Origin of the sequence: Pseudomonas putida (genome assembly GCF_028682635.1) — a bacterium.
GTDB classification, from domain to species: domain Bacteria; phylum Pseudomonadota; class Gammaproteobacteria; order Pseudomonadales; family Pseudomonadaceae; genus Aquipseudomonas; species Aquipseudomonas putida_AE.
Window position 1 is genome coordinate 54705 of sequence record NZ_JANHLK010000011.1, and the last position, 57671, is coordinate 112375.

Genomic DNA, 57671 nt, shown 5'->3' on the forward strand with positions numbered 1-57671 from the left:
AGCAACGGATCCGGCGCGTGCTCTTCCGGGAAGACGATGCCGTCCCTGACCAGGTCGTCGGCGGTGACGATGCGGTCAGGCTGCAGGTCGGCGCCGAGCCACGACAGGTCATAACCCGCGTAGATGCGGTCGGCCTTGATGGTTTTCAGCAGCATGGCGTGGCCTTGCTGTTGCGGCCAGCCCGGCATGTCCTTGGCACGGATGTCGCGGGCAAAGACCTTGCTGCCGCAGACCTTGGACAAGGCATCGTTACGGGCGCGCGCCTGGCCGTTGTTGCCGAGCCACTGCTCGGACGGCACGGTCACGCTGTTTTCCATCAAGGCTGCCAGCGCCTGACTGCCGAGCGGTGCAAGCGTCACGCTCACACCCGCCACCAGCCCGCCCTGGAGGAACGAGCGCCGGGATATTTCACGGTTGGACATGGATCATCCTATGGGCGGTCATGGGGGCCGCCCTTCTGGTTATGTTCTGGAAATCTCGAGTCTTGCAGAAGCCCTTCTTGACGATGCAAAGGGCTGTGATGACAGTGCAAAGCTGACCGAAAGGTTAACTTTAAAGGTTTATGCGCTCGCGGAAAACAAAAAACTGACCAAGGAATCAAAAAACCGCGGCTTTTCGACGCAGCAGATCGATGAACAGGCCCAGCTCCCGACTGATGTGTTCGCCCTTGCGCAACAACAACCCGAACGGCGCCAATTGCACATCCAGCTCAACCGGCAACGCCACCACCAAGCCCATTTTAAGGTAGTCGCGCAATGCGGTTTCCGACAGGACCATGATCGCATCGGTCAGTTGAATCAGCTGCTGCATGGAGTACACCGAACTGCACTCGATGATGTCCGCCGGCAGCGGCAAGGCCAGGCGCTGCAAGGCCTGGTCCAGGCCGATGCGCGCCGGGCTGGTTTCCGGTTGCAGGATCCACGGCCAGCCGTTGACCAGTTCGGCCATCTCCAGTGTCTCGCGCCTGGCCAGCGGGTGGCCGGCATGCACCACCACCAGCAGGCGTTCGTTGCCCAGTTGTTCGAATGCATAGTGCTCGCTATCGGTGGCGGCATTGCGCCGGGCGATGGCCAGGTCGATGCGGCCCTGTTCCAGCAACTGGATCACCTGGTCGCTGGTGTCGCCCATGATGCGAATCCGCAGCTGCGGGTTGAGCGCCTTGATCTCGGCAATCGAATCCATCACCAGGTCCGGCGCCGCGCCCATGATGGTGCCGATCGACAGATAGCCGTAACCGCCCTGTTGCCGCGCGATCAGGTCCTCGGCGCACCGGTCGAGGCCACTAATGGCCGACTCGGCAAAGCGAATCAATTCCTGACCCAGCGCCGTCGGTCGCATGCCCCGGGGTAAACGCTCGAACAGGTCGCAACCAAACATGTCTTCAATTTCATGGAGCATGCGGGTGGCGGCCGGTTGCGACATGTTCAGGCTTTGTGAAGCGCGGTGCAGGTTCTGGCTGGAATTGAGCGTCACCAGCATGTGCAGGTGCTTGTAGCGCAGGCGGTTGAGCAGGCTGCGGGAGATGATGGGCGTGGTCATGGCGGGCCTTTTTATCGATACCCTTAGGGTATCAGTTGTTAGCTAGATTCGATTTGTAACGCATCGATCAGCGGCCGTACAGTCTTCCCCATAAGAACAAATGCCCTACCAAAGGAAAACCGCGATGAAGACTCTACCCGCGCCTCTGCTCGCCAAGATTTCCTGGCGGCTGCTCCCGTTTCTCCTGCTGATGTACATCATGGCCTTCCTCGACCGCGCCAACGTCGGGTTCGCCAAGCAAGCTTTCCAGGCCGATACCAATATCAGTGACGCCGCCTTCGCCTTCGGCGCCGGGGTGTTCTTCGTCGGTTATGCCCTGCTCGAAGTGCCGAGCAACCTGATCCTGCACCGCGTCGGCGCCCGTTTGTGGATGTGCCGGATCATGGTCACCTGGGGCCTGGTCTCCGCAGCCATGGTCTTCGCCCACACCGAAACCAGCTTCTACATCCTGCGCTTCCTGCTGGGCGTGGCCGAAGCCGGATTTTTTCCCGGCGTGATCCTCTACCTCACCTACTGGTTCCCCAGCGCCGTACGCGGCAAGGCCATGGGTTTCTTCTACTTCGGCGCGCCGCTGGCGTTCATCTTCGGCAGCCCGTTGTCCGGCCTGCTGCTGGAGCTGGACGGCTTTGTCGGCTTCCACGGCTGGCAGTGGCTGTTCGCCGTTGAAGGCTTGATGGCCACGGCGGTAGGTATCTGGGCGTACTTTTACTTGGACAACCGCCCGGCGGATGCCAAATGGCTGACGGTCGAAGAACGCCAGCAGGTGCAGAACCTGCTCGATCAGGAAGACAGCCACAAACAGAATCACGGTCGCAGCCTGCTCAACGTGATCTGCCAGCCGTCGGTGCTGTACCTGTGCCTGATCTACCTATTGATCCAGGCCAGCGTCTACGGCGTGGTGTTCTACCTGCCGACCCAGGTCGGCGGATTGCTGGGCACCAAGGTCGGGCTGATGGTCGGGCTGGTCACGGCGATCCCATGGATTTGCGCGCTGGTGGCGGCTTACCTGATTCCCGGCTACAGCGACCGCACCGGCGAACGCCGCCGCACCGCCAGCCTGACCCTGCTGATGGCCGCCGCCGGTATCGCCTGCTCGGTGACCTTCAGCAGTCCGTTCCTGGGCATCGTCGCCCTGTGCTTCGCCGCATCCGGTTTCATCGCCGTGCAACCGGTGTTCTGGACCTTCCCTTCCAGCTACCTCGCCGGCAGCGCCGCGGCGGCCGGCATCGCCCTGATCAACTCGTTCGGTGCCCTCGGCGGCTTCATCGCCCCGGTGCTGAAGAACTGGGCCGAAGGCGCCTTCCATTCTCCGGCAGCCGGCCTGTACCTGCTGTCCGCCACAACCGTCATCGCCGCGTTGCTGGTCCTGGGCGTGCGTTCGCCCGGGCATGAAGCTTCGAACAAACCGGCCACCGTTTAAACCTGACCGCCGTTAAAAAAAGGAATCACACCATGGGCATTCCAACCATCAAGCACGTCCGCGCTTTCACTCTGCGAGGCGGCGGCGCGGATTACCACGATCAGGCCGATGGCCACTGGATCGACGATCACATTGCCACGCCGATGAGCAAATACCCGGAGTACCGCCAGAGCCGCCGCACCTTCGGCATCAACGTGCTCGGCACCCTGGTGGTGGAGATCGAAGCCAGCGACGGCACGGTTGGTTTTGCGGTGACCACGGGCGGCGAGCCGGCCGCCTACATCGTCGAGAAACACCTGGCGCGCTTCCTCGAAGGGGCGAAAGTCACCGACATCGAAAAGATCTGGGACCAGATGTACCAATCGACCCTGTATTACGGGCGCAAAGGCATCGTGATCAACACGATTTCCGGGGTCGACCTGGCGCTGTGGGACTTGCTCGGCAAGATCCGCCAGGAGCCGGTGCACCAGTTGCTCGGCGGCGCGGTGCGCGATGAATTGCAGTTCTACGCCACCGGCGCCCGCCCGGACCTGGCGCAGAAAATGGGTTTTATCGGCGGCAAGATGCCGCTGCACCATGGCCCGGCCGAAGGCGAGGAAGGCCTGCGCAAGAACCTCGAAGAACTGGCGACCATGCGCGAACGGGTCGGCCCGGACTTCTGGCTGATGCTCGATTGCTGGATGAGCCTGGACCTCAACTACGCCACCAGACTGGCGGTCGGCGCCCACGAACATGGCTTGAAGTGGATCGAAGAAGCCCTGCCGCCGGACGATTACTGGGGCTACGCGGCCCTGCGCAACAACGTGCCCAAAGGCATGCTGGTGACCACCGGCGAACATGAAGCCACCCGCTGGGGCTTCCGCATGCTGCTGGAGATGGGCTGCTGCGACATCATCCAGCCGGATGTCGGCTGGTGCGGCGGCCTCACCGAACTGGTGAAGATCTCGGCCCTGGCCGACGCCCACAACGCCCTGGTCATTCCCCACGGCTCGTCGGTGTACAGCTATCACTTCGTGGCTACCCGGCATAACAGCCCGTTCGCCGAATTCCTGATGATGGCGCCGAAAGCCGACGAAGTGGTGCCGATGTTCCATCCGCAATTGCTCGGCGAACCGGTACCGGTGAACGGTCGCATGCGCCTGTCGGCACTCGACCAGCCAGGATTCGGCGTGACCCTCAACCCGGAATGCCAACTGCATCGGCCGTATAGCCGCTGAGCCAGGAGTTCGTGATGAACATGCCGCACAACGCTTTCAAGGCCGCCCTGAACAAACCTGCGCCGCAATATGGCATCTGGGCCGGGTTCGCCACCGGCTACGCCGCCGAGATCGTCGCCACCACCGGTTATGACTGGATGCTGATCGACGGTGAACACGCACCCAATACCGTGCCCGGCGTACTCGCCCAATTGCAGGCCGTGGCGCCCTACCCCACGGCACCCATCGTGCGCGCCGTGAATGGCGACGCCAACCTGATCAAGCAGTTGCTGGATATCGGTGCGCAGACGCTGATGATCCCGATGGTCGAAACCGCCGAACAGGCCCAGGCCCTGGTCCGCGCCACCCGGTACCCACCCCACGGCATCCGTGGCGTCGGCGGCGGCCTGACCCGCGCCACGCGCTGGGACGGAGTACCCGACTATCTGAACACCGCCCATGAACAGCTGTGCCTGATCGTGCAGGTGGAATCGCGGCTCGGCGTGGAAAACGTCGCAGCCATTGCCGCCGTCGAAGGCGTCGACGCGGTGTTCATCGGCCCGGCGGATCTGTCCATTGGTCTGGGCCATGCCGGCAATCCCGGTCACCCGGAAGTTCAGGAACGCATTCAACACGCGGTCAACGCGACGCTGGCGGCCGGCAAGGCCTGCGGCATCCTCGCACCCAATGAAGAAGACGCGCGGCGCTATCAGGGCTGGGGCTGCCAGTTCATCGCCGTGGCCATCGACATCAGCCTGCTGCGCCAGAGCGCCATGGCCACCCTCGCCCGCTACCGCACACCGGCCACCGAACACGCGCCGTCGCGTACCTACTGATCAGCCAAGGAGTCGTTCCATGTCATCCGTGCCTGTTTACGAAAACTTCATCAACGGCCAGTTCGTGGCCAGCGCTGCCCACATTGACGTGATCAACCCGGCCACCGGTGCCTTGTTGTCGAAGGTGCCGGCGTCGAATGCCGAAGACGTCGATCGCGCCCTCGCTGCGGCGCGCTCCGCGCAAAAGGACTGGGCGCGCAAGCCGGCGAATGAGCGCGCCGGTTACCTACGGCGCATCGCCGCCAAACTGCGGGAAAACGTTGCGCACCTGGCGCGCACCATCACCCTGGAACAAGGCAAGATCAGCGGCCTGGCCGAAGTCGAAGTCAACTTCACCGCCGACTACCTCGACTACATGGCCGAGTGGGCGCGGCGCATCGAAGGTGAAATCATCACCAGCGACCGCCAGAACGAAAACATCTTCCTGTTCCGCAAACCCCTGGGGGTGGTGGCGGGGATCCTGCCGTGGAATTTCCCGTTCTTCCTGATCGCTCGCAAGATGGCCCCCGCGCTGCTGACCGGCAACACCATCGTCATCAAACCGAGTGAAGAAACGCCGAACAACTGTTTCGAGTTCGCCCGACTGGTGGCAGAAACCGACCTGCCGCCCGGTGTATTCAACGTGGTTTGCGGTGACGGCCAGGTTGGCGCGGCGCTCAGTGGGCACAAAGGCGTGGACATGATCAGTTTCACCGGCAGCGTCGCCACCGGTTCACGGATCATGGCCGCCGCCGCACCGAACATCACCAAGCTCAATCTGGAACTGGGTGGCAAGGCCCCGGCCATCGTGCTGGCGGATGCCGACCTGGACCTGGCGGTGAAGGCCATTCGCGATTCGCGGATCATCAACAGCGGCCAGGTGTGCAATTGCGCCGAGCGGGTGTATGTCGAACGCAAGGTGGCGGATCAATTCATAGAGCGTATCGCCGCCGCCATGAGCGCGACCCGCTATGGCGACCCGATTGCGCAACCCGATGTGGAGATGGGCCCGCTGATCAATCGCCAGGGCCTGGACAGCGTCAACCGTAAAGTCCGTACAGCACTGAGCCAGGGCGCCAGCCTGATCAGCGGCGGGCAGGTTGCCGACCTGCCGAACGGCTTTCACTTCCAGCCCACGGTCCTGGCGGGCTGCCGCGCCGACATGGAGATCATGCGCGAGGAAATCTTCGGTCCGGTGCTGCCGATCCAGATCGTCGATGACCTGGATGAAGCCATCGCCCTGGCCAACGACTGCGACTATGGCCTGACCTCGTCGATCTACACCCGCGACTTGAACAAGACCCTGTACGCCATGCGCGAGCTGGATTTTGGCGAAACCTACGTCAATCGCGAGAACTTCGAAGCGATGCAGGGGTTTCATGCCGGGGTGCGTAAATCGGGGATTGGCGGGGCGGATGGCAAGCATGGGTTGTATGAGTACACCCATACTCATGCGGTGTATCTGCAGGGCTGAATACCTGCGGTGTTGCTGATGCCGCCTTCGCGAGCAAGCCCGCTCCCACATTGGTTTCTGTGTCGAACACACAATCAAATGTGGGAGCGGGCTTGCTCGCGAAGACGTCAGATCAGTCAACACAAGACCATCAGAAGTCCACAGTCGCCGACAGCAAATAGGTCCGTGGCGTCGACAGCGTCAACCCCGGCTCGCTGTCATCCGAAGCCCCCGCCGAACTCCAGTAGCGCTTGTCCGCCACGTTCTCGATATTGCCCCGCACGGTAATGGTCTTTTCATCAACCCTGAACGCATAACGCGCGCCCACGTCGAAACGCTCCCAGGAATCGATTTCTTTGTTATTGGACTGGTCCAGGTACTGCGAGCTGGAGTAGATGCCGCGACTGGTCAGGGTCAGGCCCTGGACGTTCGGCACGTCCCACTCGGCGCCCAGGTTGACGTTGTACTTCGGCGTGGCCGGCGCGCGGTTGCCGTCGAAGGTGCCATTGGTGGTGTCGTTCAACTCGCTGTCGATGTACATCACCCCACCGAGCAGCCGGAATCCGTCGAGCGGTTCGCCGAACACGCTCAGCTCCACACCATCGTTCTGCCGCTTGCCGTTGGGGCCGAAGACCCGTGTCGTGGCGTTGGTCTCGTAGGCCGGTTGCTTGATCCGGAACACCGCAGCGGTGACCGCGAACGCACCGGCGTCGTACTTGGCGCCGACTTCTACCTGGCGGCTGATGAACGGCGGGAAGATCTCATCCTCGTTGACCGAGGTGGACGGGGCGATCTTGCCCTGGCTCAGGCCTTCCATGTAGTTGGCGTACACAGATAATTTGTCGGTGGCCTTGAACAGGATGCCACCCGATGGCGAGAATTTTTCCTCGTCATAGGCGGTGTCGCCCTTGACGTCATCCGACCAGTCGTCCACCTGCACCCGCTGCCAGCGGCCGCCGAGGGTCAGCAGCAGCCGGTCATCGAAGAAGCCCAGGGTGTCGGACAAGGCCACGCTGCTGAAGCGGTTCTCGGTATAGACCTCTGGGTCGAAGCGCGTGGGCCGTTCGGGTGTCGGGGTTTCCACGGGGTCGTAAAGGTTGCTGGGGGCCGCAGCGTAACGGGCGCCGCCATTCTCGAAGTCCATGTAGAAATAGCTGGCCGCCAGGTTGACCTGATGGCTGACCGGGCCGGTATGAAACCAGTTGCGCACGCCGGCCGTGGCCGTGCGCACGTTTTCGTCGCGGGTGAAGTCCCGCGGCAGCACACTGAAATCACCCGCATCGTTGGTGACCGCTACGGCATGCCTGAGAAAGTCATGGTTGCTTTTGCGCGCGCCCACACCGCCGTACAACAGCACTGAATCGCTGACATCGAATTCACCGTTCAGCGTGCCGAAAGTGTCCGTGGTGCGCGCCTGGCTCCAGGGCTGCGCATAGTTGTCGCGGACATCGTTGGCATTCGGCACCTTCGCGTTGACGCCAATCTGCACGCGCTCCTGGGGGGCATCGGTATTACGTTCGGTGTGGCCGATGTCGGTCGAGAGGCGCAGGCGGTCACCGCGAAAATCCAGGCCCAGCACCGCCATCTCGCGGTCGACGCTCTGGTGATCCCAGTCGGTGTCGCCAGACTGCTTCACGCCGTTGAAACGAATGCCGAACATGTCCTCCTCACCAAAGCGCCGGCCTACATCCACGGCACCGCCAAGCTGGTTGTTGGAGGCGTAACTGCCGGTGAACGAGGTGATCGGCTGGTCGGTCGCACGCTTTGGCACCACGTTGATCCCGCCGCCCACGCTGCCCCGTGGCGAGATGCCGTTGACCAGCTGGCTGGGGCCCTTGAGGATGTCGACGCGGTCGGCCATCTCCATGTCGATGGTATAGGTCGGCAGGACACCGTACAGACCGTTGTAGGAAACATCGCTGTTGAACAGGCTGAGTCCGCGAATGGTGAACTGCTCATAACGCCCTCCCGCCGGATTGGTCGCGCGTACCGAAGGATCGCTGGCCACCAGGTCGCCCAGGGTACGCGCCTGCAGGTTTTTCACCGCCTCGCTGGTGTAGGTGGTCATGCTGAACGGCGTTTCCATGAAGTCTTGCGAGCCCAGCAAGCCTTGCGAACCACGGCGTGCAACCTGGCCACCGGCGTACACCGGGTCGACGGCATCACCCGCTGTCGCGTAAATGGAAGTGGCGCCCAGTTGCAGGCTGCTGCCCGATGGTTCGGGAATCAGGATGTACGCCTGCTCGCCCACCGGTTGCAGTTGCAGGCCGGAATTCTGCAACAGGCGCACGAAGCCCTCCTCCACCCCATAGTTACCGGAAAGTCCCGCACTGCTGCGACCGCTGACCAGCGCCGGATCGACCGACAGGTTGACCCCGGCCAGGCCGGCGAACCGGGTGAGCGCATCGCTCAGGCTGCCGGCCGGCACCTGATAACTGCGACGAGTGGCGTCTTCGGCCCAGGCATGGGTGATGAAGATCGGGCTGGCACTCAGGCTCAACATCAGGCTCAGGCGCAACAACGGGCGCAGACCGGACGACGCCGGGCGTGGACGGCAAGACTTTACGGCGGGCATTGAAAAGGCTCTCTTGTGCGTTCAGTTGCCTTGAATGACAAGCGAGTCGAAAAAAGGGGACAGGCTTCACGCAACTTTTTTGCGCGGCGTCAGCGTTACCCAATAGCGAGTACGCATTTCCACCTCCAGCGGCAGGCTGGCCGCGAGCAGCGCGAGGATGCGATCGGTGTCGTCCAGGCGGAAACTGCCGGTCACCCGCAGCGCTTCGAGTTCCGGCGCCCAACGCAGGACACCCGGTCGATAGCTGTCGAGTTCGCGCAGGAATTCCCCCAGTGGCTGGTTGCTGGCCATCAATACGCCTTCGCGCCAGCCGGGTTGCAACACATCAAAAGCCTGTATCGCGGCGGCACCTGCCGCTTGCAGATCGACCTGCTGGCCCGCGCGCAACGTCAGCGCCGCGCCCTGCAAGGGTTGCAACTGCACGGCACCGCTGAACACCGATACCCGGCATCCGCGGCTGCCCTGGCGCATGCAGGCTTCGCCTTGACTGACGGTCACCTGACCGAACCGGGTCTGGATCATCAAGGACGATGCACCCGGCACCTTCAGCGACATTTCGCCCTCCACCAGTTTCACCCGACGATTCGGCAAATCCACATCGACGGCGCTGGCCGTATTGAGCTGCAGGACACTGCCATCGGCCAGGGGTACCTGCTTGCGCTCGCCCGTGGCGGTGTGCAGGTCGGCGCGCCAGACGTCCAGTGGCAATTGCCGGCTGATCAGCCAGGCTGCCGGCACCAGCGCCACCGCGCCCAATGCGCGCTTGAGCACTACGCGTCGCGCAGGATCGGGGCGATCGAGGCTGCTCATGGCCAGCGCGGGAGGCAGGTCGGCAAAGCGCTGGCGCAAGGCCTGGGCCTTTTGCCAGGCGTGTTCATGACTGCGGCAGCTGTCGCGCCAGCGTTGCAGGTTCGCCCGGTCCTGATCGGTGGCACCTCCGGACTCGAGCAACGCCAGCCACTGCGCGGCGGCGCGCACGGCCTGGCGAACGTCGGCCGCCGGGCTGGTCACAGGTCCACCAACAGGCAATGCTCATAGGCTTGGGCCATGTAGCGTTTGATCGTGCGTTCCGACACCGACAGGCGCTCGGCGATCTGCTGGTAGGTCAAGCCCTCGAGCTGACTCCAGAGAAACGCCCGGCGCACGGCCCTGGGCAAACCATCGAGCAGTTCGTCCAGCGCTTGCAGGGTTTCCAGCAGCAGCCAACGCTGTTCCGGGGACGGCGCACATTCTTCGGGCAGGGACGCCAACGCACTCAGGTAAGCCTGTTCCAGACTGCGCCGCTGGTAGAAATTGCTCAGCAGGCGCTTGCCCACCGTCAGCAGATAGGCACGGGGCTCTTGCAGGTCGGCAATGCGCTGGGAGCTGGCGAGCAAACGCAAGAAGGTATCCTGGCTCAGGTCCGCCGCATCACAAGCGTTGCCCATGCGTCGCCTCAGCCAGCTCTCAAGCCAGCTACGGTGATCGCGGTACAGGTCGTGAAGGGTTTGCTCCTTCGCCATCGCTGCATCACTCATCTGAAGAAACCCTGTGCCAGGCGTTATCGTAAATGAGAGTGATTCTAATTAATGTCGGGAGCCAGCACCAAGTGCTTTATGCAGCGGTTGCGCAGAAAGATTCGCAAGGAGGCGTCACAGAGGAGGAAAAGGCAAATCGCAGACACAAAAAACCCCGGTCTTTCGACCAGGGTCTTTGCTATCGACTCGAAGTAAGCCAGTGGCTTTCTTCGTAGCTCCAAGGCGTTCAGTGGGCCTCGGGGCAGATATGGCGCAGCGGACGGGACTCGAACCCGCGACCCCCGGCGTGACAGGCCGGTATTCTAACCGACTGAACTACCGCTGCGTATCGCTTTGAGCAGATGCTCAAGTAACTCGTCTGATTGAAAACTCAGTAGCTTTTCAATCTCGAGCCAGGCAGGCCTGACTCGGAAAATATGGCGCAGCGGACGGGACTCGAACCCGCGACCCCCGGCGTGACAGGCCGGTATTCTAACCGACTGAACTACCGCTGCGCGTCGGTGCAGGCATTTCAGCCTACGGCTTGCTTTCGCAAGTTTCTCGGGAGTGGTGGGTGATGACGGGATCGAACCGCCGACATTCTGCTTGTAAGGCAGACGCTCTCCCAGCTGAGCTAATCACCCGTTTGCATCTCCGAGGCCGCGAAATTTACGCAGGTAGCGAACCTAAGTCAATAGCAGGATTGAAGTTTTTTTCAAAAACAGCTTTTAGCGGCAAGCTTTGAGCTACAAGAGAGAAGCGGTTACCCACGAAGCAGGCGCACCGCTGTCAGGCTTTAACTTGCAGCTTGAAGCTTGAAGCTGCCCTTCACTGCTCATAGATCATCTTCTTGGTCATGCCGCCATCGACCACAAACTCCTGGCCCGTGACAAAACCAGCATTCTTCGACAGCAGCCAGGCCACCATCGCCGCCACATCCTCAACCGTCCCTACCCTGCCCGCCGGATGCTGGGCATGGTCGGCGTCCGTCAGCGGCTCGGCACGACGCAGCGAAGGGTCCCGCGCATCGATCCAGCCGGGGCTGACGGCATTGACGCGAATCTCCGGACCGAGGCTGATCGCCAGTGCGTGAGTCAGGGCCAACAAACCGCCCTTGCTCGCGGCATAGGCCTCGGTGTCCGGTTCCGACTGCCCGGCGCGGGTCGAGGCCAGGTTGACGATCGCCCCGCTATGGGCCCGCAGGTACGGCGCACAGTGCTTGGCCAACAGCATCGGCCCACTGAGGTTCACCGCCAGCACCCGGTTCCAGTACGCCAGGTCGAGGCTTTCCAGGGTGATGTTATGCGGATCGGCCACCGCTGCATTGCACACCAGCGCATCCAGGCGCCCGAACTGCCCCAGCACCTCGGCGACGCCCAGGGCCACCTGCCCTTCGTTGGAGACGTCCATGGCGATGAACCAGGCGTTGTCGCCCAGCACCTTCGCCACCTTCGAGCCACGATCGCGATCCAGGTCCGTGAGCACCACTTGCCAGCCTTCGCTGATCAACCAGGCCGCAATACCCAGGCCAATGCCCCGCGCCGCGCCGGTCACCAGCGCGACGCGACCATTGGAACCCGGTGGCGTGGACAACTCGATCACAAGGCAGCCAACCCGCGCGCCAGGTCGGCTTGCAGGTCTGCCACGTCTTCCAGGCCGACCGCAATGCGGATCAGGCTGTCACGGATGCCCGCAGCTTCACGCTCCTGGGGCGCCAGGCGGCCGTGGGAGGTGGTGCTCGGGTGGGTGATGGTGGTCTTGCTGTCGCCCAGGTTCGCCGTGATCGAAATCAGGCGGGTCGCATCGATGAAGCGCCAGGCGCCCTCTTTGCCGCCCTTGACCTCGAAACTCACTACCGCGCCGAAGCCCTTCTGCTGACGCAGGGCCAGCTCGTGCTGCGGATGGCTCTTGAGACCGGCGTAATGGACTTTCTCGATGCCGTCCTGCTGCTCCAGCCACTCGGCCAGCTCCTGGGCGTTGGCACAATGAGCCTTCATCCGCAGGTTGAGGGTTTCCAGGCCCTTGAGGAAGATCCAGGCGTTGAACGGGCTCAGGGTCGGCCCGGCGGTACGCAGGAAGCCAACCACTTCTTTCATCTGCTCGCTGCGCCCGGCCACGACCCCGCCCATGCAACGGCCCTGGCCGTCGATGAACTTGGTCGCCGAGTGCACGACGATGTCCGCACCCAGTTTCAGCGGCTGTTGCAGCGCCGGGGTGCAGAAGCAGTTGTCGACCACCAGCATCGCGCCCTTGGCGTGCGCGATGTTCGCCAGTTCGGCGATATCGACCAGTTCAGCCAGCGGATTGGACGGCGATTCGACGAACAGCAACTTGGTGTTGGTCTTGATCGCCGCGTCCCAGCCGGACAGGTCCGCCAGGGGCACGTAGTCGACTTCGACACCGAAGCGCTTGAAGTACTTCTCGAACAGGCTGATGGTCGAGCCGAATACGCTGCGCGACACCAGCACGTGGTCGCCGGCACTGCACAGGCTCATCACCACCGCCATGATCGCGGCCATGCCGGTGGCGGTGGCCACGGCTTGCTCGGCGCTTTCCAGGGCGGCAATGCGCTCTTCAAAGGCACGTACGGTCGGGTTGGTGTAGCGCGAGTAGACGTTACCCGGCACTTCGCCGGCAAAACGTGCGGCGGCGTCGCCAGCGGTGCGGAATACATAGCTGGAAGTGAAGAACATCGGATCACCGTGTTCGCCTTCCGGCGTACGGTGCTGACCGGCACGTACGGCCAGGGTATCGAACGCTACGCCTTCGAGGTCGCTGTCCAACCGACCGGCATCCCAATCCTGACTCATGCTGTCACTCCTTGCCTTATTCGGTAGTAGATACGAAACCGGCCCTGCAGGAGCGTGGCTTGCCCGCGAAGGATCCTTTGGATACGCCAAAAGCTTCGCGGCAAGCCTCGCTCCTACAAGGCCGGCTTTACTCAGTTGTTGTACAGATCGATGATCGCGCTGACCGCCTGGGTCTTGACCTTGGAGGCATCGTTACGTGCCTGTTCGATCTTGTTCAGGTAAGCCTCGTCGACGTCGCCGGTCACATACTTGCCGTCGAACACCGCGCAATCGAAGTTCTCGATCTTGATCTTGCCGCCACCGACCGCTTCGATCAAGTCAGGCAGGTCCTGATAGATCAGCCAGTCGGCGCCGATCAGGTCCGCAACGTCCTGGGTCGAACGGTTGTGGGCGATCAGCTCGTGGGCGCTCGGCATGTCGATGCCATAGACGTTCGGGAAACGCACGGCCGGGGCTGCGGAGCAGAAGTAGACGTTCTTGGCGCCCGCTTCGCGTGCCATCTGGATGATCTGCTTGCAGGTGGTGCCGCGCACGATCGAGTCGTCCACCAGCATCACGTTCTTGCCGCGGAATTCCAGTTCGATGGCGTTGAGCTTCTGGCGTACGGATTTTTTCCGCGCAGCCTGGCCCGGCATGATGAAGGTCCGGCCGATGTAGCGGTTCTTCACGAAACCTTCGCGGAATTTCACGCCCAGGTGGTTCGCCAGCTCCAGGGCCGCGGTGCGGCTGGTGTCCGGGATCGGGATGACCACGTCGATGTCGTGATCAGGACGTTCGCGCAGGATCTTCTCGGCGAGCTTCTCACCCATGCGCAGGCGGGCCTTGTACACCGACACGCCGTCGATGATCGAGTCCGGACGCGCCAGGTAGACGTGTTCGAAGATGCACGGGGTCAGGGACGGGTTGGTCGCGCACTGACGGGTGTGCAGCTTGCCGTCTTCGGTGATGTAGACCGCTTCGCCCGGTGCCAGGTCGCGGATCAGGGTGAAACCGAGCACGTCCAGGGACACGCTCTCGGAGGCGATCATGTACTCGACGCCTTCGTCGGTGTGACGCTGGCCGAACACGATCGGGCGGATGCCGTGCGGGTCGCGGAAACCGACGATGCCGTAGCCGGTCACCATGGCCACTACCGCGTAGCCACCGACGCAGCGGTTGTGCACGTCGGTAACGGCAGCGAACACGTCTTCTTCGGTCGGCTGCAGCTTGCCGCGCTGGGCCAGCTCGTGTGCGAACACGTTCAGCAGTACTTCCGAATCGGAGCTGGTGTTGACGTGGCGCAGGTCAGATTCGTAAATCTCCTTGGCCAGCTGTTCAACGTTGGTCAGGTTACCGTTGTGCGCCAGGGTGATGCCGTAAGGCGAGTTGACGTAAAACGGTTGAGCTTCGGCCGAAGTCGAGCTGCCCGCGGTCGGATAGCGCACATGGCCAATGCCCATGTGGCCGACCAGGCGCTGCATGTGACGCTGCTGGAACACGTCACGCACCAGGCCGTTGTCCTTGCGCAGGAATAACCGGCCATCATGGCTGGTCACGATACCGGCAGCGTCCTGGCCGCGGTGCTGGAGGACGGTTAGCGCGTCATACAGCGCCTGATTGACGTTCGACTTACCGACGATACCGACGATGCCACACATGCGACGCAACCCCTACTTAATGGATCTGAACTGAACAACACTCACTGAGGCGTTTTGGCCATCGGCAAGAGCTGCTCCTTGAACGGTATATCAGCGGGTACGCTGATACCGCTGGCAAGCCACTGACTGCTCCACCCGAGAATCAGGTTCTTGGACCAGTCGGCGACCAATAAAAATCTTGGCACGAGCTGGGACTCTTTCCACCACCCGTCCTGCTGTACCGGCCCCAGGCTCAACAGCCCGACCGCCACGACCACCAGCAACACGCCACGCGCCGCGCCGAAGGCCATGCCGAGGAATCGATCGGTCCCGGACAACCCGGTGACGCGAACCAACTCGCCGATAAGATAATTGATCATTGCGCCTACGATCAGCGTGGCGACAAACATGATGGCACAGCCCGTGATTATACGAGCCGATGGGGTCTGGATGTATCCGGCGAGGTACTCGGACAATGAGCCACCAAACATCCAGGCAACGGCTCCTGCGATGATCCAGGTCACGAGCGACAGTGCTTCCTTGACGAAGCCGCGGCTCAGACTGATCAATGCGGAGATGGCGACGATTGCAACGATCGCCCAGTCAACCCAGGTAAATGGCACAGTGCAGCCTACAGACGGATAAGGCGGCGCATTTTAGCAGAGCCCATGCTTATCGGTAAGCTGCGATTGTCAGTGCATTTCAAATCGTGTCGATAGATTTAGCCACGCTCTGGCTGAAAGCGCACGACAAAGCCCTTGAGGTTCTGCTGGCGGTTCAGCAAGTCGCGCAGGCGATCGGCTTCTGCACGCTCGATCAGCGGCCCGACGAACACCCGATTCTTGCCATCGGCAGTGCGGATGTAGGCATTGTAACCCTGGCTGCGCAGGGTTTTCTGCAGCTTTTCCGCGCTCTCACGGTTGGCCAGGCTGGCCAGTTGCACCGACCAGCTGACCGATAGGCCATTGGCGTCGACACGGCTTTGCGTGGTATCCGGCTTGCCCGGTGCGGCGCTGATCGGTTGCGACGGCGCCGTGGCAGGCTTGGCAGCCAGCGCCGGGACGGGTGCAGGTGCCGGGGGCGGCGTGACCGGCTTGACGGTGGGCGCCGGAGCGGCAGGCGCAACCGGGGCAACCGGCGCTTCCTGCTGGGCGATTTCCTCGTCGCTCGGCACGGGCTCCTGCGGCAGGGCCTGGGGTTCAGGCACCACCACCGGCTCCACCTGCACTTGCGGCATCACCGGCGCTTGCGGCGCCGCCGGGGCCTGGACCGTCACCTGGCGCTGCTCATCCTGGCGGGAAAACAGCATCGGCAGGAAGATCACCGCCAGCGCCACCAGAACCAGGGCGCCGACCATGCGCTGCTTGTAAGCCTTATCCAGCAATGCCATTTGCCGCTTCCTCCGTGGAGCGCCGGGCCAGCCACTCGAGGGCCTCGGCAACACAATAGAATGATCCGAACAACAGAATCTCGTCGTCGCTCGTCGCCTGCGCACACTGCCCTTCCAGGGCGGCGGCCACGCTGTCATAGGACGTCACCGCAGCACCGCGCTTGTCCAGCGCCTCGCGCAAGTCGGCCACCGGTCGCGCCCGCGGCGAATCCAGCGGCGCAACGGCCCAGTGCTCGACACTAGCACTCAATTCGCCCACAACACCATCCAGATCCTTGTCCGCCAGCAATCCGAACACCGCCAGGCGCTTGCCAGCCGGTGGTCGGCTGGCCAGGCGACGGGCCAGGTACTCAGCGGCATGGGGGTTATGCCCCACATCCAGCAACAAGTTAAGGCGCTTGCCCTGCCACTCGACCTGCCGGCGATCGAGACGACCGACCATCCGCGTCGCTTGCAGCGCCTGGACAATCTGCGCCTGCACCCAAGGTAAACCGAGCAGCAGATAGGCCTGCAACGCCAAGGCGGCGTTTTCCATCGGCAGGTCGAGCAACGGCAGGTCGCGCAGCTCGACTGCACGCCCTTGCGCGTCGACACCACGCCACTGCCAGCCGTGGTCAGTCACACCCAGGTCGAAATCGCGCCCACGCAGGAAAAACGGGCAGTTGAGCTCGCGCGCCTTGTCCAGCAGGGGTTGCGGGGGATTCAGGTCACCGCAGAGCGCGGGCGCGCCCTGACGGAAGATGCCGGCCTTCTCGAAAGCCACGGACTCACGGGTATCACCCAGGTAATCCGCATGGTCGACGCCAATGCTGGTGACCAGCGCCATGTCGGCGTCCACCACGTTGACCGTGTCCAGACGCCCGCCCAAGCCGACTTCCAGCACCACGGCGTCGAGCCTGGACTGTTGAAACAGCCAGAACGCTGCCAGGGTACCCATCTCGAAATAGGTCAGGGATGTGTCGCCGCGGCCGGCCTCGACCGCCGTGAAAGCCCGGCACAGCTCGGCGTCAGTAGCTTCGACGCCATTGACCTGCACCCGCTCGTTGTAACGCAGCAGGTGCGGAGAACTGTAGACACCGACGTTCAGGCCCTGCGCCCGCAGCAATGACGCCACGAACGCACAGGTCGAGCCCTTGCCATTGGTGCCGGTGACCGTGATCACCCGAGGCGCCGGCTTGCCCAGTCCCATACGGGACGCTACCTGCTGCGAGCGCTCAAGGCCCATGTCGATGGCCGAAGGGTGCAACTGCTCAAGGTAGGCGAGCCACTCGCCAAGGGTACGTTCGGTCATAGGTTGGCAGGTACCGGTGGAACGACGATTGGCTCGATGGGTGCAGCGACGAATTTCGGCGTCGGCAGGCCCATCATTTGCGCCAGCAGGTTACCCAGGCGCGGCCGCAGTTCCTGACGGTGAATGATCATGTCGATCGCGCCGTGCTCCAGCAGGAACTCGCTGCGCTGGAAGCCTTCCGGCAGTTTTTCGCGCACGGTCTGCTCGATCACGCGCGGGCCGGCAAAGCCGATCAGGGCTTTCGGCTCGCCGACGATCACGTCGCCCAGCATCGCCAGGCTGGCGGAAACACCACCGTAGACCGGGTCGGTCAGCACGGAGATGAACGGAATGCCTTCTTCACGCAGACGCGCCAGGACCGCCGAGGTCTTGGCCATTTGCATCAGGGAGATCAGGGCTTCCTGCATCCGCGCGCCACCGGAGGCGGAGAAGCAGATCATCGGGCAGCGATTTTCCAGGGCGTAGTTGGCGGCGCGCACGAAGCGCTCACCGACGATGGCGCCCATCGAACCACCCATGAAGGAGAATTCGAACGCCGACACCACCACCGGCATGCCCAGCAGGGTACCGCTCATCGAGATCAGCGCGTCTTTTTCGCCGGTCTGCTTCTGCGCCGCGGTCAGGCGATCCTTGTACTTCTTGCCGTCGCGGAATTTCAGGCGGTCAACCGGCTCCAGGTCGGCGCCCAGTTCGGTACGACCTTCGGCATCGAGGAAGATGTCGATGCGCGCGCGTGCACCGATACGCATGTGGTGATTGCACTTGGGGCAAACGTCCAGGGTCTTTTCCAGCTCCGGACGATACAGCACAGCCTCGCAAGACGGGCATTTGTGCCAAAGACCTTCAGGCACCGAGCTCTTCTTGACCTCGGAACGCATGATCGAAGGGATCAGTTTGTCTACTAACCAGTTGCTCATGCTTTCTTTCTCCAGTACCGGCGGCCCGAACGCTCTGGTTCGCAGCCCCGCGTATGCCCTTGAGCTAAATTCATGTGTGCGGCGATGTTCGATGGGTGCCGGGTCAGTGAAGCGTGACCTGCGTACAGCCCATCAATCCTCAGCCGTTTTGTACAGTGCAGTGGACGGCGGCAGTCTGCCAGCCGTCACATCAAGGTGCCACGGACTGCCTTGATGAATGCCTGAATCTTTGCGTGATCCTTGATGCCCTTGCTCGCCTCTACCCCGCCACTGACATCCACCGCATACGGTCGAACCCGCGCCACCGCCTCGGCGACGTTTTCCGGGGTCAGGCCGCCCGCCAGGATGATCGGCTTGCTCAAGCCTTGCGGTATCAATGACCAGTCGAACGCCTGACCGGTTCCACCGGGAACACCTTCGACATAGGCGTCGAGCAAAATACCGCTGGCACCCGGATAAGCGTCGCAAGCTGCCGCGATGTCGTCCCCGGCCTTGACCCGCAGGGCCTTGATGTACGGACGATGCCAGCCTTCGCAGTCCTCAGAACTTTCATCGCCATGGAACTGCAACAGGTCCAGCGGCACCGCGTCGAGGATTTCTCCCAGCTCGCAACGGCTGGCGTTGACGAACAGGCCCACGGTGGTGACGAACGGCGGCAACGCCTTGATGATCGCGCGCGCCTGCTGGAACGTCACGTTCCGCGGGCTCTTGGCGTAGAACACGAAGCCGATGGCATCGGCCCCGGCCTCGACCGCCGCCAACGCATCCTCTATGCGGGTAATCCCGCAAATCTTGCTGCGAACGGCTGACATGTCGATTATTCCCCACGGCAAATCCGAGAAAGTCCCGGATGGTAACAAAAGCGTTCGAAGGCGTCAGCCGTCAAGTTCGCTGAAACCGGTGAGGAAATGTGGGCCAATGAAACGCTCCGGCAGCTGGAACTCGTCACGATACTCGACCTGCACCAGATACAGGCCGAACGGATGCGCTGTCACCCCGCCGGAACGGCGAATACGGCTCTCCAGCACTTCCTTCATCCACTCCACCGGACGCTCGCCGGAACCGATGGTCATCAGTACGCCGGCAATGTTGCGCACCATGTGGTGCAGGAAGGCGCTGGCACGGATATCCAGCACGATCATCTTGCCGTGACGCGTGACGCGCAGGTGATGAAGCTCCTTGATCGGCGACTTGGCCTGGCACTGGCCGGCACGGAAGGCGCTGAAATCGTGGGTGCCCACCAGGTAGCGGGCCGCTTCGGCCATGCGCTCGACATCCAGCGGGCGGTGGTTCCAGGTGATTTCTTCGTTCAGGTGCGCCGGACGGATCTGGTCGTTGTAGATCACATAGCGATAGCGCCGGGCAATGGCCTTGAACCTGGCATGGAAATGCGCCGGCATGACCTTGGCCCAACTGACGCTGACATCGTGGGGCAGATTGATATTGGCACCCATGACCCAGGCCTTCATCGAACGCTCGACCTGCGTGTCGAAGTGCACGACCTGTCCACAGGCGTGCACGCCGGCATCGGTGCGCCCGGCGCAGAGCAGCGAAACGGGGGAGTCGGCCACCTTGGACAAGGCGTTTTCGAGGGTTTCCTGCACCGTGAGCACGCCCGAGGCCTGGCGCTGCCAGCCACGATAACGCGAGCCCTTGTATTCAACGCCCAACGCGATCCGGAAAAAGCCGTCGGCCGCCATTTCGACGGCCGGGTTATCTATGTTTGCCAAGGAGGGACAGCCTGCTGATGTGCGCAAAGGGGGGCATTATAAGGCGGCCAGACGAGGACGCCAGTACAACAGGCGGTACTGCGGCGAATGGGAGGGCCCCTTCGCGAGCAAGCCCGCTCCCACACTGGACCGCGTTTCTTCAGGCAAAACGCGGTCAAATGTGGGAGCGGGCTTGCTCGCGAAGGCGTCCTGATAGCCACCATCACATCACCCGCAAACAAAAACGGCAGCCTCGATGGGCTGCCGTTCTGCTTGCAACAAATGACTCAAGCCAGACGCGCCAGCATCTCCCTGGCTTCGCTCTTCTGGCCGTCGTCGCCTTCGGTCACCACCTCGTTGAGGATGTCGCGGGCACCATCGTTGTCGCCCATGTCGATATAGGCCTGGGCCAGGTCGAGCTTGGTGGCGACTTCGTCTGTGCCGGACAGGAAATCGAACTCCGGCTCGTCATCCACGGTGGCCAGGGCGTCATCTACCGTGAAGCTCGGCTCGCTGATGCTCCGGGACAGGTCGTCCAGTTCGGCGCTGACGTCATCCAGCTCAGTGCTGAACGCCTGCGCAGGCGGCGTTTCGTCCATTTCATCGGCCAGCGACAAGTCGAAATCGGCCGGTAGGTCCAGATCGTCGAGGGTCACTTGTGGCACGTCTGGTACTGGCGCGGCCGGCAGGTCCTTGATGTCTTCGTCCAGGCTCAGCAGGAAATCGTCCTCGGCCAGGATCGCCGGCGAAGGCTCGCCACCGAGGTCCATGTCCAGGTCGAACTCCGACAGGTCATCGAGGTTTTCCTTGATTTCAGTCTGTTGCTGCAAGACCGACTCGAAACTCAGGTCATCGTCCTGGGGGAAGTCTTCCAGGTCGGCCAGGGTTGCTTCCGGTGCTGGCTCTGGCAATGGCTCCGGCGCTGGCTCTGGCGCAACCGTGACCGGCGTGACATTTTCCAGGTCATCCAGGCTCAGGTCGAAAGCGCTGTCGAAATCGTCATCGGCCGCAGCCGGCGATTGCGGCTCGTCGAGCAACAGATCCTTGACGTACTGCGCGTCCAGTTCCGCAGCAGCGGCGGCAGCGGCAATACCGCCGGCAGCGACCAGTGCCATGGCCGGGAAACGGCTCTTGAGTTTTTCGACCTGGGCATAGTTGTCGCCGTTGGCCACCAACTGCCGCTCCTGGACCACAAACGCGTCGCGGTCACCCTGCAAGCCGTAGACTTCCATCAGCTTAAGGCGCAACTCGCTGCGTTGCGGCTCCTGCTTGACGCCCTCTTCCAGCAGCGCGGCGGCCTGGTTCAGGCGACCACCGTCGATGTGCGACTGCGCCCGGCCCAGCACGTCGTCGGAATGCTCGGCGGCGGGCGATACCAAGGGTGCAGCAATCGGCGGCGTGACTACAACCGGGGCAATCACAGGGGCTGGAGCTGGCGCTGGAGCAGGCGCCGTGGCCAGTTTCGGGGTCGGCGGCTCGACGTCCAGGTCCTCGAAGATGCCTTTGGACAGGTCAAGCTCGCTGGAGAACTCCTGCTCTTCTGCCAGGGCGCGGGCCATGCGCAGGTGTTTTTCGGCTTCCTGCTGGGCTTTGCGGCGACGGGCCAGCAACAGCAGCAACAGCAGCACCACGATTGCCCCGCCACCCGCCAGGCCCAAGAGCAACGGATTGGTCAGCAGCTCGTTGAATTTCTGATCGTTGGAGGCAGCAGGCTTCGGTTCGATCGGAGTGTCGGCCGGAGCCGCAGTTGGAGCTGCAGCCGTTTCAGGCGCCGCTGCAGCCGGAGCTGGCGTTTCGACGGGGACTGGCGCCGGCGCTTCGGCAGGCGTTGCCGCAGGATCGGTCGCCGGCTCAGCCGGGATCGCCGCAACGGTTGCAGTCTCCGCAGGCGCCCCGGCCGCACCGTCGGCCTGCAATTTGGCCAGTTGGTTGTTCTTCAGCTCGATGAGACGTTGCAGCTTGTCCATCTGGCTTTGCAGATCGGTCATGCGGCTTTTCAGTTCAGCGCTGTCACGGCGCTTGGTATCGAGGCTTTCCTGGGTCACCGCCAGCTGGTTGTTCAAGGCCTTGGCATCGCCCGCGGCGCCCTTGGCACCGGCCTTGCCGGATTCGGCGGACACCAGGCTCAGCTTGTCCTGGGCGGCTTGTGCTGAAGGTGCTTCACCGCGACCGCGATTGGTCGCATCGAGCTGCTGCTGGCCAGTACCCGGTTTGGCGACATAACGACGCCCCTGACGCCAGGCGGTGTTTTGTGCAGCCACTTCGGCGATGGCCTTGGCTTGCGGCAGGCTCGTGCTTTGGGCCTGATCCGGCAGACGCAGCACCTGGCCGGTCTTGAGCCGGTTGATGTTGCCATCGATGAAGGCATCCGGGTTCAGCGCCTGGATGGCGAGCATGGTTTGCTGGATCGAACCGCCATTGCGCGCCTTCGCGGCGATTTCCCACAGGGTATCGCGCTTTGTGGTGGTGTATTCAGCCGGTGGGGTCGCACCGGTGACGGGCGTTGTACCGGTTTGAACAGGTGCAGGCTGCGCAGCCGCGTCAGCGGTCTGCGGCGAGAATTTGGACGGATCGAGCAATACGCTGTAATCGCGCAGCAGACGACCGTTGGGCCACATCACCTGAACCAGGAATTTCACCATCGGTTCGCTCAGGGGCTTGCTGGAGGTCACGCGCAGGATGCTTTTACCGCTGGCGTTGAGCACCGGGGTAAAGGTCAGGTCGTTGAGAAACGCCTGGCGGTCGACACCGGCCTTGGCGAAATCTTCTGGTGAAGCCAGGCTCGGCACCACTTCGGCGGCGGTGAGTTCCTTGACGTCGAGCAACTCGATTTCCGCCACCAGCGGCTGGTTCAGCGTCGATTTCAGGGTCAGTTCCCCAAGCCCGAGGGCATGCGCCATACCGGAGGACAGCGCCGAGGCGGCCGCTATTGCTAACACCAGTTTGCGAACTTGAACCATAGCTTATCCTTAGTTTTTACATTCCTCGGCCAGCGAGGTAGGTAGCCGCTGCCGTAAGGCATTGCGCGCGGGCGAAGGTCGCCGCGCGCGATCGTTTCATGCATGCCCTGCAACGCCCTGCAGGGTGGCTCGCCTTCGGCATTACGGCCAGGCATGGCGCTCGTTTGGAAGTATCTTTTACAGCAGGTCTTTTATCAACAACTCGGCCAGCTGCACAGCATTGAGGGCCGCGCCTTTGCGTACGTTATCTGACGTCAGCCACAGATTAAGTTCCGACGGTTCGTCGATCCCCAGGCGCACCCGACCAACGTAGACCACATCCTGGCCCACGGCATCACCGACCGCTGTCGGGTAGTCGCCGGCTTCCACCAGCTCGATGCCGGGCGCGTCTTCGAGTGCGGCATTGACCTTGACCAGATCGATGTCGCTCGCGGATTGCAGAGTCACGCTATAGCTATCGCCAAAAAACACCGGGGCTTGAATGCAAGTCACGGAAATCTTCAAAGAAGGCAGCGCCATGACCTGGCGCAGCTCGCGCACCAGGCGCTTTTCCAGCACGGTGTGGCCCTGCTCATCTGGCTTGCCAACCTGGGCCAGCAGGTTGAATGCCATCTGCCGGTCAAAGAAGGTTGGCTCCAGTGGGCGCACATTGAGCAGTTCGGCGGTTTGCCGGGCCAGTTCGGTCACGGCTTCGCGGCCCTGGGCCGACACTGCCAGGCTGGCGGTCAGGTTGATGCGCTGCAAATCGAGCAAACCCAGCAAGGGGGCGAGCACGACTGCCAGGGTGGTGGCCGACGGGCTCGGGCTGCTGACCTGAAATGGCTTTTTCAGGCCGGCCAGCACCTGCGCATTCGCTTCCGGGACCACCTGTGGCGCCTGGTCGGCCGGCAAGGCGCCGGAGAGGTCGATCAGCGAGCAACCGGCGGCGGTGGCACGGGCGGCATAACTCAATGTCACGGCGGGACCGGCGGCAAAAAACACCAGCTGAACCTTGCTGAAGTCGAACTCATCGACTTCGCGCACCCGCACGTTCTTGCCGCGATACGGCACCGAACTGCCGGCGGATTCGCTGCTGGCCAGTAAATGCAGGGTGCCGATCGGGAAATCGCGCTCTTCGAGAATCTGCACCAGCGTTTCGCCGACAGTACCGGTGGCGCCGATCACGGCAATATCAATGGTCTGGCTCATGGGTTTTACCTCTGGCGAAACGGGGGGAGCGGCACTTTACCGGGTGGTGGATGTACAGGCAATTCGGGCGAGCCCTTCGGCGCCCGTTATGGCCCCTTCGCTGGCAAGCCAGCTCCTACAGGGATTGCGCTGTCCTTGTAGGAGCTGACTTGCCAGCGAAGGGGCCAGACCAGACAACCGAGAAACCCGGAATAAAAAAACCCGCGCCTCTCGCAAGGCGCGGGTTTTTCATTGCATCAACCGATCAACGCTCGAGCAGGATCCGCAGCATGCGACGCAGCGGTTCGGCCGCGCCCCACAGCAGCTGGTCGCCGACGGTGAACGCGCCGACGAACTGCGAGCCCATGTTCAGCTTGCGCAGACGGCCTACCGGGATGTTCAGGGTGCCGGTGACCTTGTTCGGGCTCAGCTCCTGAATGCTGGTTTCGCGGCTGTTCGGCACCAGCTTGACCCAAGGGTTGTGCTGGCTGATCAGCCCTTCGATATCGGCGATCGGCACGTCTTTGTTCAGCTTGATGGTCAGCGCCTGGCTGTGGCAGCGCATGGCGCCGATGCGCACGCAGATGCCATCCACCGGGATCGGGCTCTTGAAGCGACCGAGGATCTTGTTGGTTTCGGCCTGGGCCTTCCACTCTTCACGGCTCTGACCGTTCGGCAGTTCCTTGTCGATCCACGGGATCAGGCTGCCGGCCAGCGGTACGCCGAAGTTTTCGGTCGGGTATGCGTCGCTGCGCATGGCTTCGGCCACACGACGGTCGATGTCGAGGATCGCGCTGGCCGGATCGGCCAGTTGATCGGCGACAGCGGCGTGGGTCGCACCCATCTGCTTGATCAGTTCACGCATGTTCTGCGCGCCGGCACCGGAAGCCGCCTGATAGGTCATGGCGCTCATCCACTCCACCAGGCCGGCCTCGAACAGGCCACCCAGGCCCATCAGCATCAGGCTGACGGTGCAGTTGCCGCCGATGTAGTTCTTGGTGCCCGCGTCCAGCTGCTGGTCGATGACCTTGCGGTTGACCGGGTCCAGCACGATGACCGCGTCATCCTGCATGCGCAGGCTGGAAGCGGCGTCGATCCAGTAACCCTGCCAGCCCGCTTCGCGCAGCTTCGGGAACACTTCGCTGGTGTAGTCGCCACCCTGGCAGGTCAGGATCACGTCGAGGGTTTTCAGCTCTTCAATGCTGTAAGCGTCCTTGAGCGGAGCAATGTCCTTGCCCACGGACGGGCCTTGGCCACCGACATTGGAAGTGGTGAAAAACACCGGCTCGATAAGATCGAAATCCTGCTCTTCCAGCATCCGCTGCATGAGCACGGAACCGACCATACCGCGCCAACCGATCAGACCTACACGTTTCATCGCAACTACACCTTCTTGAAAAGTGGGCCGCTGCTTCCGGGGGTAAAAGCGGCAGCGGGCCCGAGAGATTACAGATTCCGCAGCGCGGCGACTACTGCGTCGCCCATTTCCTGCGTACCGACTTTAGTGCAACCGGCCGACCAGATGTCACCGGTGCGCAAGCCCTGGTCCAGCACCAGGCTGACGGCTTTCTCGATGGCATCGGCCGCGGCCTGCTGGTTGAAGCTGTAGCGCAGCATCATCGAGACCGACAAAATGGTCGCCAACGGGTTGGCGATGCCTTGGCCTGCGATATCCGGCGCCGAACCGTGGCACGGCTCGTACATGCCCTTGTTGTTGGTGTCCAGGGACGCCGACGGCAGCATGCCGATGGAACCGGTGAGCATCGACGCCTGGTCGGACAGGATATCGCCAAACATGTTGTCGGTGACGATCACGTCGAACTGCTTCGGCGCGCGCACCAGTTGCATGGCGGCGTTGTCGACGTACATGTGGCTCAGTTCGACCTGCGGGTAGTCCTTGGCCACTTCCTCGACGATTTCACGCCACAGCTGGCTGGAGGCCAATACGTTGGCCTTGTCCACAGAGCAGAGCTTCTTGCCGCGGACCATGGCCATGTCGAAACCGACTCGGGCGATGCGGCGGATTTCGCTTTCGCTGTACGGCAGGGTGTCGTAGGACTGACGCTCGCCGTTTTCCAGGGTGCGGGTGCCACGTGGCGCGCCGAAGTAGATACCGCCGGTCAGCTCGCGAACGATCAGGATGTCCAGGCCGGCAACGATTTCCGGCTTCAGGCTGGAGGCCTCGGCCAGTTGCGGGTAGAGGATCGCCGGGCGCAGGTTGCCGAACAGGCCAAGTTGCGCACGGATTTTCAGCAGGCCGCGCTCAGGGCGGATGTCACGCTCGATGGTGTCCCATTTCGGGCCTCCCACGGCGCCCAGCAATACCGCGTCGGCGGCGCGGGCACGCTCCAGGGTTTCGTCAGCCAGTGGCACGCCGTGCTTGTCGATGGCCGCGCCGCCGATTACGTCGTGGCTCAGCTCGAAGCCCAGGGCGAACTTGTCGCTGGCCAATTCCAGCACCTTGACCGCTTCGGCCATGATTTCCGGGCCAATACCGTCACCTGGGAGAATCAGAATCTGCTTGCTCATGCTTTCCTCATGTCATCAGTCGGTGCGCCCTGGGGGCGCGCCCGGAAAAATTCTATCGCTCGGCCATCAATACCAGCACATCCGTGCTGAACGAACCATCGGCCTCAATCTCGAAATATTCGCGTACTTCGTTGCCCATCGACTGCTGCAATTCGCGGATCGCCGCGCGCATCACCTGCGGGGTACGCATGCGCTCGACCCAGGAGCTGTATTCCAAACGCAGCCGCTGACGGGTGGTGCTGCGGGTATGCAGCCCGGCCTCACTGACCTGGCGCAACCACTCACCGGCGCTATAGTCGCGCACATGGCTGGTGTCGCGCAGCACTTCGACGCTTTGCAGGTAAGTGTCGAACAATGGACTGCCCGGCGACAACACGTCGACGAATGCCGCGACACCGCCCGGCTTCAATACCCGGCGCACTTCCCGCAGGGCCAGGCCGAGATCGCTCCAGTGATGCGCCGAATAACGACTGAACACGAAGTCGAACTCGCCATCGGCGAATGGCAGGCGCTCGGCGGCGCCGTTGACCGTGGTGACGTTGCTCAAGCCACGATCGACGGCGGCAGCGGCCACCACGTCAAGCATCTGTTGCGACAGGTCGTAGGCCACCACTTCCTTGACCAGCGACGCCACCTGGAAACTCACGTGACCAGCGCCACAGCCCAGGTCCAGGACCCGAGCTTCGCCCTGCCCTGCCAGTTCGGCCTGTAGCAGCGCGAATTCGGTGCCTTGAGCGTGTACGGCGCTGCTCAGGTAGGCCGCGGCCTGTTCACCGAATTGCTTTTGGACTACCTGGCTGTGCTGGGCGGTGCTGGTCATGGGAACTTCCTTTTTGGGGTTTAGCCTTGTGTCGTCTGTCCGGGCCTCATCGCTGGCAAGCCAGCTCCTACAGGGATTTGCGGTGCTCACAAAACCTGTGGGAGCTGGCCTGCCGGCGATGGGGCCGGCCCTGCCTACATCAATATCGGATCAATCAAGCGTCGCGAAACAACCACGGCTGGCTCGCACGATGCTTGGCTTCAAACGCCGCAATCGCATCGCCGTCCTGCAAGGTCAGGCCGATATCGTCCAGGCCGTTGAGCAGGCAGTGCTTGCGGAAGGCATCGATCTCAAAGTTCAACACCTTGCCGTCCGGACGGGTCACGGTCTGGGCCTGCAGATCGATCTGCAACTGATAGCCGGGGTTGGCCTCGACCTGCTGGAACAGCTCATCGACTTCGGCATCGCTCAAGATGATCGGCAGCAAGCCGTTCTTGAAGCTGTTGTTGAAGAAGATGTCGGCATAGCTCGGCGCGATGATGCTGCGGAAACCGTATTCTTCCAAAGCCCATGGCGCGTGCTCGCGGCTGGAGCCGCAACCGAAGTTCTCGCGGGCCAGCAGTACGCTGGCGCCCTGGTAACGCTCGGCGTTGAGGACGAAGTCCTGGTTCAGCGGACGCTTGGAGTTGTCCTGATACGGCTGCCCCACATCCAGGTAGCGCCACTCGTCGAACAGGTTCGGACCGAAACCGGTGCGCTTGATCGACTTCAGGAACTGCTTCGGGATGATCTGGTCGGTGTCGACGTTGGCACGATCCAGAGGCGCGACAAGTCCAGTGTGCTGGGTAAAAGCTTTCATGCTGCGCTCCTTTAGATCAATTCACGGACGTCGACGAAACGACCGTTCACAGCGGCGGCCGCGGCCATGGCCGGGCTGACGAGGTGGGTACGGCCACCGGCGCCCTGACGGCCTTCGAAGTTTCGGTTCGACGTGGAAGCGCAATGCTCGCCGGACTCCAAACGGTCCGGGTTCATCGCCAGGCACATCGAGCAACCCGGCTCACGCCACTCAAAACCGGCTTCAAGGAAGATCTTGTCCAGACCTTCGGCTTCGGCCTGCGCCTTCACCAGGCCCGAGCCCGGCACCACGATCGCCTGCTTGATGGTCGAGGCCACTTTGCGGCCCTTGGCGATGACGGCTGCGGCGCGCAAGTCTTCGATCCGCGAGTTGGTGCAGGAGCCGATGAATACGCGGTCCAGCTGAATGTCGGTGATCGCCTGGTTGGCAGTCAAACCCATGTATTTCAAGGCGCGCACGATCGAATCGCGTTTGACCAGGTCCATCTCCTTGGCAGGGTCCGGCACGTTCTGATCCACCGCCAGGACCATCTCAGGCGAGGTGCCCCAGCTGACTTGCGGTTTGATCTGGGTCGCGTCGAGTTCAACGATAGTGTCGAACTTGGCGTCTTTATCAGAAACCAGGTCTTTCCAGGCTTCCACGGCCAGGTCCCATTCCGCGCCTTTCGGGGCGAATGGACGGCCCTTCACGTAAGCCACGGTTTTTTCGTCAGCGGCGACCAGGCCAACGCGGGCACCGGCCTCGATGGACATGTTGCAGATGGTCATGCGGCCTTCGACGGACAGGTCACGAATCGCGCTGCCGGCGAACTCGATGGCATGGCCGTTACCGCCGGCGGTGCCGATCTTGCCGATCACGGCGAGGACAATGTCCTTGGCGGTCACGCCGAACGGCAATTTGCCTTCGACGGAAACCAGCATGTTCTTCATTTTCTTGGCGACCAGGCACTGGGTGGCGAGCACATGCTCGACCTCGGAGGTGCCGATACCGTGAGCCAGGGCACCAAACGCGCCGTGGGTCGAGGTATGGGAGTCGCCGCAGACCACGGTCATGCCCGGCAAGGTGGCACCCTGCTCCGGGCCGATGACGTGGACGATGCCTTGGCGGACGTCGTTCATCTTGAATTCGACGATGCCGTATTCATCGCAGTTGTCGTCGAGGGTCTGGACCTGCAAACGCGAAACCTCGTCGGCAATGGCCGCGATGCCGCCCTTGCGCTCAGGGGTGGTCGGTACGTTGTGGTCCGGGGTCGCGATGTTGGCATCGATGCGCCATGGCTTGCGCCCGGCCAGCCGCAGGCCTTCGAAGGCTTGTGGCGAGGTCACTTCATGGATGATGTGACGATCGATGTAGATCAGCGCGGAGCCATCGTCGCGCTGCTTGACCAAATGCGAATCCCAGAGCTTGTCGTAGAGCGTTTTGCCGGCCATCAGACGGTTTCCTCATCAGCTTCTTTCTATGCCCTGGGTCTTGAGCGATTCAATAACCCCTTGGCTTGTGAGGCTGATCCTATGGGGTTACATTAAATAACTCAAATTCATATTTTTTATGCTTTGGATAACCAACTGGAATACGAGCATGGACCTGGCCAACCTTAATGCCTTTATTGCCATCGCCGAGACCGGAAGCTTCTCCGGAGCCGGCGAACGCTTGCACCTGACTCAGCCGGCGATCAGCAAGCGCATCGCCGGGCTGGAGCAGCAACTGAAGGTGCGGCTATTCGATCGGCTGGGCCGCGAAGTCGGCCTGACCGAAGCCGGCCGCGCCCTGCTGCCCCGGGCCTACCAGATTCTCAATGTCCTCGATGATACGCGCCGCGCCCTGACCAACCTCACCGGGCAGGTGAGCGGTCGTCTGACCCTGGCCACCAGTCACCACATCGGCCTGCACCGTTTGCCACCCTTATTAAGGGAGTTCACCCGGCGCTATCCCGAGGTGGCGCTGGATATCCAGTTTCTCGACTCGGAAGTCGCCTACGAAGAAATCCTCCATGGCCGGGCTGAACTGGCGGTGATCACCCTGGCGCCGGAACCCCACGCCCTGGTCAAGGCCACGCCGGTGTGGGACGACCCGCTGGACTTCGTGGTCGCCCCCGAGCATTCGCTGCTCAACAATGGCAAGGTCAGCCTCGCGGACATCGCCCGCCACCCGGCAGTGTTTCCCGGCGGCAACACCTTTACCCACCACATCGTCCAGCGCCTGTTCGAAGCACAGGGCCTGACGCCGAACATCGCCATGAGCACCAATTACCTGGAAACGATCAAGATGATGGTGTCGATCGGCCTGGCCTGGAGCGTCCTGCCACGCACCATGCTCGATGACCAGGTTGCGCGGATACCTTTGCCGGGCATACAACTGACTCGCCAGCTAGGCTATATCCTGCACACTGAAAGGACGCTATCGAATGCAGCACGGGCCTTCATGGCCTTGCTGGATGGCCAGATCGATCTGCCAGGGACTCAAGGCTAACTTGTGCTACTCCTATAGAGCCGCGAATTCCTGTACCCGATACACAATTCAGCCCAAGGCTTGCCAATGCCGAAATCTGTTGACCGTATTCCGCCAATGCCGCGCATCCAGGCGCTTGACCCGAAAAGCTCCGAACAGAGCTGGGAAAGTGCCTCGCAACTGCTGGCCGCGCTCAACGGCGCGCGCCTGGGCGCCTGGTATTGGGACATCGAGCGCGGGCAGATCAGCTGGTCCCGGGGCACCCAGGCGCTGTTTGGCTTCGATCCCCGGCAACCGTTGCCGGCCGACCTGGAATACCTTGACTTGTTGCCTGTGGAAGACCGGGCCAAGACCCTTCGCGCCTTCCATGCGGTGATCGGTGGCGCGCCGCTGGAGCAGGCGATGCACCATCGCGTTCGCTGGCCCGACGGCAGCCTGCACTGGCTGGAGATCAGCGGCAGCCTGCTGCCGGACAAGCACGGCCGTCCACGGATGATTGGCGTGATCCGCGAAATCACCCACCAACGCCAGCGCGAACAGGCGCTGAGTAGCTCGGAGAAACGCTTCGCCACGCTGTTCCACCTGTGCCCGAACATGGTCCTGCTGACGCGCCAGGAAGACGGCCTGATCACCGAAGCCAACCAATATTTCGAAAGCCTGTTCGGCTGGCCGGTCCAGGACGCGATCGGCCGTACCACGCTGGAACTGGGCCTCTGGGTGAACCCCGAACAACGCGCACAACTGGTCAAGGCCACCAAGGCCAAAGGCGAGCTGACCAGCATGGAGGTGCAGTTTCGCGCCAGCAACGGGCAGATCCACGATGGCATCCTCAGTGCGCAAAAGGTCGAGCTCGAAGGCCAGCCCTATCTGCTCAGCACCTTCCTCGACACCACCGAACGCAAAGCCGCCGAACACGCCCTCAAAGACAGCCAGGAGCGCCTCGACCTGGCCCTGGACTCGGCGCAACTGGGCACCTGGGACTGGCACATTCCCAGCGGCATGCTGTATGGCTCGGCCCGCGCCGCACAGTTGCACGGCATGGAGGCCAAGCCGTTCCACGAATCCTTCGACGAGTTTTTCGAAGGCGTGCCCGGCGAAGAACGCGACACCATGCGCGATGCCTACCGCAGCCTGCGCGAAGGCCCGGCCGGCAACTACCAGCTGACCTATCGGGTGCAAATGCCGGATGGCAGCTCACGCTATCTGGAGAGCCGCGCCCGCCTCTACCGCGATGAAAACGGCGTGCCCTTGCGCATGGCCGGCACCCTGCTCGACATCACCGACCAGGTCGAGCGCGAACAACGCCTGGTGGCCTCCGAAGAGAAATTCGCCACCCTGTTCCAGGTCAGCCCCGACCCGATCTGCGTGACCCGCCAGGACACCGGGCAATTCATCGAAATCAATTCCAGCTTCACCCAGACCTTCGGCTGGAGCGCCGCCGATGTGATCGGGCGCAGCGCCGACGAAATCGGCCTGTGGGACGCCTCGGCGAAAAGCCTGCAACGGATCGAACAGGTGATCCGCGAGCAAGGCCTGAACAATGTCGCGATCCTCGTCCAGCACAAGGACGGGCAGTCGCTGACCTGCGTGATCTCCAGCCGCCAGATCAATGTCAGCGAACAGCCGTGCGTCGTCACCACCTTACGCGACATCACCCAGCAGCAACGCTCGGAAGCGGCGCTCAAGGCCAGCGAAGAGAAGTTCGCCAAGGCCTTCCACTCCAGCCCCGACGCCATCACCATCACTGAACGCGATACCGGACGTTATCTGGAGGTCAACGACGGTTTCTGCCGCCTGACCGGCTACCGCGCCGACGAAGTGATCGGCCGCACCGTGTACCAGGTGGGGATCTGGGCCGAAGAGAAACAGCGCTCGACCTTACTCGCCGAACTGCAGATCAAGGGCCGGGTACATCACCTGGAGATGCTCGGGCGCAACAAGCGCGGCGAGCTGCTGACGGTCGAGGTCTCGGTAGAACCCATCACCCTCAACGAAACCGCGTGCCTGCTGCTGACCGCCCGGGACGTCAGCCTGCTGAAAAATGCCGAGGCGCAGATCCGCCACCTGGCCTACCACGACCCCCTGACCAACCTGCCCAACCGCGCCCTGCTGATGGATCGCCTGAGCCAGCAGATCGCCCTGCTCAAGCGCCACAACCTGCGCGGCGCGTTGATGTTCCTCGACCTCGACCACTTCAAGCACATCAACGATTCCCTCGGCCATCCGGTGGGCGACACGGTGCTGAAAATCATCACCGCGCGCCTGGAAGCCAGCGTGCGCATGGAAGACACCGTCGCGCGCCTGGGCGGTGATGAGTTCGTGGTGTTGCTCAGTGGCCTCGAAGGCACGCGCAACCAGGTCAGCGATCAGGTCCGCGAGCTGGCCGATACCATTCGTGAACTGCTGTCCGAACCGATGTTCCTCGACGGCCAGCGCCTGCAGGTGACGCCGAGCATCGGCATTGCCTTGATTCCCGACCACGGCTCGACGCCGACCGACTTGCTCAAGCGCGCCGACATCGCCCTTTATCGGGCCAAGGATTCGGGGCGCAATACCGCGCAGATGTACCACAACACCATGCAGAAGGCCGCGAGCGAACGCCTGCGCATGGAAACCGACCTGCGCCTGGCACTGTCGCGTGGTGAGTTTCGCGTGCATTACCAACCCCAGGTGGACGCCCGGGACAACCGGATCGTCGGTGCCGAAGCGCTGGTGCGCTGGAATCATCCAGAGCTCGGCGCGCAGTCGCCCACCGAGTTCATCAAGGTCCTGGAAGACAGCGGACTGATCCTCGAGGTCGGCACCTGGATCGTCGACGAAGCCTGCCAGGCCTTCAAGAAACTGATCGCCGACGGCCTGGTGGACCCGCTGCAATTCAGCCTGTGCGTCAACATCAGCCCGCGCCAGTTCCGCCAGAACGATTTCGTCGAGCGCATCGAAAGCAGTCTCGCCACCTACGGCCTGCCCTGCTCGCTGCTGAAACTGGAAATCACCGAAGGCATCGTCATCCAGAACCTGGAAGACACCATCAACAAGATGCTGCGCCTGAAAAAACTCGGCGTGAGCTTTGCCATGGACGATTTCGGCACCGGTTACTCCTCGCTCACATACCTCAAGCGCCTGCCGGTCGACACCCTGAAAATCGACCAGTCGTTCATCCGCGACGCCACCACCGACCCCAACGACGCCGAGATCATCCGCGCCATCGTCGCCATGGCCCGCAGCCTGGAACTGAAGATCATCGCCGAAGGGGTGGAGACCGTGGAACAGCTGGAGTTCCTGCAAGGCCTGGGCTGCCATCTCTACCAGGGGTACCTGCATAGCCGGCCGCTACCGGTGGAGGATCTGCAGAAGCTCCTGTAGGAACAAACTCACTGGCTGAATATCCCTTTCCTACACGCGTGCCGGAAGCGTCCGATTTACGCCTGACTGCCTCGTATAGAACCCTTGCGCTGCACTTTGCCCTGCCTTCATTCCTTCGGAGGCAGGCGCAATTTGATCGTCATCAGACAAGGAGTTGCAGCCATGGCCAAGGGATATTTCATTCGCAAGGGCGACAAGACCAGTTGCGGTGGCGAGGTGCTGGAAACCGATACCCGCATCATGATGTTCGGCTTCGCCCATGCTCGCGAGGGGGATCCGGTTTCCTGTGGCAAGAACGACGAAACCTACAAGATTGTCGGTGGTATTTCGTCCTTTGACAGTCACGGTAGGCTGGCAGCTGGTTCGCTGGATAGCCGCAGCAGCTGTCCCTGCAAGGCCGGGCTTAACCCCTCGTTTACCAACATCAGCTATGAGTCCATACAGGGTGCAGCGCCGCAAGCCGTGAGGAGCGACCCTCAACAGGAAGCCGCGCCGGTTGCGCCCAACAACCCGGTCACACCGCAACCATCCAGTTTCACTTCAGCGCGGGCACCCACACCCACGCTCAGCGAACGGCCGGGGACAGTCTGTGAAAACCTTTGGCGCGGGTATCAGCAAAGGGTCGAAAACGTCGTGGCGCCGGGCGGCAAACTGATCGCCGATCCGAAGACGCGCAACAAGGCGATCAATGCCGCCTACGCGCAATTGTGGCGCCTCGATCCACGATTTCAGTGGGCAGGGCTGGCGGCCTTCGCCTCGAAACAGGTGGGCTGTGGATTGCTGCACGCCGCCGAGACGATCGAGAAGATGCAAGCGGAAGAGCAGGCGATACAGCAACTGAGGGACAGTGCCAGACAAGGATTCGGAGGCTTGTTCAGCCGCAGCGAGTGGGAAAAGCGCGCGAAAATTCGCGAGTTCGAGCAGCGCCAGCACGAGTACGAACAGGCCAACCGTGACAACCCGGTGTGGGGCTTCACCCACTGGGGTGCCGACATGCCCTTGACGTACTCGCAACGGATGTACAGATTTGTGTACGAGATGTTGGCCATGGGAAATACCACGCTGTTTTTGGATGTGTATCCGTTGCATGTGTTCTACAGGGAACGTGGGCTGGAGGCGCTGAAGGATTGTCTGCCTTCACGGAAAAACATCTATGGGAGTGGGCAGTATCCGGTGCTGTGGCCGGTCGGCGAGAAAACACTGAAGTTCGGGATTGACCACAAGGAAATCCTGCTAGCCTTTGAGGCGATAGAAGCGGGCAACATCGCCAAAAGCGTTGAACATTTGGCTTGGCACGAACAACAAAATATTCTGCAACCAGCGATGTACAACGACTGGCGATTCAGCTCATTGCTGTACAGCAATCATCTTTCCTACCTGAGCAGTATCCCGTCTGGCGCCGCCGAAGCCATCGAACTGACGTTGGCCAGTCAATGCCGCCGTATCGACGATGGACGTACCGTTGGTTTCAGCAACAGCCTCACTGCCAACCTGGCCGATATCAATCAGCGCATGCCCTTCGTGCTCAGAGCCGCAGATCAGTTTGATGATCTATTACGCAGCAACCAGCGCGGGCAGATTGAGCAGTCGATTAGGGATATCGCCTGGGGTGGAGGCGTGCGATGAGCCTGTTGCAACGCGTGGGCTGGCGTCGTGGTGCGTTGGCACTGGCGGTCGCGGCCCTCCTGACATTGGCAGCGATTGAGGCCCTCTCGGATGAGCCGGAAATTGCCCTGTTGATTGGCGAACCTTGGGAGGATATGCGCCGTCGCTCCAGTGCGGCCATTGATCCAGCCATTCCCGGACACTATTGGGGGCGGCAGGCCAAGTCTGATGCTCGCCTGCGCTTCGCAGACCCTCAATACGGCTTTGTGACCCCATTGGCCCGTTTCTTTACCGTGAGTTTCGATGATGAGCGGGTCAGCAGTGTCCGCATGTCCCCACAAATCGAGCCGCTGCTGCTCGACGACACACTCAAGGTCGTGCTGGATCTACAGGAGCAATGGCGCAATGCTGGCTGGGTACCCATCAGGGTCAATGACTTCCCACCGTTCGCGGACATGCCGCATTGGCGTGCCCAATTACGCGATGCAAACAAAGGCGGCACATCCTACTGGCATGCAGGCACCCAGTATCAGGTGATGATGGTGGTCAATCGTTTCACGGATTACAGGCACCCCACCGAGGAGCGTTACCTCATCACGCTGTCACTGGCCACGCCATGGACGAATCCCTGACATGCTTCGAGCATTAACCCCACACACCAGGCGCCATCACCAAATCCATCCCAAGATGCCATCTACACTCAGTAACCATATCCCCAGCCCCAACTATCCAAGGCCGAGACCTCTCCAACGTGCCCAGCATCTACCAGATCAAACCCGCGTTCCAAAACCTCCTGCGCCCCCTGGTCCAGCGCCTGTTCGACAACGGCACCACCGCCAACCAGATCACCCTGATCGCGGGCATCGGCTCAATCCTTGTGGGCGCCGTGATCGCAGGCTTCGTGCATCACCCCTGGATCTTTGCACTGGTACCCATCTGGATGATCGTGCGCATGGCGCTCAACGCCATCGACGGCATGCTGGCTCGGGAATTCAACCAGCAGTCGCGTTTGGGGGCGTATTTGAATGAGCTGTGCGACATCACTGCCGACTGCGCCCTGATCCTGCCGTTCGCCCTGCTGCCCGGCGTCAGCCTGTGGCTGGTGTTGCTGGTGGCGCTGCTCGCCTTGTTCAGCGAGTACAGCGGCGTGCTGGGGCCGATGGTCGGGGCTTCGCGGCGCTATGACGGGCCCATGGGCAAAAGTGACCGGGCGTTTGTCCTGGGGGTGGTGGCCGCTGGCATCGTACCGGGCTGGATCGGCGCGTTCTGGATCAACACGGTGTTCGCGATCATCGCGATGCTGCTGGTTTATACCTTGATCAACCGGGTCCGCCAGGGCCTCAGGGAAGCACAAATTGACAGCTCTTCAGCCTAAGGAAATGGCAATGCGCGAAGCACAACAACAGACATTCACCACCCACGATGACGTGCAACTGTTCTACCGACACTGGCCCGGCACCCCGGAACCTGGGGAGCCGCGCAAGGCCGTGCTGCTGTTTCACCGCGGCCACGAACACTCCGGGCGCATTGCCCATCTGGTGGATGAACTGGACCTGCCCGGTTTTGACTTCTTCGCCTGGGATGCCCGGGGCCATGGCCTCTCGCCGGGCGCCCGGGGCGACAGCCCCGGTTTTGCCACCAGCGTGCGGGACGTGCAGACTTTCTGTGAGCACCTGGGCGCGACCTATCAGATCGACGAAGAAAATATCGCGGTGATCGCGCAAAGCGTCGGCGCGGTGATCGTCGCCACGTGGGCCCACGATTACGCGCCGCGCATCCGAGCGCTGGTGCTGGCGTCGCCGGCGTTCAAGGTCAAGCTCTACGTGCCCTTCGCCCGCCAGGGGTTGGCGCTGATGCGCCGGTGGCGCGGCAATTTTTTCGTCAACAGCTACGTCAAGGCGCGCTTTCTCAGCCACGACCCGCAACGCGTCGCCAGCTACGACAGCGATCCGCTGATCACCAAGGCCATTTCAGTCAATGTCCTGCTCGGTCTCTACGAGGCCGCCGGACGGGTCGTGGCCGATGCCCAGGCCATAACAATACCCACCCAGCTGTTGATCTCCGGTGCCGACTTCGTCGTGCATCGCCAACCTCAGGAACAGTTCTTCGAGCGCCTGGGCAGCCTGCGCAAGGAAAAACACATCCTGCCGGGGTTCTTCCACGACACCCTGGGCGAAAAGAACCGCGGGCACGCCGTCGCCAGCGCACGTCGCTTCATCCAGCAGAACTTCGCACAGCCGAGCGAACGCACCAGCCTGCTGAATGCCGATCGCCTGGGCCTGACCTGCGCCGAATCCGAATCACTGGCCGCGCCGCTGCCGCACAACTCACTGCGCGACCTGTATTGGCGCATGACCCGCGCCAGCATGCGCCTGGGCAGCCAACTGTCGTCCGGGATCAAGCTGGGGTTCGACACCGGCTTCGACTCCGGCAGCACCCTGGACTACGTCTACCGCAACACAGCCACGGGCAAGTCGGGTGTCGGCCGCCTGATCGACCGCAATTACCTCGATTCCATCGGCTGGCGCGGCATTCGCCAACGCAAGCTGCACGTCGAAGAACTGCTGCGCCTGGCGATGCAGCAATTGCGCGACCAGGGCCGCGAAGTGCGCATCGTCGACATCGCCGCCGGCCACGGACGCTACATTCTCGAAGCCCTTCAGGGCGTCAGCCCGTTACCCGAGTCGATCCTGTTGCGCGACTACAGCGACATCAACGTGCGCGACGGCAGCGCGCTGATCCGCGAGAAAGGCCTGGAAGGGATCGCACAATTCGTCAAGGGCGACGCCTTCGACCGTGCCGACCTGGCTGCGCTGCAACCCAAGCCGACCCTGGCGGTGGTCTCCGGTCTGTACGAGCTGTTCGCAGACAACCAGATGGTCGCGGCTTCCCTAGCTGGCCTGGCCGAAGCCGTGGAGCCGGGCGGATACCTGGTCTATACCGGTCAACCCTGGCATCCGCAACTGGAACTGATCGCCCGCGCCTTGACCAGCCACCGTGAAGGCCAGGCCTGGGTCATGCGCCGGCGCACCCAGGTGGAAACGGACCAACGGGTGGAGGCCGCCGGTTTTCGCAAGGTCAGCATGCGCGTCGACGAGTGGGGCATTTTCAGCGTGGCTCTCGCGCAACGGGTGTCTTGATGCTGCGCAACACGACGACGACACGCGAACCCGGTTTGCTCAAACCTGCGCTGCTCTGGCTGCTGCTCCTGGCGCCGTTGTTCTTCGGCACCTACGGGTTTGCCACCTGGTTCACCACCCAGCGCGACGATGTCGGCAGCCTGGTATTCGGCTGGGAAAACCACATGCCGTTCTGGGCCTGGACCATCGTCCCCTACTGGTCCATCGACTTGCTGTACGGCCTATCCCTGCTGCTGCCCGACAGTCGCCAGGAACTCAAGCGCCACGCCTTGCGCCTGCTGACCGCGCAACTCATTGCGGTCAGCTGTTTCCTGATCTGGCCGTTGCGCTTCACCTTCGCCCGGCCGGAACTTGACGGCGTATTCGGCTGGCTGTTCGATGTCCTGGCAGGCTTTGACAAGCCATTCAATCAGGCGCCATCCCTGCACATCGCCTTGCTGGTGATCCTGTGGACTTGCTACCACCGGCACTTGCAGGGCCTCTGGCGCGGATTGATGCATGCCTGGTTCATCCTCATCGGGATCTCGGTGCTGACCACTTACCAGCACCACTTCATCGATCTGCCGACCGGCGTGCTGCTTGGCTGGCTGTGTGTCTGGCTGTGGCCGCTGGAGCGACCTGGCCCTTTGCAGCGCGCCCGACTGGCAACCGGGCAAAAACGCTGGCAACTGGCGCTGTATTACCTGGTGGGGGCTGCTGCTTTTGCCGTCCCGGCCTTCAGCTTCGGGGGCATCTGGCTGTGGCTGACCTGGCCTGCATCGGCCTTGCTGCTGGTGGCGCTCAATTACGCCGTGCTGGGTGCAGAAGGTTTTCAGAAAGGCGCCGATGGACGCCTGTCCCCTGCCGCACGCTGGTTGATGGCGCCCTACCTGGCTGCCGCCTGGCTCAATTCGCGCCTGTGGACGCGCAACAATCCACTACCGGACCAGGTAATCGATGACGTCTGGCTCGGACGCATACCGACTGGCCGGGAACTCAAGGGCAGCCCCTTCAGTGCCGTGTTCGACCTGTGTGCCGAACTGTCGCTCGATCCTGGCAGCGTCGCCTATCGCACGCTACCGGTGCTGGACTTGACCACCCCCACCCCCTTGCAATGCCAGGAAGCCGCGCTGGCCATCGAAAGCCTGCGCCAGCACGGGCCGCTACTGGTCTGCTGCGCCTTGGGCTATTCGCGCAGCGCCACCGCAGTCGCCGCCTGGCTGCTGCACACCGGGCGGGCCAGCAGTGTCGCCGAAGCCTTTTTGGTGATCCAGCGCGCACGCCCGGGGATTGTTCTGGGTCTCCTGCACCGAGAGGCGCTGGAGCCGCTGGCGACCAGCATGGAGAAGAAAGGTGTCCATTGATATGCAACTGCAGGTGACAGCCAGTCTGTTGCGCCGTGGCGACTCCCTGGATCGATTGTCCAGCGGCCTCACCCTGCTCGGCGCCCTGCTCGGCCTGGGCCAGTACCTGATGCCCGGCCCGGGGTTGTGGAGCCTGGCCTGCAGCGGCGGACTACTGGTGCTCGGCCTGTGGCAAAAATACTGGGCACTGCGGGTAGCCTTCGACGCCGATCTGTTCCGCCATCTGGCCGACCGTGCCGAAGACTTGCCCCAGCGCACCCAAGACCTGGACCAGGCGCTGACGGCCCTGGGCCTGCAACCTGCCGAGCGCGGCGGCCGCCCCTGGAGCGAACGCATCGCCGGCGCCTTGAAACTGTTACGACGCCAGGCATTGCTGGTGGCGGCCCAACTGTTGTTGACCCTGGTGTTCATCCTGGCCAACCCCTGGCTGGCCTATGCCGAATAAGGAGCTCTCATGCTGGAACCCGTGGTTGCCACCCTCATCACCTCGGCCGCGCGCCTGCTCACCGGAGCGCGCAGCCTTTGGCTCGGTTGTGCGCCGCAACCGGTACAGCGCATCTATTTCGCCAACCACAGCAGTCATGGCGATTTCGTCCTGCTGTGGGCCTCCCTGCCGCCGACCTTGCGCCGCATCACGCGACCGGTTGCCGGTGCGGATTACTGGCTCAAGAGCCCCCTGCGCCGGTACATTATCAACCAGGTGTTCAACGGCGTGCTGATTGACCGCGAGCGCAAGGACAGTACCGACAATCCCTTGCAGCCGATGTTCGACGCCCTGGAGCGCGGCGATTCGCTGATCCTTTTTCCGGAAGGCACCCGCAATCCCGAAGACGGCCTATTGCCCTTCAAGAGCGGGCTGTATCACCTGGCAAAGCAGTATCCCCAGGCGCAGGTAATCCCGGTGTGGATCGCCAACCTCAACCGCGTCATGCCCAAGGGTCGCGTGCTGCCACTGCCGCTGTTATGCACCATCAGCTTTGGTGCCGCGCTGGCCATCGACGAAGACGAAAGCAAGGCGCAGTTCCTCGAACGCAGTCGCGAAGCGCTGCTGAGCCTGGCCGGGGAGCATGCCTGACATGGACAGACAGACCTTGATGTTGTTCGCCGGGATTGGCGCGTTCCTGCTGCTGGCCTCGATCATCGGCCTGGTGCTCAAGCGCCGCACCCGCGGTACCGACAACCCGGTGATCGACAACCTCAACGCGCGGATCAACGCCTGGTGGGTGATGGTGCTGGTGATCGGGGTCGCCTTCTGGCTCGGCACCGGCGCGGTGATCCTGCTGTTCTACACCGTGTCGTTCTACGCCCTGCGCGAATTCCTGACCCTCACGCCCACCCGCCGCAGCGACTACCCGGCATTGGTCGCGGCCTTCTACCTGGCGCTGCCGCTGCAGTACCTGTTGATCTACTACGACTGGTACGGGCTGTTTTCGATCTTCATTCCGGTCTACGTGTTCTTGCTCCTGCCGATCCTCGCGTCCCTGGGCGGCGACAGCACGCACTTCCTCGAGCGCGCCTCGAAAGTCCAGTGGGGCCTGATGATCGCGGTGTTCTGCGTCTCCCATGTGCCCGCCCTGCTGACGTTGGACATCGTCGGGTATGAGGGACGAAACCTGCTGTTGATCGCCTATCTGGTGATCGTGGTGCAGATGTCGGATGTGCTGCAGTACGTGTGCGGCAAATTGTTCGGCAAACGCAAGATCGCCCCGAACCTGTCGCCCTCCAAGACCCTGGAAGGGTTTGTCGGCGGCATTGTCCTGGCCTCGCTGATCGGCTGTGCCTTGTGGTGGATCACGCCGTTCACCCCCTGGCAGTCACTGGTCATCGCCCTGCTGATCAACTTGCTGGGGTTCGCCGGCGGCATCGTCATGTCGGCGATCAAGCGCGACCGTGGCGTCAAGGACTGGGGGCACATGATCGAAGGCCATGGCGGCATGCTCGATCGACTGGACTCGGTGTGCTTTGCGGCGCCGATCTTCTTCCATCTGGTGCGCTATGGCTGGACTTGACCCCACCGAATCACGCCCACAAAAAAGGGCGCCTGATGGCGCCCTTTTTCTGCTCTGGCTTAGTGTTGCAGAGCCGGTTTTTGCGTCCCGTTGATCGGGATGCGCTTGGCTTTCGCCTCTTCCGGAACCACCCGCAACAGGTCGATGCTCAACAGACCGTTGCGCAGGTCCGCGGCCTTGATCTCGATGTGATCGGCCAGGCGGAACGACAGCTTGAACGCACGCTGGGCAATGCCCTGGTGCAGGAAGGTCACGCCCTCATTGGCGTCGCGTTTGCCACCACTGATGGTCAGCACACCCTTCTCGACTTGCAGGTCCAGGTCTTCTTCCTGGAAACCGGCCGCCGCCACGACGATGCGGTATTGATCGTCGCCGTGTTTTTCAACGTTGTAGGGTGGGTAGGTGCTGCCCGGCTCGTTGCGCAGCGCAGTTTCGAACAGGTCGTTGAAACGGTCGAAACCGACAGAGGAACGGAACAGTGGAGCCAGGGAAAATGCAGTACTCATGGTTCAAATCTCCTGAAAACAATCAGCAAGGTTTTTTGTCTCCGCGACCCGAATTCGGCATCGCGTAACCCTTAGATAGGGACCGCTGAGTGCATTTCAAGAGATTTTTTGAAGATTTTTTTCAGGCCGCTTCAGCCACCTGGAGCCCCAGCAAACGCGACACCTGGTCCAGTTCCGTCTCACGGCGCAGCACGCTGAACAGCTCGACCGCCTCGGGATAGTTGCGCGTCAGCATGGCCAGCCATTGCTTCAGGCGACCGGGCGATTGACGCGCGGTCATCTGCGCCTTGGCTTGCAGCCAGAAATCCTGGATCAATGGCAACAGCTCGGCCCAGGTCATCTCGACGACCTCTTCACCGGCCTTGGCCGCGACAATCTGCCGGGCCAGGTCGGGACGCGAGACCAGGCCGCGGCCGAGCATGATGTCTTCCACCCCACTGATTTCCCGGCAACGGCGCCAGTCTTCGACGCTCCAGATATCGCCGTTGGCGAACACCGGCACCTTGACCACTTCCTGTACGCGCGGGATCCACTCCCAATGCGCCGGCGGCTTGTAGCCATCGACCTTGGTCCGGGCATGCACCACGATATGCTCGGCGCCGCCCTCGGCCAGCGCGGTGGCGCAGACCAGCGAACCGTCCGGGCTGTCGAAGCCCAGGCGCATCTTGGCGGTCACCGGAATGTGCGCGGGCACGGCGCGTCGCACGTGCTCGACGATCTGGTTGAGCAGTTCGGGCTCCTTGAGCAACACCGCGCCGCCACGGGACTTGTTCACGGTCTTGGCCGGGCAGCCGAAGTTCAGGTCGATCACTTCAGAGCCCAGCTCGCAGGCCAGCGCGGCGTTTTCCGCCAGGCACACAGGATCCGAACCCAACAGCTGCACACGCAACGGCACACCGGAGGCCGTCCGGGCACCGTTGAGCAATTCCGGGCCGAATTTGTGGAAGTAGGCCGGCGTGAGCAACTGGTCGTTGACCCGAATGAACTCGGTCACGCACCAGTCGATGCCACCCACTCGGGTCAATACGTCGCGCAGGATGTCGTCGACCAGCCCCTCCATGGGCGCCAGGGCAATTTGCATGGGGAAAACACTACTCAAGGAAAAAACGTGCGGTAGTTTACCGGGTTTCACCCCCCTGTAGGAGCTGCCGCAGGCTGCGATCTCTTGACTTTGATTTTAAGATCAAAAGATCGCAGCCTGCGGCAGCTCCTACAGGGGGATTGTGTCAGGCAGGGGTTTGGATAGCGGGGCCGTAGCCTTCGATGAACTCCGTCGGCATGCGCTTGGGCTTGCCGCTGGACAGTTCGATGCAGACGAAGGTGGTCTGGGCGCGCAACAGAGTGGTGTTGTCGCTGGGACGCTTCAACTGGAAATGCCGGGTCATTTTCAGGCGCTGGTCCCAATCGACGATCCAGGTCGCCAATTGCAACTCGTCGCCTTCATAGGCAGCCGCCAGGTAATCGATCTCGTGGCGCACCACCGCCATCGCCCGGTCCAGGCGCCGATACTCGACCAGATCCAGGCCCAGGCGCTGGGAGTGGCGCCACGCACAGCGTTCGAGCCAGGTCACGTACACCGCGTTATTGGCGTGCCCCAGCCCATCGATGTCCTCGGCACCCACTTGCAGATCAATGATAAACGGCGTTGCCCGATCCCAGCCCATGCCCCACTCCCCGGTCAGATTGATTCGACCGGGGCAGTGTAACGGATGCTCAGGCCGATTGGCGCGATTGCAGGCTGCGACCGGCCAGCAGTGATAACACGCCATCAATGACCCGTGGGTCGGCCAGTACCCGCTGATGGCCGCCTTCCTGAAGGCGCAGCAGACGACTGTCGAACCAGGATTCGTGGATCAGTTGCGATTCCTTGACCGGAACGTGGGTGTCGTCTTCGGCATGCACGATCAGCCCAGGCATGTCGAGTTGGTAGTGCGCGACATCCAGCATCGCAGCGCGCATGCCGACATCGGTCTCGACCTGGCGGATGAACGCCGAACGGGCTTTCGGCGGCAGCCCTACATAGCGGGCGAAACCGCGCAATACTCCGAGGATCCGCGCCGGGGCAGCAATGCTGACCAGGGTTTCGGTACGCAGGCCCAACTGCACGGCGAGCATCGCACTGGCGCCGCCCATGGAGTGGCCGATGACCGCTTGCAGCGGCGGTAACTCGGCGGCGGCTTCGAGCATGGCACGGGCGAACAGCACCACGTTCGCCTCGCGCCCGGGAGAGCGACCATGGGCCGGGCCGTCCAGGGCGACCACCGAATAACCGGCATCGACCAGCGCCGTTATCAGGCTGGCGAACTGCGTGGGCCGCCCTTCCCAGCCGTGCATCAGCAATACTGCCGGGCCCTGCCCCCAACGCAGTGCCGACAGACCGAAACGCAGGGTGATGCGCTCCGACTTTGCCAGCAGCGGCAGCTCCCAGTCACGGGGCGGGAAGTCGCGCGGCGTCATGAACGCCAGGCGCATCTTGCTCGCCACCAGCTTCGGGGCGAACCAGCCCAAGGTGCCATTAACGCCACGAACCCACTTCAACGTGCTCATCGCATTCTCCCCAGGCCGCAGCCTTCAGGTCAACGCACCGCCGACTTGGCCGCGCGCAGCAATCGATCGGATAAATCACCGGGGCCCAGCGCCCGTGCCAGCGCCAGGCCGCCCACCATCAAGGCCAGGTCGGCCAGGGCTTTGTCGGTGTCTTCAGGACTGGCCGCCAACTGCGCGACCATCAGCTCCATATGTTCATTCAGCGCGATTCGAAACGCCTCGGGCAGGCGACCGAGCTCACCGATCGAGGCCGGGATCGGGCACGCCGACTCGCTGGAGTCGCGGTGCTTGCGTGACAGATAAAACGCTGCGACCAGGGTGCGGCGCTCTTCACCGGTCAATTGGGCATCCATGTCGGCAATCAGGTCACGGCGGTGACCCAGCAACTGCTTGAACGCCTCAAGCATCATGGCGTCCTTGCTTTCGAAGTGCGCATAAAAGCCGCCGACCGTCAGGCCGGCTGCGCCCATCACTTCGCCAACGCTCGGCTCGGCCGGACCACGCTGGATCAGCGCGGCGCTGGCAGCCTTGAGGATGCGTTCGCGGGTTTGAGCTTTTTTATCGTTCATCGTTGCCTCCGAATATTACGACTAGAATATTATTCTCATAATAATATTCTACAAGTCATGGATGTGACCGCTGGTCTGAAGAACAGTTTGAGAGAAAGAGGGAGATTTGGCCAAACGCCAGACAAACAAAAGGGCCATTCAATAATTGAATGACCCTTATAAAATCCCGCAGAGCGGGTAATCGTGGCGTCCCCTAGGGGACTCGAACCCCTGTTACCGCCGTGAAAGGGCGGTGTCCTAGGCCACTAGACGAAGGGGACACAAACCCTTCTATACAACTGATCAGTGCTGAGAGCTGATCGATTCAAGGCCGGTGTGGCCAGACCTTGAACTTGTAAAATTGGTGGAGCTAAGCGGGATCGAACCGCTGACCTCCTGCATGCCATGCAGGCGCTCTCCCAGCTGAGCTATAGCCCCGGATTTTTCGCCTCGCGGCGGAACGACATCTTGCAACATCGTTTCTGTAAAACTGGCGTCCCCTAGGGGACTCGAACCCCTGTTACCGCCGTGAAAGGGCGGTGTCCTAGGCCACTAGACGAAGGGGACGCAAACCCTTCTATACAACAGATCAACGCTGAGTGCTGATCGCTTCAAGGCCGGTGTGGCCAGACCTTGAAGTGTAAATTGGTGGAGCTAGACGGGATCGAACCGTCGACCTCTTGCATGCCATGCAAGCGCTCTCCCAGCTGAGCTATAGCCCCTCATCGTTGATGCATCTTCGATGTCATCGCTGAGGACGGGGCGAATCTTAAGGGCGTATCGAAAGCCTGTCAAACTTATTTTTCAAAAAATTTAAAATTTTTTGCCGACATAACAACCACTTACCGCCCTCGCCCAAGAAATCCGGGAGGTTTACACAGAACACGGACCTGTAGGAGCTGCCGCAGGCTGCGATCTTTTGACGTTGGCTTTATAGAAGCAAGATCAAAAGATCGCAGCCTGCGGCAGCTCCTACAGGGGGAAATCAGGCGATCGCGCCCAACAGCTTTTCCCACTCCTTGTTTTCTTTCTTCGACACGCCGCCCAGCAGGTCGATCGCCTGGCGCAGACGGAAACGGGTCAGGTCCGGCCCGAGGATTTCCATTGCATCAAGCACCGACACCGAACTGGCTTGCCCTGTGATCGCGGCGAACATCAGCGGCATGGCATCACGCAGCTTCAGCTCCAGGGATTCGACCACCGCCTGGATGGTCGCGGTGATGTTGTCTTTTTCCCACTGGCGCAGGCTTTCGAGTTTCCACAGGATCAACTGCATCAACTGGCGAACCTGGTCACCCGACAGCTTCTTCGATTCGAACAGCGTGGCGTCGGGGTTCACGCCACCGGCAAAGAAGAACCCGGCCAGCGGTGCCACCTGGCTGAAGGTCTCGACGCGGCCCTGCACGTGCGGCGCGATCTTCATCATGTAATCGGAATTGAATGCCCACTTCTGCACGCGCGCGGCGAATTCTTCCACCGGCAGGTCACGCAGCCACTGGCCGTTGAGCCAAGACAGCTTCTCGATGTCGAAAATCGGCCCGCCAAGGGAGACGCGCTTGAGGTCGAAATTGTCGACCATTTCCTGCAGCGAGAACTTCTCGCGCTCGTCCGGCATCGACCAGCCCATGCGGCCCAGGTAGTTGAGCATGGCTTCAGGCATGAAGCCCATGCGCTCGTAGAAGGTCACCGACGTCGGGTTCTTGCGCTTGGACAGCTTGCTCTTGTCCGGGTTACGCAGCAGCGGCATGTAGCACAGCTCCGGTTGTTCCCAACCGAAGTACTCGTAAAGCAGGATCAGTTTCGGTGCCGATGGCAGCCACTCTTCGCCGCGCAATACGTGGGTGATGCCCATCAGGTGGTCATCGACCACGTTGGCCAGGAAGTACGTCGGCAGGCCGTCGGTCTTCATCAGGACTTGCATGTCCATGCGGTCCCACGGGATTTCCACGTCGCCACGCAGCATGTCCGGCACCACGCAGACGCCTTCGCTCGGCACCTTCATGCGGATCACGTGCGGTTCACCAGCGGCCAGGCGGCGCGCCACTTCTTCCTTGGACAGCAACAGCGCGCGGCCGTCGTAACGCGGGGTTTCGCCACGGGCCATTTGCTCGGCGCGCATCTGGTCCAGCTCTTCGGCGGTGCAGAAGCACGGGAAGGCATGGCCCATTTCGACCAACTGCTGGCAATACTTCTGGTAAATATCGCCGCGCTCACTCTGCCGGTACGGACCGTGCGGGCCGCCGACGTCCGGGCCTTCGCTCCAGTCGATGCCCAGCCAGCGCAGGGCGTCGAAAATCTGCTGTTCCGATTCGCGGGTCGAGCGCAGCTGGTCGGTGTCCTCGATCCGCAGGATGAACTCACCGCCGTGCTGCTTGGCAAAGCAGTAGTTGAACAATGCGATGTAAGCGGTACCTACGTGGGGGTCCCCGGTAGGCGATGGCGCGATGCGCGTGCGGACGGTGGTCATGGCAAGTCTCGAAAAAGAAGGTCAAACAAAGGGCGAATGGTAACAGGCGACACCCGCCCCGCTCCAGTGAACAGGGCATTTAAGCCAAGGTTGCGTCTACAACGCGCGTATAGCGTGGTGAATGGCCGAATATCAGCCGATGGCATTTACCGTTTATCGGCTGTATGCCAGATTCACCTGCTGATAACTTTCCTTACATATTCTCGACTACAGTTTGCCCCATGCCTGCCCAACTCAAGCGTCGCCTGTCCATCTTCCTGTTGATTGTCCTGCTGATCGCCGGGGGCTTTTTTGCCCATTGGTTTTTCAACGGGCGCTTTTATGAAAGCACTGACAACGCCTATGTCCAGGGCGAGATCACCCGCGTGTCGAGCCAGTTGGGTGCACGAATCGATCAGGTGCTGGTGCAGGACAACCAGCACGTCGAGAAAGGCCAGTTGCTGATCAGGCTCGAAGGCGACGATTTCCGCCTCGCCGTCGACCGCGCCAATTCGACCCTCGCCACCCGCCAGGCCGAACGCCTGCAAGCCCAGAGCAAACTGACCCAGCAGGCCAGCCTGATTGCCGCCAGCGATGCGCAAGTGGCATCCAGCCAGGCAAGCCTGGGCCGCTCCCAGATCGACCTGACCCGCGCCGAGACCTTGCGCAAGCCCGGTTATGTCTCCGAAGAGCGCGTGACCACCCTCTCCGCCGACAACCACATCGCCCGCTCGCAACTGACCAAAGCCCAGGCGGATGCCCAGGGACAACGCCAGCAGGTCAACGCATTGACCGCTGAAATCAAACGCCTCGACGCGCAGATCGCCAATGCCAGGGCCGACCTGGCCCAGGCCGAGCTGAACCTCACCCGCAGTGAAATCCATGCGCCGATCAGCGGCCTGATCGGCCAGCGTGCCGCCCGTGAAGGCCAGTACGTGCAGGCCGGCGCCTACCTGCTGTCGGTGGTGCCCGATGAAGACATCTGGATCCAGGCCAACTTCAAGGAAACCCAGATCGGCCACATGCAGCCCGGGCAGAAGGCCGAGCTGACCTTCGACGCCTACGGCGACACGCCGATCGAGGCGCGGGTCGACAGCCTGTTCGCCGCCTCGGGTGCGCAGTTCAGCCTGCTGCCGCCAGACAATGCCACCGGCAACTTCACCAAGGTCGTACAACGCATACCGGTCAAACTGACTTTCGCCGCCGACAACCCGCTGCGCGGCAAGATTCGCCCGGGCATGTCGGTGACCGCCAAGGTGAACATCAAGGACGCACCGGACAACGCCAGCGCCAAACTGAGCAGCCAAGACAGCCCTGACGATGGCCGGTGATCAACTGATCCGCCCGGTCGGCGAGCCGACCCGGCGGGACTGGATTGCGGTGATGAGCGTGATGCTCGGCGCCTTCATGGCGGTGCTCGACATCCAGATCACCAACTCCTCGCTCAAGGACATCCAGGGCGCGCTGTCGGCAACCCTGGAAGAAGGCTCGTGGATTTCCACCTCGTACCTGGTGGCGGAAATCATCATGATTCCCCTCACCGCCTGGCTCGTGCAGCTATTGTCGGCGCGGCGCCTGGCGGTGTGGGTGTCCCTCGGCTTCCTCGTCGCCTCCTTACTGTGTTCCATGGCCTGGAGCCTGGAAAGCATGATTGTCTTCCGCGCCCTCCAGGGTTTTACCGGCGGCGCCCTGATTCCGCTGGCGTTCACCATGACGCTGATCAAACTCCCTGAACATCACCGTGCCAAAGGCATGGCCATGTTTGCCATGACCGCCACTTTCGCGCCCTCCATCGGCCCGACGCTGGGCGGCTGGCTGACCGAAAACTGGGGCTGGGAATACATCTTCTACATCAACATTCCGCCCGGCCTGATCATGATCGCCGGCCTGCTGTACGGCCTGGAGAAGAAGGAAGCGCACTGGGAACTGCTTAAAAGCACCGACTACGCCGGCATCGTTACCCTGGGCGTCGGCCTGGGCTGCTTGCAGGTGTTTCTCGAAGAAGGCCATCGCAAGGACTGGCTGGAGTCGGACCTGATCGTGAGCCTGGGCAGCATCGCCCTGATCAGCCTGATCACCTTCGTGATCGTGCAGTTTTCCAAACCCAATCCGCTGATCAACCTCGGCATCCTGGGCAATCGCAACTTCGGCCTGTCGAGCATTTCCAGCATCGGGATGGGGGTTGGCCTGTACGGCTCGATCTACCTGTTGCCGCTGTATCTGGCGCAGATTCAGAACTACAACGCCCTGCAGATCGGCGAAGTGATCATGTGGATGGGCGTGCCGCAGCTGTTCCTGATTCCGCTGGTACCCAAGCTGATGAAGTATGTCTCGCCGAAATGGCTGTGCACGGTGGGCTTCGGACTCTTCGGGTTGGCGAGTTTTTCTTCGGGCGTACTGAATCCGGACTTCGCCGGGCCGCAGTTCAATCAGATCCAGATCATTCGTGCCTTGGGCCAGCCGCTGATCATGGTCACCATTTCCCTGATCGCCACGGCGTACATCCTGCCCCAGGATGCGGGGTCGGCATCGAGCCTGTTCAACATCCTGCGCAACCTCGGCGGCGCCATCGGCATCGCCCTGCTCGCCACGCTGCTGGATGCGCGAACCAAGACTTACTACGATTATTTGCGCGAAGCGATCGTGCCGACCAACCCGCAGGTGGCGGAGCGGATGGCGTCACTGACGGATCGGTTCGGCAGTGAAGCCGCAGCTTTGGGCAAGCTCAGTGAGATCGCCCACCAGCAGGCGTCGATCATGGCCTATAACGATGCGTTTCATTTTGTCGGGATAGCGCTGGGGATCAGCATGCTGGCGGTGTTGTTGACCAGGAAGTTGCCGGAGGGGTTGAAGGCCGGCGAAGCCCATTGAGGCCACCGCAACCTCTGTAGGAGCTGGCTTGCCAGCGAATCGATGGTGGCCCTGATGCCGCCTTCGCTGGCAAGCCAGCTCCTACAGGTCAACGGTGTCCGTGCTTTTTCAGACTGTGATCAAGCGCTCGCGCAACTTGGCAATCTCATCACGCATCTGCGCCGCCGCTTCGAACTCCAGGTCCCGCGCCAGCTGGTACATCTTCTCTTCCAGCGCCTTGATGCGCTTGGCAATCTCGCCCGGCGAGCGCAATTCGGCTTCGTACTTGGCGTTTTCTTCGGCGGCCTTGGCCATGCCCTTGCGCTTCTTGCTGCGCGAGCCCGGCACGGTGGCGCCTTCCATGATGTCGGCCACGTCCTTGAACACGCCCTTGGGCGTGATGCCGTTGGCCAGGTTGAAGGCGATCTGCTTGTCGCGGCGACGCTCGGTTTCGCCAATCGCCCGCTCCATGGAGCCGGTGATCCGGTCGGCATACAGGATCGCCCGGCCATTGAGGTTACGTGCCGCCCGACCGATGGTCTGGATCAGCGAGCGCTCGGAACGCAGGAAACCTTCCTTGTCGGCATCGAGGATCGCCACCAGCGACACCTCCGGCATGTCCAGGCCCTCGCGCAGCAGGTTGATCCCCACTAGCACATCGAAGGTGCCAAGGCGCAAATCGCGGATGATTTCCACACGTTCCACGGTGTCGATGTCCGAGTGCAGGTATCGCACGCGCACGCCGTGATCGGCCAGGTAATCGGTCAAATCTTCGGCCATGCGCTTGGTCAGCGTCGTCACCAGCACCCGCTCTTCCAGGGCGACGCGCTTGGTGATTTCCGACAGCAAGTCGTCGACCTGGGTCAGTGCCGGGCGGATCTCGATTTGCGGGTCCACAAGGCCAGTGGGGCGCACCACCATGTCAATGACACGCCCGGCATGTTCGGCTTCGTAGTTGCCCGGCGTTGCCGAGACGAAAATCGTCTGCGGGCTGATACTTTCCCACTCGTCGAAACGCATCGGCCGGTTGTCCAGCGCCGACGGCAGGCGGAAGCCATATTCCACCAGCGTCTCCTTGCGTGACCGGTCACCTTTGTACATCGCGCCAACTTGCGGCACGCTGACGTGGGATTCGTCGATCACCAGCAAGGCATCGGCCGGCAGGTAATCGTAAAGGGTCGGCGGCGGCGCCCCGGCTTCGCGACCGGACAGGTAACGCGAGTAGTTCTCGATGCCGTTGCAATAACCCAGCTCGAGAATCATCTCCAGGTCAAACCGGGTGCGCTGCTCCAGGCGCTGGGCTTCCACCAGCTTGTTGTTGGAACGCAGGTATTCCAGGCGCTCCTGCAACTCGACCTTGATGCCTTCGACGGCGCCCATCAGGGTTTCCCGGGGCGTCACGTAGTGGCTTTTCGGGTAGAAGGTGAAACGCGGCAGCTTGCGGATGACTTCTCCGGTCAGCGGATCGAAGGCCGACAGGCTTTCCACTTCATCGTCGAAGAGTTCGATGCGGATCGCTTCGAAATCCGATTCCGCCGGGTGGATATCGATCACGTCGCCGCGCACACGGAAGGTCGCACGGGCGAACTCCATGTCATTGCGGGTGTATTGCAGGTCGGCCAGGCGCCGCAGCAGTTCACGCTGGTCGAGCTTGTCGCCGCGATCCACGTGCAGAACCATCTTCAAGTAGGTTTCCGGGCTGCCCAGGCCATAGATGCACGACACCGTGGTGACGATGATCGCGTCCTTGCGCTCCAGCAATGCCTTGGTCGCGGACAACCGCATCTGCTCGATGTGATCGTTGATCGAGGCGTCTTTCTCGATGAAGGTGTCCGAAGACGGCACGTAGGCTTCGGGCTGGTAGTAGTCGTAGTAGGAAACGAAGTACTCCACGGCGTTGTTCGGGAAGAACGCCTTGAACTCACCGTACAACTGCGCGGCCAGGGTCTTGTTCGGCGCCAGCACCAGGGTCGGGCGCTGCACCTGGGCGATCACGTTGGCGATACTGAAGGTCTTGCCCGAACCGGTCACACCGAGCAACGTCTGGTGCGCCAGCCCGGCTTCGATGCCCTCGACCATCAGGCGGATGGCTTCCGGTTGATCGCCGGCGGGCTCGAAACGGGTGACTAGCTGGAATTCAGACATGTAGAACCTCTGGGATCACTCTTGCCGGTGAAACCGACACGAACGAGAAAGACCACAAACGACCGATGTCGCCCGAGGAAAAAACTGGATTGCGCTCAATGTGGAGTCGATTGCCAGCGCTTTCAAGGCAAACGTCCTACAACGGGTAAAGACTTAGACGACGCCAATCGACTAACGGTCGAAAAATAATCGGAAAAACTTACCTTAAAAGCGGATTCGTCTGTCGCCATCACTCGCGGATGGCCTCTATACTAGCTCCCCGTTTGTGCACCGCTCTAGTGCATTCGGCTGGAGCGCGACACGTCCCTCCACTCTCCATTCAGAGCCGCCGCAAAAATGAGCCTGTTCTCCGCTGTCGAAATGGCACCACGCGATCCAATCCTGGGCCTCAACGAAGCATTCAACGCCGATACCCGTACCAACAAGGTCAACCTGGGCGTCGGTGTTTACTGCAACGAGGAGGGGAAAATTCCACTCCTGCGCGCCGTTGTCGAAGCCGAAACCATTCGCGTCGCTCAACACGCTTCCCGTGGCTACCTGCCAATCGACGGCATCGCCGCCTACGACCAGGCCGTGCAAAAACTGCTGTTCGGCAATGATTCGCCGCTGATCGCCGCTGGCCGCGTCATCACCACCCAGGCCGTTGGCGGTACCGGCGCCCTGAAAATCGGTGCCGACTTCCTCAAGCAACTGCTGCCAAACGCCGTCGTGGCGATCAGCGACCCAAGCTGGGAAAACCACCGCGCACTGTTCGAAACCGCCGGTTTCCCGGTGCAGAACTATCGCTACTACGATGCCGCCACCCATGACGTGAACCGCGCGGGCCTGCTGGAAGACCTGAACGCCCTGCCGTCCGGCTCAATCATTGTCCTGCACGCCTGCTGCCACAACCCGACCGGCGTGGACCTGAGCCCGGCGGACTGGAACAACGTCCTGGAAGTGGTGAAAGCCAAAGGTCACGTGCCGTTCCTCGACATGGCGTACCAGGGTTTCGGCGATGGCATCGACGAAGACGCCGCTGCCGTGCGCCTGTTCGCCGAATCGGGCCTGACCTTCTTCGTCTCCAGCTCGTTCTCCAAATCGTTCTCGTTGTACGGCGAGCGCGTTGGTGCCCTGTCGATCGTCAGCGAATCGAAAGAAGAAAGCGCGCGCGTCCTGTCGCAAGTCAAACGCGTGATCCGCACCAACTACTCCAACCCGCCGACCCACGGCGCAAGCATCGTCGCTGCCGTGCTCAACAGCCCGGAACTGCGCGCCCAGTGGGAAGCCGAGCTGGCCGAAATGCGCCTGCGCATTCGTGGCATGCGCACGCAGATGGTCGACACCCTGGCGAAAAACGCGCCGCAGCGCGATTTCAGCTTCGTCGGTCGTCAGCGCGGCATGTTCTCCTACTCCGGTCTGTCCGTTGAACAAGTGCATCGCCTGCGCAACGAATTCGGCATCTACGCTCTGGACACCGGCCGTATCTGCGTGGCTGCGTTGAACCAGAGCAACATCAAGGTTGTGACGGATGCGATTGTTCAGGTGATCTGACTTTCGCGTGATACGAAAAACGGGAAGCCTTTGGGCTTCCCGTTTTTTATTTGTCGCAGATAATTCTCAAAGCCATGACCTCCCCCTCTAAACTGCACACAGATCAAAATGTGGGAGCGGGCTTGCTCGCGAATGCGTTCTGACTGCCACATTAATGTTGAATGTGCTGTCGTCTTCGCGAGCAAGCCCGCTCCCACAAGTTATGTGTACACCCGAGATACTTATGAGAGCCGATATGAAAAACGATGACCTACGTGCCGACCGCGATGACCTGGATGACTTCATCCCCCGCACCCCGGCCAAACAACGCGGCAACAACCTTGTGATGCAAGTCGCTGCCGGCGTGTTTCTCGGCGGCCTGGCCCTGTGGCTGGTGCAACTGGGCGCCACCGCGCTCTACGCCAAACTGATGCTGGGCACCATTACCTTCGGCGGCTAGGCCAGTTCGCTCGCGCGCTGGCTGGCAGCGTCGTCATAGGCGACATACAGCGATTCAGCAACCTGGCTTTTGATCGCCTTGGTGCTTTCCAGGCCCAGGACAAACCCCTCGGCCTTCCCCCCTGCACGGTTCAGCTCATCGGCGTTGCTGGCCTGGGTGATGGCATCGAACAGTTTTTCGGCGTGCGGGCCGACCCCCTTGGGCAGGCTGATTTGCGCGATGCTCATGGGAACACCCCGTTGCTTCGAGGTTGTGTGGCGGTCAAGCAAGTCATGGCGCGTACCTTATCGGCGAATGGCCGGCAGCGCGTGTAACCACTTCCGGGCCGCCATGTTAGCCCCCACAGGCAATTCCGGTAACCGCCAATCACCGATAAACCACCGTCCGTCCCGAGAAAACCCTCCCGCTGCTATCAAATGCTTGACTTCTCTTTTTGAATCAGTAACATAGGCGCCATTCCGCGATAGCTCAGTTGGTAGAGCAAGTGACTGTTAATCACTGGGTCCCTGGTTCGAGTCCAGGTCGTGGAGCCAGACAGCAAAATCGAAAAGCCCCTGAATCGAAAGATCCAGGGGCTTTTTTGTGGCCGATGTAAAAGTAAAAAAACCACAGCCTGCGGCATGTAGGAGCTGCCGCAGGCTGCGATCTTTTGATCTTAAGCGTTTAAACCGTCAGACATGCTCACTGCTTTTGGCATGCACCGCCCGTGGCTCGCCATGCCCGTGATCCACTTCAACCACCGGGATTTCCTTGCCATCACAGTCATGCAACTTGCCGTCGCTGAAGTAATCCCCTTCGCGCAATGCCGCCAGGTCCTGGTAGCGCAGTACCCGCTCGGTACCCGCCGCAAACACCGACTGCTGGTCGGAGTTACCGGCGGTGAGGTGGTTGAAGGTCAGGTTGAGCACGATGGCCATGATTGCCGAAGAGCTGATGCCCGAATGGAAGATCGTCGCGAACCAGCTTGGGAAGTGATCGTAGAAGTTCGGCGCGGCAATCGGGATCATGCCGAAACCGATGGAGGTCGCGACAATGATCAGGTTGACGTTGTTGCGGTAGTCGACCTTGGACAGTGTACGAATGCCACTGGCCGCGACGGTGCCGAACAGCACGATACCGGCCCCGCCGAGGACCGAAGTCGGAACGGCGGCGATGACGCGCCCCATGAACGGCAGCAGGCCGAGGATCACCAGGAACAGGCCGCCGGTGGCCACCACATAGCGGCTCTTGATCCCGGTCACCGCCACCAGTCCGACGTTCTGGGCGAAGGCGCTTTGGGTGAAGGAGCCGAAGATCGGTGCGATCATGCTCGACAGCATGTCCGCGCGCAGACCATTGCCCAGGCGCTTGGAATCGACCTTGGTGTCGATGATTTCACCCACGGCCAGGATATCGGCCGACGTCTCCACCAGCGTCACCATGACCACGATGCACATCGACAGGATCGCCGCGAAGTGGAAGGTCGGCATGCCGAAGTGGAAAGGTGTAGGGAAACCGAACATCGGGCCCTGGCCGACGGAGGAGAAATCCGCCATGCCGAGGAACACCGCGACGACCGTACCGATGACCATCGCCAACAGGATCGACAACCGGGAGATGGTGGCGCTGCCGATCTTGCTCAGCAACAGCACCAACACCAGCGTCATCGCTGCCAGGCCGATGTTGGCCATGCTGCCAAAGTCAGGGGCATGACTGTTGCCACCCATGGCCCAGCGTGCCGCCACCGGCATAAGCGTCAGGCCGATGGTGGTGATCACGATACCTGTGACCAGCGGCGGGAAGAACTTGGTAATTCGCGAGAACACCGGTGTGATCAGCAACCCGATCAGGGACGCGGCTATCACCGCCCCCAGGATCGACTGAAATCCACCCTCGCCTCCACTGCTGACGATCGCCACCATGGTCGCGACGCCGGAAAACGACACGCCCTGCACCAGCGGCAACTGACAACCGAAAAACGGTAGACCCAGGGTTTGCAGCAACGTGGCCAGCCCCCCCGCAAACAATGAAGCAGCAATCAACAATCCAATGTCCGCCGGCGAGAGGCCGGCCGCCTGACCAATGATCAAAGGCACCGCGACGATGCCACCGTACATGGTCAGAACATGTTGCAGGCCGTAAGCCATATTCGCGCCGATCCCGAGATTTTCATCTTCAGGCCGTTGGTGTGAAACATGGGGCGTTTTCATGTTAGGGGGTTCCCTGGTTTTTGTTATGCGCACACTGTATTCAATACTCAGGACAAAT

48 protein-coding genes and 8 tRNA genes (1 of these 56 only partly in view) are annotated in these 57671 nt (G+C 61.9%); 19 read left to right on the forward strand and 37 right to left on the reverse strand.

Going from position 1 to position 57671, the window contains the following annotated elements; all coding sequences use genetic code 11:
* On the reverse strand, positions 1–422 hold the beginning of the coding sequence (locus NPS56_RS15525) for a xanthine dehydrogenase family protein molybdopterin-binding subunit (protein ID WP_274075402.1). 2410 nt of this gene lie to the left of the window's left edge; 422 of the gene's 2832 nt are visible here — the first part of the coding sequence; it begins with the start codon at positions 420–422; its stop codon lies beyond the left edge, outside the window.
* A 175-nt stretch (positions 423–597) separates the two neighbouring features.
* The gene (locus NPS56_RS15530) at positions 598–1539 is read right to left on the reverse strand and encodes a LysR family transcriptional regulator (protein WP_274075403.1); all 942 of its coding nucleotides are present in this window, start codon (positions 1537–1539) and stop codon (positions 598–600) included.
* 124 nt (positions 1540–1663) lie between these two features.
* Here NPS56_RS15530 and NPS56_RS15535 point away from each other — a divergent pair, with 124 nt between their 5' ends.
* Genes NPS56_RS15535 through aldA form a run of 4 tightly spaced genes read left to right on the forward strand, consistent with a single transcriptional unit; the run spans position 1664 to position 6444 of the window.
* Positions 1664–2959, forward strand: a complete 1296-nt coding sequence (locus NPS56_RS15535) for an MFS transporter (RefSeq protein WP_274075404.1) — start codon at positions 1664–1666, stop codon at positions 2957–2959.
* A 32-nt stretch (positions 2960–2991) separates the two neighbouring features.
* Positions 2992–4176, forward strand: coding sequence for an L-rhamnonate dehydratase (rhmD, locus tag NPS56_RS15540; protein ID WP_274075405.1), 1185 nt, complete (start codon positions 2992–2994; stop codon positions 4174–4176).
* Between the two features lie 14 nt (positions 4177–4190).
* Complete coding sequence (locus NPS56_RS15545) at positions 4191–4991, forward strand: HpcH/HpaI aldolase/citrate lyase family protein (protein WP_274075406.1); 801 nt, start codon at positions 4191–4193, stop codon at positions 4989–4991.
* Between the two features lie 19 nt (positions 4992–5010).
* Positions 5011–6444, forward strand: a complete 1434-nt coding sequence (gene aldA / locus NPS56_RS15550; RefSeq protein WP_274075407.1) for an aldehyde dehydrogenase — start codon at positions 5011–5013, stop codon at positions 6442–6444.
* A gap of 130 nt (positions 6445–6574) precedes the next feature.
* Here the strand turns inward: aldA and NPS56_RS15555 are convergent, their stop codons facing one another.
* The 22 genes from NPS56_RS15555 to leuC form a co-directional block, all read right to left on the reverse strand.
* Positions 6575–8998 (reverse strand): TonB-dependent receptor, encoded by a 2424-nt coding sequence (locus NPS56_RS15555; protein WP_274075408.1) that lies wholly within the window; start codon positions 8996–8998, stop codon positions 6575–6577.
* Between the two features lie 66 nt (positions 8999–9064).
* The gene (locus NPS56_RS15560; protein WP_274075409.1) at positions 9065–10009 is read right to left on the reverse strand and encodes a FecR domain-containing protein; all 945 of its coding nucleotides are present in this window, start codon (positions 10007–10009) and stop codon (positions 9065–9067) included.
* Positions 10006–10515 carry a sigma-70 family RNA polymerase sigma factor gene (locus NPS56_RS15565; RefSeq protein WP_274075410.1) on the reverse strand — a complete coding sequence of 170 codons (510 nt, stop codon included), beginning with the start codon at positions 10513–10515 and terminating at the stop codon, positions 10006–10008. The genes NPS56_RS15560 and NPS56_RS15565 overlap by 4 nt, the downstream gene beginning before the upstream one ends.
* A gap of 248 nt (positions 10516–10763) precedes the next feature.
* Positions 10764–10840 (reverse strand) — tRNA-Asp (locus tag NPS56_RS15570).
* A gap of 92 nt (positions 10841–10932) precedes the next feature.
* Positions 10933–11009, reverse strand: a tRNA-Asp gene (locus NPS56_RS15575).
* A 53-nt stretch (positions 11010–11062) separates the two neighbouring features.
* Positions 11063–11138, reverse strand: a tRNA-Val gene (locus NPS56_RS15580).
* Between the two features lie 184 nt (positions 11139–11322).
* Positions 11323–12096 (reverse strand): SDR family oxidoreductase, encoded by a 774-nt coding sequence (locus NPS56_RS15585; protein ID WP_274075411.1) that lies wholly within the window; start codon positions 12094–12096, stop codon positions 11323–11325.
* Positions 12093–13304, reverse strand: coding sequence for an O-succinylhomoserine sulfhydrylase (locus NPS56_RS15590; RefSeq protein ID WP_274075412.1), 1212 nt, complete (start codon positions 13302–13304; stop codon positions 12093–12095). Before NPS56_RS15590 ends, NPS56_RS15585 begins: the two co-directional genes overlap by 4 nt.
* Positions 13305–13435: 131 nt before the next feature.
* Positions 13436–14941 (reverse strand): amidophosphoribosyltransferase, encoded by a 1506-nt coding sequence (gene purF, locus NPS56_RS15595; RefSeq protein WP_274075413.1) that lies wholly within the window; start codon positions 14939–14941, stop codon positions 13436–13438.
* A 41-nt stretch (positions 14942–14982) separates the two neighbouring features.
* Positions 14983–15543: a CvpA family protein gene (locus tag NPS56_RS15600; protein WP_274075414.1), complete on the reverse strand. Its 561-nt coding sequence runs from the start codon at positions 15541–15543 to the stop codon at positions 14983–14985.
* A 98-nt stretch (positions 15544–15641) separates the two neighbouring features.
* A complete protein-coding gene (locus tag NPS56_RS15605; RefSeq protein ID WP_274075415.1) occupies positions 15642–16310 on the reverse strand; it encodes an SPOR domain-containing protein in 669 nt (222 codons plus the stop codon).
* The gene (gene folC / locus NPS56_RS15610; RefSeq protein ID WP_274075416.1) at positions 16294–17601 is read right to left on the reverse strand and encodes a bifunctional tetrahydrofolate synthase/dihydrofolate synthase; all 1308 of its coding nucleotides are present in this window, start codon (positions 17599–17601) and stop codon (positions 16294–16296) included. The genes NPS56_RS15605 and folC overlap by 17 nt, the downstream gene beginning before the upstream one ends.
* A complete protein-coding gene (gene accD / locus NPS56_RS15615; RefSeq protein WP_274075417.1) occupies positions 17598–18518 on the reverse strand; it encodes an acetyl-CoA carboxylase, carboxyltransferase subunit beta in 921 nt (306 codons plus the stop codon). The genes folC and accD overlap by 4 nt, the downstream gene beginning before the upstream one ends.
* A gap of 185 nt (positions 18519–18703) precedes the next feature.
* Positions 18704–19330, reverse strand: coding sequence for a phosphoribosylanthranilate isomerase (locus tag NPS56_RS15620; RefSeq protein ID WP_274075418.1), 627 nt, complete (start codon positions 19328–19330; stop codon positions 18704–18706).
* Between the two features lie 63 nt (positions 19331–19393).
* Positions 19394–20218 (reverse strand): tRNA pseudouridine(38-40) synthase TruA, encoded by an 825-nt coding sequence (gene truA, locus NPS56_RS15625; protein WP_274075521.1) that lies wholly within the window; start codon positions 20216–20218, stop codon positions 19394–19396.
* Between the two features lie 296 nt (positions 20219–20514).
* Positions 20515–23187, reverse strand: coding sequence for a FimV/HubP family polar landmark protein (locus tag NPS56_RS15630; RefSeq protein WP_274075419.1), 2673 nt, complete (start codon positions 23185–23187; stop codon positions 20515–20517).
* A 177-nt stretch (positions 23188–23364) separates the two neighbouring features.
* A complete protein-coding gene (locus NPS56_RS15635; RefSeq protein ID WP_274075420.1) occupies positions 23365–24375 on the reverse strand; it encodes an aspartate-semialdehyde dehydrogenase in 1011 nt (336 codons plus the stop codon).
* 244 nt (positions 24376–24619) lie between these two features.
* Positions 24620–25732 (reverse strand): aspartate-semialdehyde dehydrogenase, encoded by a 1113-nt coding sequence (asd, locus tag NPS56_RS15640; RefSeq protein ID WP_007975660.1) that lies wholly within the window; start codon positions 25730–25732, stop codon positions 24620–24622.
* A 68-nt stretch (positions 25733–25800) separates the two neighbouring features.
* The gene (leuB, locus tag NPS56_RS15645; RefSeq protein ID WP_274075421.1) at positions 25801–26883 is read right to left on the reverse strand and encodes a 3-isopropylmalate dehydrogenase; all 1083 of its coding nucleotides are present in this window, start codon (positions 26881–26883) and stop codon (positions 25801–25803) included.
* Positions 26884–26935: 52 nt separating this feature from the next.
* Entirely contained in the window at positions 26936–27703 is a 768-nt protein-coding gene (locus NPS56_RS15650) for a class I SAM-dependent methyltransferase (RefSeq protein ID WP_274075422.1), read from the reverse strand.
* A 154-nt stretch (positions 27704–27857) separates the two neighbouring features.
* Positions 27858–28502 carry a 3-isopropylmalate dehydratase small subunit gene (gene leuD / locus NPS56_RS15655; protein ID WP_077185516.1) on the reverse strand — a complete coding sequence of 215 codons (645 nt, stop codon included), beginning with the start codon at positions 28500–28502 and terminating at the stop codon, positions 27858–27860.
* 11 nt (positions 28503–28513) lie between these two features.
* Positions 28514–29932, reverse strand: coding sequence for a 3-isopropylmalate dehydratase large subunit (gene leuC / locus NPS56_RS15660; RefSeq protein WP_274075423.1), 1419 nt, complete (start codon positions 29930–29932; stop codon positions 28514–28516).
* 148 nt (positions 29933–30080) lie between these two features.
* Between leuC and NPS56_RS15665 the strand changes: the two genes are divergently transcribed.
* The 10 genes from NPS56_RS15665 to NPS56_RS15710 all read left to right on the forward strand — a co-directional run bounded on the left by NPS56_RS15665 (position 30081) and on the right by NPS56_RS15710 (position 42410).
* The gene (locus NPS56_RS15665) at positions 30081–30971 is read left to right on the forward strand and encodes a LysR family transcriptional regulator (protein ID WP_274075424.1); all 891 of its coding nucleotides are present in this window, start codon (positions 30081–30083) and stop codon (positions 30969–30971) included.
* Between the two features lie 66 nt (positions 30972–31037).
* Positions 31038–34313 carry a PAS domain S-box protein gene (locus tag NPS56_RS15670; RefSeq protein ID WP_274075425.1) on the forward strand — a complete coding sequence of 1092 codons (3276 nt, stop codon included), beginning with the start codon at positions 31038–31040 and terminating at the stop codon, positions 34311–34313.
* 162 nt (positions 34314–34475) lie between these two features.
* Positions 34476–35939 carry a PAAR domain-containing protein gene (locus tag NPS56_RS15675; RefSeq protein WP_274075426.1) on the forward strand — a complete coding sequence of 488 codons (1464 nt, stop codon included), beginning with the start codon at positions 34476–34478 and terminating at the stop codon, positions 35937–35939.
* Positions 35936–36550, forward strand: a complete 615-nt coding sequence (locus NPS56_RS15680) for a hypothetical protein (protein ID WP_274075427.1) — start codon at positions 35936–35938, stop codon at positions 36548–36550. Before NPS56_RS15675 ends, NPS56_RS15680 begins: the two co-directional genes overlap by 4 nt.
* 119 nt (positions 36551–36669) lie before the next feature.
* Positions 36670–37293 (forward strand): CDP-alcohol phosphatidyltransferase family protein, encoded by a 624-nt coding sequence (locus NPS56_RS15685; RefSeq protein WP_274075428.1) that lies wholly within the window; start codon positions 36670–36672, stop codon positions 37291–37293.
* Between the two features lie 10 nt (positions 37294–37303).
* Positions 37304–39058 carry a bifunctional alpha/beta hydrolase/class I SAM-dependent methyltransferase gene (locus NPS56_RS15690; protein WP_274075429.1) on the forward strand — a complete coding sequence of 585 codons (1755 nt, stop codon included), beginning with the start codon at positions 37304–37306 and terminating at the stop codon, positions 39056–39058.
* Entirely contained in the window at positions 39058–40401 is a 1344-nt protein-coding gene (locus NPS56_RS15695; protein WP_274075430.1) for a phosphatase PAP2/dual specificity phosphatase family protein, read from the forward strand. The genes NPS56_RS15690 and NPS56_RS15695 overlap by 1 nt, the downstream gene beginning before the upstream one ends.
* Positions 40391–40846, forward strand: coding sequence for a hypothetical protein (locus tag NPS56_RS15700; RefSeq protein WP_274075431.1), 456 nt, complete (start codon positions 40391–40393; stop codon positions 40844–40846). The genes NPS56_RS15695 and NPS56_RS15700 overlap by 11 nt, the downstream gene beginning before the upstream one ends.
* Positions 40847–40855: 9 nt before the next feature.
* The gene (locus tag NPS56_RS15705) at positions 40856–41476 is read left to right on the forward strand and encodes a lysophospholipid acyltransferase family protein (RefSeq protein WP_274075432.1); all 621 of its coding nucleotides are present in this window, start codon (positions 40856–40858) and stop codon (positions 41474–41476) included.
* A 1-nt stretch (position 41477) separates the two neighbouring features.
* Positions 41478–42410 (forward strand): phosphatidate cytidylyltransferase, encoded by a 933-nt coding sequence (locus NPS56_RS15710; RefSeq protein WP_274075433.1) that lies wholly within the window; start codon positions 41478–41480, stop codon positions 42408–42410.
* Between the two features lie 59 nt (positions 42411–42469).
* Here NPS56_RS15710 and NPS56_RS15715 read toward each other — a convergent pair whose 3' ends face one another.
* The 10 genes from NPS56_RS15715 to gltX all read right to left on the reverse strand — a co-directional run bounded on the left by NPS56_RS15715 (position 42470) and on the right by gltX (position 48478).
* Complete coding sequence (locus NPS56_RS15715) at positions 42470–42916, reverse strand: Hsp20 family protein (RefSeq protein WP_046817890.1); 447 nt, start codon at positions 42914–42916, stop codon at positions 42470–42472.
* 121 nt (positions 42917–43037) lie between these two features.
* The gene (locus NPS56_RS15720; protein ID WP_274075434.1) at positions 43038–43997 is read right to left on the reverse strand and encodes a tRNA dihydrouridine synthase; all 960 of its coding nucleotides are present in this window, start codon (positions 43995–43997) and stop codon (positions 43038–43040) included.
* 145 nt (positions 43998–44142) lie between these two features.
* Positions 44143–44580, reverse strand: coding sequence for an acyl-CoA thioesterase (locus tag NPS56_RS15725; protein WP_274075435.1), 438 nt, complete (start codon positions 44578–44580; stop codon positions 44143–44145).
* Between the two features lie 49 nt (positions 44581–44629).
* A complete protein-coding gene (locus tag NPS56_RS15730; RefSeq protein WP_274075436.1) occupies positions 44630–45463 on the reverse strand; it encodes an alpha/beta fold hydrolase in 834 nt (277 codons plus the stop codon).
* Between the two features lie 29 nt (positions 45464–45492).
* Positions 45493–46032 (reverse strand): TetR/AcrR family transcriptional regulator, encoded by a 540-nt coding sequence (locus tag NPS56_RS15735; protein ID WP_274075437.1) that lies wholly within the window; start codon positions 46030–46032, stop codon positions 45493–45495.
* 184 nt (positions 46033–46216) lie between these two features.
* Positions 46217–46292, reverse strand: a tRNA-Glu gene (locus NPS56_RS15740).
* Positions 46293–46373: 81 nt separating this feature from the next.
* Positions 46374–46449 (reverse strand) — tRNA-Ala (locus NPS56_RS15745).
* A 53-nt stretch (positions 46450–46502) separates the two neighbouring features.
* Positions 46503–46578 (reverse strand) — tRNA-Glu (locus NPS56_RS15750).
* 79 nt (positions 46579–46657) lie between these two features.
* Positions 46658–46733, reverse strand: a tRNA-Ala gene (locus tag NPS56_RS15755).
* A 263-nt stretch (positions 46734–46996) separates the two neighbouring features.
* Positions 46997–48478 (reverse strand): glutamate--tRNA ligase, encoded by a 1482-nt coding sequence (gene gltX / locus NPS56_RS15760; protein WP_274075438.1) that lies wholly within the window; start codon positions 48476–48478, stop codon positions 46997–46999.
* A gap of 221 nt (positions 48479–48699) precedes the next feature.
* Here gltX and NPS56_RS15765 point away from each other — a divergent pair, with 221 nt between their 5' ends.
* Positions 48700–49788: an HlyD family secretion protein gene (locus NPS56_RS15765; RefSeq protein ID WP_274075439.1), complete on the forward strand. Its 1089-nt coding sequence runs from the start codon at positions 48700–48702 to the stop codon at positions 49786–49788.
* Positions 49789–49837: 49 nt separating this feature from the next.
* Positions 49838–51328, forward strand: a complete 1491-nt coding sequence (locus NPS56_RS15770; RefSeq protein WP_274075522.1) for an MDR family MFS transporter — start codon at positions 49838–49840, stop codon at positions 51326–51328.
* A 108-nt stretch (positions 51329–51436) separates the two neighbouring features.
* Here NPS56_RS15770 and uvrB read toward each other — a convergent pair whose 3' ends face one another.
* Positions 51437–53452: an excinuclease ABC subunit UvrB gene (gene uvrB / locus NPS56_RS15775; RefSeq protein WP_274075440.1), complete on the reverse strand. Its 2016-nt coding sequence runs from the start codon at positions 53450–53452 to the stop codon at positions 51437–51439.
* Between the two features lie 336 nt (positions 53453–53788).
* On the opposite strand from uvrB, the gene NPS56_RS15780 reads away from it, so the two are divergent.
* Together NPS56_RS15780 and NPS56_RS15785 are read left to right on the forward strand one after the other, a co-directional pair.
* Positions 53789–54985 carry an amino acid aminotransferase gene (locus tag NPS56_RS15780; RefSeq protein WP_274075441.1) on the forward strand — a complete coding sequence of 399 codons (1197 nt, stop codon included), beginning with the start codon at positions 53789–53791 and terminating at the stop codon, positions 54983–54985.
* A 235-nt stretch (positions 54986–55220) separates the two neighbouring features.
* Positions 55221–55424: a hypothetical protein gene (locus NPS56_RS15785; RefSeq protein WP_111282164.1), complete on the forward strand. Its 204-nt coding sequence runs from the start codon at positions 55221–55223 to the stop codon at positions 55422–55424.
* Here the strand turns inward: NPS56_RS15785 and NPS56_RS15790 are convergent.
* Positions 55421–55651, reverse strand: a complete 231-nt coding sequence (locus NPS56_RS15790; RefSeq protein WP_274075442.1) for a hypothetical protein — start codon at positions 55649–55651, stop codon at positions 55421–55423. The two genes, NPS56_RS15785 and NPS56_RS15790, sit on opposite strands and share 4 nt — an antisense overlap.
* A gap of 230 nt (positions 55652–55881) precedes the next feature.
* Between NPS56_RS15790 and NPS56_RS15795 the strand changes: the two genes are divergently transcribed.
* Positions 55882–55957: transfer RNA gene (locus tag NPS56_RS15795), tRNA-Asn, on the forward strand.
* Between the two features lie 138 nt (positions 55958–56095).
* Here the strand turns inward: NPS56_RS15795 and NPS56_RS15800 are convergent.
* Positions 56096–57613, reverse strand: coding sequence for a nucleobase:cation symporter-2 family protein (locus tag NPS56_RS15800; protein ID WP_274075443.1), 1518 nt, complete (start codon positions 57611–57613; stop codon positions 56096–56098).
* Positions 57614–57671: the final 58 nt, after the last annotated feature.

Bases quoted from the DNA above. Each gene is read 5' to 3' on its own strand.
- NPS56_RS15730 (WP_274075436.1), bottom strand. From the start codon at position 45,463: ATGAGCACGTTGAAGTGGGTTCGTGGCGTTAATGGCACCTTGGGCTGG.
- NPS56_RS15765 (WP_274075439.1), top strand. From the start codon at position 48,700: ATGCCTGCCCAACTCAAGCGTCGCCTGTCCATCTTCCTGTTGATTGTC.
- uvrB (WP_274075440.1), bottom strand. From the start codon at position 53,452: ATGTCTGAATTCCAGCTAGTCACCCGTTTCGAGCCCGCCGGCGATCAA.
- NPS56_RS15715 (WP_046817890.1), bottom strand. From the start codon at position 42,916: ATGAGTACTGCATTTTCCCTGGCTCCACTGTTCCGTTCCTCTGTCGGT.
- NPS56_RS15800 (WP_274075443.1), bottom strand. From the start codon at position 57,613: ATGAAAACGCCCCATGTTTCACACCAACGGCCTGAAGATGAAAATCTC.
- NPS56_RS15710 (WP_274075433.1), top strand. From the start codon at position 41,478: ATGGACAGACAGACCTTGATGTTGTTCGCCGGGATTGGCGCGTTCCTG.
- leuC (WP_274075423.1), bottom strand. From the start codon at position 29,932: ATGGCCGGCAAAACGCTCTACGACAAGCTCTGGGATTCGCATTTGGTC.
- leuB (WP_274075421.1), bottom strand. From the start codon at position 26,883: ATGAGCAAGCAGATTCTGATTCTCCCAGGTGACGGTATTGGCCCGGAA.
- NPS56_RS15565 (WP_274075410.1), bottom strand. From the start codon at position 10,515: ATGAGTGATGCAGCGATGGCGAAGGAGCAAACCCTTCACGACCTGTAC.
- NPS56_RS15690 (WP_274075429.1), top strand. From the start codon at position 37,304: ATGCGCGAAGCACAACAACAGACATTCACCACCCACGATGACGTGCAA.
- NPS56_RS15630 (WP_274075419.1), bottom strand. From the start codon at position 23,187: ATGGTTCAAGTTCGCAAACTGGTGTTAGCAATAGCGGCCGCCTCGGCG.
- NPS56_RS15670 (WP_274075425.1), top strand. From the start codon at position 31,038: ATGCCGAAATCTGTTGACCGTATTCCGCCAATGCCGCGCATCCAGGCG.
- NPS56_RS15620 (WP_274075418.1), bottom strand. From the start codon at position 19,330: ATGTCAGCCGTTCGCAGCAAGATTTGCGGGATTACCCGCATAGAGGAT.
- NPS56_RS15790 (WP_274075442.1), bottom strand. From the start codon at position 55,651: ATGAGCATCGCGCAAATCAGCCTGCCCAAGGGGGTCGGCCCGCACGCC.
- rhmD (WP_274075405.1), top strand. From the start codon at position 2,992: ATGGGCATTCCAACCATCAAGCACGTCCGCGCTTTCACTCTGCGAGGC.
- folC (WP_274075416.1), bottom strand. From the start codon at position 17,601: ATGACCGAACGTACCCTTGGCGAGTGGCTCGCCTACCTTGAGCAGTTG.
- NPS56_RS15535 (WP_274075404.1), top strand. From the start codon at position 1,664: ATGAAGACTCTACCCGCGCCTCTGCTCGCCAAGATTTCCTGGCGGCTG.
- leuD (WP_077185516.1), bottom strand. From the start codon at position 28,502: ATGAAAGCTTTTACCCAGCACACTGGACTTGTCGCGCCTCTGGATCGT.
- NPS56_RS15605 (WP_274075415.1), bottom strand. From the start codon at position 16,310: ATGGCATTGCTGGATAAGGCTTACAAGCAGCGCATGGTCGGCGCCCTG.
- NPS56_RS15695 (WP_274075430.1), top strand. From the start codon at position 39,058: ATGCTGCGCAACACGACGACGACACGCGAACCCGGTTTGCTCAAACCT.
- NPS56_RS15705 (WP_274075432.1), top strand. From the start codon at position 40,856: ATGCTGGAACCCGTGGTTGCCACCCTCATCACCTCGGCCGCGCGCCTG.
- NPS56_RS15780 (WP_274075441.1), top strand. From the start codon at position 53,789: ATGAGCCTGTTCTCCGCTGTCGAAATGGCACCACGCGATCCAATCCTG.
- NPS56_RS15680 (WP_274075427.1), top strand. From the start codon at position 35,936: ATGAGCCTGTTGCAACGCGTGGGCTGGCGTCGTGGTGCGTTGGCACTG.
- NPS56_RS15545 (WP_274075406.1), top strand. From the start codon at position 4,191: ATGAACATGCCGCACAACGCTTTCAAGGCCGCCCTGAACAAACCTGCG.
- NPS56_RS15590 (WP_274075412.1), bottom strand. From the start codon at position 13,304: ATGAGTCAGGATTGGGATGCCGGTCGGTTGGACAGCGACCTCGAAGGC.
- NPS56_RS15530 (WP_274075403.1), bottom strand. From the start codon at position 1,539: ATGACCACGCCCATCATCTCCCGCAGCCTGCTCAACCGCCTGCGCTAC.
- truA (WP_274075521.1), bottom strand. From the start codon at position 20,218: ATGGCGGCCGACGGCTTTTTCCGGATCGCGTTGGGCGTTGAATACAAG.
- NPS56_RS15635 (WP_274075420.1), bottom strand. From the start codon at position 24,375: ATGAGCCAGACCATTGATATTGCCGTGATCGGCGCCACCGGTACTGTC.
- asd (WP_007975660.1), bottom strand. From the start codon at position 25,732: ATGAAACGTGTAGGTCTGATCGGTTGGCGCGGTATGGTCGGTTCCGTG.
- NPS56_RS15675 (WP_274075426.1), top strand. From the start codon at position 34,476: ATGGCCAAGGGATATTTCATTCGCAAGGGCGACAAGACCAGTTGCGGT.
- aldA (WP_274075407.1), top strand. From the start codon at position 5,011: ATGTCATCCGTGCCTGTTTACGAAAACTTCATCAACGGCCAGTTCGTG.
- NPS56_RS15785 (WP_111282164.1), top strand. From the start codon at position 55,221: ATGAAAAACGATGACCTACGTGCCGACCGCGATGACCTGGATGACTTC.
- NPS56_RS15650 (WP_274075422.1), bottom strand. From the start codon at position 27,703: ATGACCAGCACCGCCCAGCACAGCCAGGTAGTCCAAAAGCAATTCGGT.
- purF (WP_274075413.1), bottom strand. From the start codon at position 14,941: ATGTGTGGCATCGTCGGTATCGTCGGTAAGTCGAACGTCAATCAGGCG.
- NPS56_RS15720 (WP_274075434.1), bottom strand. From the start codon at position 43,997: ATGCAAATTGCCCTGGCGCCCATGGAGGGGCTGGTCGACGACATCCTG.
- NPS56_RS15725 (WP_274075435.1), bottom strand. From the start codon at position 44,580: ATGGGCTGGGATCGGGCAACGCCGTTTATCATTGATCTGCAAGTGGGT.
- accD (WP_274075417.1), bottom strand. From the start codon at position 18,518: ATGAGCAACTGGTTAGTAGACAAACTGATCCCTTCGATCATGCGTTCC.
- NPS56_RS15735 (WP_274075437.1), bottom strand. From the start codon at position 46,032: ATGAACGATAAAAAAGCTCAAACCCGCGAACGCATCCTCAAGGCTGCC.
- gltX (WP_274075438.1), bottom strand. From the start codon at position 48,478: ATGACCACCGTCCGCACGCGCATCGCGCCATCGCCTACCGGGGACCCC.
- NPS56_RS15665 (WP_274075424.1), top strand. From the start codon at position 30,081: ATGGACCTGGCCAACCTTAATGCCTTTATTGCCATCGCCGAGACCGGA.
- NPS56_RS15555 (WP_274075408.1), bottom strand. From the start codon at position 8,998: ATGCCCGCCGTAAAGTCTTGCCGTCCACGCCCGGCGTCGTCCGGTCTG.